Raw genomic sequence first — 43,119 nt, 5'->3', positions numbered from 1 at the left:
GCCAGCCCCACCGCGGCAACGCGCAGCCCCGCTCCGAGCGGCCCACGGAAGCCGGCGGTCAGCGCCGGCCCGACGCCCGCCCGGCCAACCGCCCCGCCCAGCGTCAGGCGCGGCCCGGCGGTGGCGGTGCCGCGGGCGAGGGGGGCCGGTCGATCGGTTGGCTCGACCGCTCGCCGCGCTCGTAACATCTCCTAAATGGGTCGGGCCGGGGCATCGCTCCGGCCCGAGCCTTTTGGAGGGCCTTCGATGCGGTTCGAACTCTACCGGGATGCGGGCGGCGAGTGGCGTTGGCGCCTGCGTGTGCAGAACGGCAACGTCATCGCCGATTCGGGCGAGGGCTATGTCCGTCGCGAGGATTGCGAACACGCGATCACCCTCGTGAAGCGCAGCGGCGAAGCCTCCGTCGTGGACATGACGACCAAGATCGCCTGACCCAATCCCCTGACCTCGCGCCAGACCTCGGCGCCCTCGAGCGGCATAGCCTGGGCGCTCGAAAAAGCGCCGCGCGATGAAACCGTCACGGTTGCTGGGACGTTCCAGCGCGTGCGGGTCACGCAGAATGGTCACGTCCGCCCGCGAATGCCGCAGAGGGAATGGTCGACTTGCTCAGGACATTGTTGCTGGCCGCGCTGATGGCGCTCGGCCTCGCCGTCGCCGCTCCGCAGGGTGCGTCCGCCGCTCCGGTCGGCCCCTCGGCCGCCCTTCTCGCGGAGACCGCCCCCGCCACGGTCGAGAAGGCCCAGTACTACTACCGTCGTCGCGGCTGGGGCCCGCGTCCCTATTACGGTCGCCGCTTCTACGGTCCGCGCCCGTTCTACCGTCGTCCGTACTACGCCCGGCCGTTCTATGGCCCGCGTCGCTTCTACGGCCCGCGTCGCTTCTACTACTAACATCGACGCTCCGCGCGTCGTCGGGAACCCGGGGCCTCGCGGCTCCGGGTTTTTTGGTTTGGGGCGGTGGGATCGAGCCGCCCTGCACGATGTTGCTATCGCGTCCGCCCGACTTCGCGAGGGAGACGGGAGGCGGGATCCGTGTTGGTTCTTTAAGTTTTTGTAACGGATCGGCTTTTTCCAAGCGTCCGCCCTCCGCCCGCGGGCCGATGCTCTAGCGACGGCCGCCCCTTCGATGTAAGATTGTGCATGAAGCGAGACGGTCCGCGCTGAACGGGCCGCTCCGGAGGACGCCGATGATCGATCACGTGGCGCGGCTGCGGCGCACGGAGGCTGCGCCTCGCGCCCTGTCCTGGCAGGACATTCCCCTCGAACTGCTGATGTGCGCCGCCGCCATCTTCCTGGCCGCCGGCCTCGAACTCGGCGGCCTCATGCCCTGACGGCGCCGCGGCTTGCCCCTGGCGCGGCCGGGGGCCCCGTGCTTGGCTGTCCCCGCGCGGCCTCAACGACTCGGCCGGCACCCTGGGGAGGGGATCGATGACGCAAGCGGACGATGGCGCCGAGGTGCATCCCATCGGCGACCTGACGGTGCGCACCATCGCGATGCCGGCCGACACCAACGCCAACGGCGACATCTTCGGCGGTTGGGTGCTGTCGCAGATGGATCAGGCGGGCGGCATCGCGGGCGTCGAGCGCGCGCAGGGACGGGTCGTCACGGTCGCGGTCGACGCCATGACCTTCATCCGTCCCGTGCGGGTCGGCGACGTGCTCTGCGTCTATACCCGCATCGGCCGGGTCGGGCGCACCTCCATGAAGATTCACCTCGAAGCCTGGGCTCGCCGCTTCCAGACCCAGTTCCGCGAGAAGGTGACAGAGGCGACCTTCACCTTCGTCGCCATCGACGACGAGGGTCGGCCGCGGGCGATCCCGCCCGAGGGGTGAGGCGGCCGCCGTTGGCGCCGGACGCCGCGGGAGGCTAGAACGGGACGTCTTTTTTCGAGAAACGCGACGAGTCACCATGCCCGCCACGCCCCGCGCCGCGATCCTCCCGGTCACCGCGCTCCAGCAGAACTGCACCCTGGTCTGGGACGATGCCACCAAGGTCGGGGCCGTGGTCGATCCCGGTGGCGATCTCGACCGGATCGAGGCCGCGATCCGCGCGCAGGGCGTGACGGTGGAAAAGATCCTGCTCACCCATGGCCATATCGACCATGCCGGCGGCGCGGCCGAACTCAAGGAACGGCTGGGCGTCCCGGTCGAGGGGCCGCACGAGGCGGACAAGTTTTTGCTCGACAGCCTGCCGGCCGCAGCCGAGAGCTACGGCCTGGAGCCGGCCCGCCCGATCACCCCCGACCGCTGGCTGAACGACGGCGACACCGTCACCGTCGGCGGGCTCACCTTCGACATCCTATACGTTCCCGGCCATTCGCCCGGCAGCGTCGTCTTCATGAGCCGGGACGCCCGCTTCGCCCTCGTCGGCGACGTGGTATTCCAGGGCTCGATCGGCCGGACCGACCTGCCCGGCGGCAATCACGAGCAGCTGATCCGGGGCATCAAGGACAAAGTGCTGCCGCTCGGTGACGACGTCGCCTTCATCCCCGGCCACGGCCCGACCGGCACGCTCGGACAGGAGCGCCTGACCAACCCGTTTCTGCAGGGCTGACGCCTCGGCCCGAGAGAGGGACGCCGGCACTTGCTCAAAAGCCGATGCGACGCAGGCGCTTAGGGCGCCGGCGCCGGAATGGGGCACTGGCTCCCCGCGACGGAGATCGACGTCCCCGTCGTCCGCTTCGGGGCCGGCGGGGACACCGTGTTCCGGCGCGTCGTCCAGCCTAACGGAGGATTAACGGAAAAGGCTCAGAAATCCGGGTGCAACGACGCCGATGCGGCGCCGAAAGCGATGCAAAATCAGGGGGGAACGCCTATATGGAACCGATACGGACATAGCAGGCACGCCCGGCCCGCCGGGCTCGAAAACAGGCTCACGAGCCGCCTGCCCGAGGAAATTCATGGCTGACTCCCCGAACACCGAACCCGCCGACAGCTACGGCGCGGAATCGATCCGCGTGCTGAAGGGCCTGGATGCCGTCCGCAAGCGGCCCGGCATGTATATCGGCGACACCGACGACGGCTCCGGCCTTCACCACATGATCTACGAGGTGGTGGACAACGCCATCGACGAGGCGCTCGCGGGTCATGCGGACCTCGTGACGGTGACGCTCAATGCCGACGGTTCCGTGACGGTCTCGGATAACGGGCGCGGCATCCCCACCGACATCCACAAGGAGGAGGGGGTCTCGGCGGCCGAGGTCATCATGACCCAGCTCCATGCCGGCGGAAAATTCGACCAGAACTCCTACAAGGTCTCCGGCGGCCTGCACGGCGTCGGCGTCTCGGTCGTCAACGCCCTCTCGGTAAGTCTCAAGCTGCGGATCTGGCGCGCGGGCAAGGAGCACCGCATGGAGTTCCGCCACGGCGACGCGGTGGCGCCCTTGGAGGTGGTCGGCCCGGCAGGCGACCGGCGCGGCACGGAGGTGACCTTCACGCCGTCGCAAGAGACCTTCACGATGGTCGAGTTCGACTATCCGACCCTGGAGAAGCGCCTGCGCGAGCTGGCCTTCCTGAATTCGGGCGTGCGGATCGTGCTCACCGATGCGCGCCATGCCGAGCACAAGCGCGAGGAGCTCTGCTACGAGGGCGGCGTCGAGGCCTTCGTGCGCTATCTCGACCGTTCCCGCAAACCCGTCGACGGCATGACCAAGCCCGTCACGGTGCTCGGCGAGCGCGACGGCATCCGCGTCGAGGTGGCGTTCTGGTGGAACGATTCCTTCAACGAGACCGTCCTGCCCTTCACCAACAACATCCCCCAGCGCGACGGCGGCACCCACATGGCCGGCTTCCGCGCGGCCCTGACCCGGCAGATGACCGGCTACGCCGAATCCTCGGGCATCGCGAAGAAGGAGAAGGTTTCGCTCATCGGCGACGATTGCCGCGAGGGCCTGACCGCCGTCATCTCGGTGCAGGTGCCGGATCCGAAATTCTCCTCGCAGACCAAGGACAAGCTCGTCTCCTCCGAGGTGCGCCCCGCGGTCGAGAACATCCTGAACGAGGGTCTCTCGACCTGGCTCGAGGAGAACCCCTCCCAGGCCCGCTCGGTGATGGCCAAGGTGGTGCTGGCCGCCGCCGCCCGCGAGGCGGCCCGCAAGGCGCGCGAGACGATCACCCGCAAGGGCGCGCTCGACATCGCCTCGCTGCCCGGCAAGCTCGCCGATTGCCAGGAGCGGGACCCGAGCAAGTGCGAGCTGCTGCTGGTGGAGGGTGATTCGGCCGGCGGCTCGGCGAAGCAGGGCCGCGACCGGACCTTCCAGGCGGTACTGCCGCTGCGGGGTAAGATCCTGAACGTCGAGCGCGTGCGCGCCGACCGGATGCTGTCCTCCGCCGAGATCGGCACGTTGATCACCGCGCTCGGCGCCGGGATCGGCCGGTCCAGCACCGACCGCGAGGGCTTCAACCCGGACAAGCTGCGCTACCACCGCATCATCATCATGACGGACGCGGATGTCGACGGATCGCATATCCGCACGCTGCTGCTGACGTTCTTCTTCCGCCAGATGCCGGAGCTGATCGACCGCGGTCATCTCTACATTGCTCAGCCGCCGCTCTACAAAGCCGAGCGCAGCCGGAAGGTGCTCTACCTCAAGGATGAGCGGGCGCTCGAGGACTACCTGATGGATCAGGGCGTCGACGGCGCCGTACTGCGGCTGGCCTCGGGCACCGAGTTCGGGGGAGCGCAGCTCAAGACCCTGGTCGAGGAGGCCCGGGCCTTCCGGGGCATCCTGAACGGTCTGCACACCCGCTACGACCGCGCGGTCGTGGAGCAGGCGGTGTTGGCCGGCGCCTTCGACCGGGACGCGGCCGAGCATCCGGGCGAGGCCGAGGTGCTGGCCGACCGCACCGCCAAGCGTCTCGATGCCATCGCCGACGAGATCGAGAAGGGCTGGACCGGGGAAGCCTCCGAAGGCGGCTACGTGTTCAGCCGGACCCTGCGCAGCGTGAAGCAGGTCGCGACCCTCGACGCCTCGCTCATCGCCTCGCAGGAGGCGCGCCGCTTCGCCGACCGGGCGGTGGCCCTGCGCGAGATCTACGCGGAGCCCGTGACGCTCGCCCGCAAGGGTGACGAGACGGTTCTGCACGGCCCCGTCGGCCTGTTCGATGCGGTGATGGCCTTTGGCCGCAAGGGCCTTCAGTTGCAGCGCTACAAGGGCCTCGGCGAGATGACGGCCCAGCAGCTCTGGGAGACGACCCTGGACCGCGACGTGCGCTCGCTCTTGCAGGTGAAGGTGAAGGACACGACCGACGCCGACGATCTGTTCGTCAAGCTGATGGGCGACGTGGTCGAGCCCCGGCGTGAGTTCATCCAGGAAAACGCGTTGAGCGTCGCCAATCTCGACGTGTGATCCGGGCTCCGCTTGATCAAAGCGGAGCCCGGATCAGGCAAGCCCGCGCGGCGTTTGAGCGAAGCCCAAATCCGCCATCCCGAAGGGATCAACCGGATTTGGTATGAGCGGCGAGGGCGGCGCCGGACCCGTCCGGCGTCGGCGGCCTGAGAGGTGGACGCCGGCTCTCGGGTCGATGCTCTCTCGTCTCGATGTCGCCGCCTCAGCTCCTGAATGGCGGCGACCCCTTTCGGGCTCGCGTCTTAAGCGCGGGCCGAGGACAGCCCGTCCGGCAGGCCCTCAAAGGATTCCGCGAGGAAGGCCCTGGCCCGGCTCACCCGGCTCTTCACCGTGCCGACCTGACAGCCGAGCCGGGCCGCCGCCTCCTCGTAGGTGAAGCCTTCGGCGCCCACGAGCAGCAGCGCCTGCCGCTGCGGTAGGGGAAGCGTCCCGATCAGATTCATCACCATGCGCAGGCCGGCGGCATGCTCCTGATCCGCCGGGGCGGTGAGGGTGCCGGCATGGACGCCGTCCGCATCCTCCACCTCGCGGCGGTTCTTGCGAACCTCGGTGTAGAATTGGTTGCGCAGGATGGTGAACAGCCACGCGGTGAAGTTGGTGCCGGGCGTGAATCGCTCACGGTTCGCCCATGCTTTCACCATCGTCTCCTGCACAAGATCGTCCGCGCGGGTCGGATTCGCCGTCAGCGAGATCGCGAAGGTGCGCAGCATCGGCAACGCCTTCACGAGATCGTCACGGAACACGGTCTCCATCCGTCCGCCATGGATCGCGATGGCCGTTTCGAACTGCGACAGGAGATCGTTGAGCCGCATCGGAAGCGGGCCCTGGGAGGCGATGTCAAAGTAATCGCGCAGCGCCAGTGCCAAGTGACCCGGTGCCACCCGGGCCCCTTCGTCCCGGTCATGATCGGGACGCTCTGCCCGATTGGCGCTTGTCGGTACGTCGGTCATTCTGTTGTCAGCCTCAGCTGCGGCTCAGCTTCCTGTAAGAATTCTAAGTTCGATACCAATCAAAAAATGAACTGATGCTAAACGAAGCGGAAACTCTGGCGATGCTCGTCGCCCTGGCGCAGGAGAGCCGGCTGCGCATTCTCCGGCGGCTGCTCCGCGAATTCCCCGCGGGGCTTCCGGCGGGGCGGATCGCGGAAGCCGTGGGCTGCGCCCCCTCCACCCTGTCGTTCCATCTCGGCCATCTGGAGCGGACCGGGCTGGTGCGTTCGCAGCGCCGGGCACAATCGATTCTCTACGCCGCCGTGCCGGAGACGCTCGGCCACCTGACCGCCTTCCTGACGGAGGAATGCTGCGGCGGACGTCCCGAACTCTGCGGGGTGGCGCCCACGGTTCCAGCCTGCGCGGTGCGGGCGCCGTCCCCGGTCGAGACCTGACTGATCAGATCAAGAGGCCCGCCGCCCCGCCGTCGCGGCGGCCATCGACGATGGGTCACCCTCCTCGCCGATGGGAATCAAGCCGTGCGGCGAGCGACGAGGAACAGGCGGGGGAAGGCGAGCAGCACCATCCCGTCGTCCCGGCGCGGATAGGCGGCCTCCAGAGCCCGCTCATAGGCCGCGAGGAAGCCCGCGCGGTGCTCGGTCGAGAGCGGCGCCAGGAACGGGCGCAGGCCCGTCGCCTGAAGCCACGCGACGATGGCCGCCGCGTCGGCAAGGGGATGCTGATAGGTGGTCGCCCAAAGATCGACCGCGCATCCGGCCCCGCGCAGGAGGTCGTAATAGGCACCCGCCCCCAGGATCGGCGTGCGGGCCGCTGCCGGGTCACCGATCGCGGAGGCCCAGGGACCGTCGGCGGCGACCGCGCGCATCAGCCGGTGCGAGGGCTCGTCGAGATTGTCCGGCATCTGCACGGCGAGGCATCCGCCCGGCGCGAGCTGCCGGACGAGGCGCAGCAGCAAACCGGCATGGTCGGGCAACCATTGCAGCACCGCGTTGGCGAAGATCAGGTCCGGCGGCGCCTCCGGGTGGAAGTCCCGCATGTCGCCCTCGACGAAGCGCAGCCGGGGCAGGGCGTGGCGGGCCTGGGCGACCATATCGGGCGCGCTGTCCACGCCGACGACGCTGGCCCCGGGGAAGCGCTCCGCCAGCAGGGCCGTGGCGTTGCCGGGCCCGCAGCCGAGATCGACCACGTGATCGGGGGTTCGAAGCGGCACCCGGGCCAGGAGATCGGCCGCGGGCCGGGTCCGTTCCGAGGCGAAGCGCAGGTACTGGGCCGCATTCCAATCCGACATCACCGCCTCCCGAGACCTCGACCCGACGGCCGCGCGTGGGTGCGGTGGCGAGATTACACGGTGGACGGCGCCGCGCAGCCCCTGGGCAAGGGCGAAGTCTGGCTTAGCCTACCCGCCGTGGCGGTCGCACCGGTCGCCGGACCGGGAGACGGACCATCATGCTCGAGGAATTCAAGAAGTTCGCACTGCGCGGCAACGTGGTCGACTTGGCGGTGGGTGTCATCATCGGCGCGGCCTTCGGCGCGATCGTCACCTCGCTGGTGCAAGATATCATCATGCCGATCATCGGCGCCGTCACGGGTGGGCTCGATTTCTCGAACTACTACATCCCGCTCTCGTCGAAAGTGCAGGCCGGCATGGCCTATGCCGATGCCAAGAAGGTCGGCGCCGTCGTCGGCTACGGGCACTTCCTGACGCTTGCCGTCAATTTCACCATCGTGGCCTTCGTGCTGTTCCTCGTCATCCGCGCGATGAACACGCTGAAATCGCGCGAAGAGGCCAAGCCCGAGGCGGTGGCCGAGGTGCCGGCGGACGTCAAGCTGCTCGGCGAGATTCGCGATCTGCTGGCGGAACGGCGGGCCTGACGGCCTCAACCGCTCGACCGGTCCTTCTCCCCGGCCTTGTCGGGGACGACCCCGAAGGCGTCGAGGATGCGGTCGAGGGCCTGCTCGACGGCCTCGGTGCCTTCCTCGTGGGTCTTCAGCCGGGTCTCCAGGCGGCGGATCTGCGGCTCGAACGGGGTGGGGATCTCGGGCTCGTCGCCGAGAAAGCGCGGCTCCGGCTGGGTCACAGTGTAGACGCCGCGCAGCTCGTGGCCGAGGTGGTCGCGAACCGATTCCGGCAGGGGGGGCTCATCGTTCGGGGGATCGGGCCGGTTCATGGTCCTGACCTGCTGATATGTGCGACAATCGACACCATCAACGACCGATCGGGACAATGCGTTGCGTGCGGATTGAACGCCCCATGCCCCCTGAACGGGAAACATTGTCCTTCGGGGGGCCGTGCTACGACGACGGCCCCGGTGCGGGGCACCGGGGCCGGGGTCACGACTGCCGACAGCTCGGCCGGGAACGGTCACGATTGGGAAGAAACGCACGCGATCCCGAGCGCTCGGCGCGCCGCATGCGCCGGTCCCGACCAGGGGCCGGGACCGGCGAGGCGTTCGATTACTCGATCACTTCGATGATGCGGCGACGGCCGTCGACGAGGACCGGGCGATCGTTCACCACGGTGTAGCGGGTGCCGCGCGCGACGCTGTAATCGCCGGGCACGTCGTAATAGGTGACGCCGGAGCTCGGCAGTTCGGAGCCGACCGCGACGCGCCCGTCATAGTCGTAGGAGCGGACGTTGCGCTCGCGGACATAGGACCGGAAGCGGGGACGATCCTCGACGCCGAGGATGCCGCCGATCGTGCCCGTGGCCGCGCCGACCGCGCCACCGACGATCGCACCGACCGGGCCGGCGGCGTCCGCACCGTCCTGGGCGCCGCGCTCGGCACCGCGCAGGGTGCCCTGGGCCTGGGCGGCCATCGGCAGCGCGAGAGCGAACGCCGAGGCGGCCAGAAGGGTCGTGATCTTCATTCGTGCATCTCCGTCTTGGTGACGTTCGCCGCGATCCAGGCACAGCGAAGCATGGCCCTGTAACGTCCGACCCCGGGAATGGGATGCATGAAAAATCGAGAAAGGCCGAGATTGTCCCGCACTGCCTGGATCGGAGGCAGGTCTTCCGAGATGCGACCGCGGCCCGGATGAAATCTGTCGCGTGGCCTCGGGCCCTCGCCCTTCGAGCACGCCTCATACCCAATCCGGTTGATCCCTTCGGAATGGCGGATTTGGGCTTCGCTCAAACGCCGCGCGGGCTTGCCTGATACGGGCTCCGCTTTGATCGAGCGGAGCCCGTATCAGGCCGGGTGCGTCTCCCGAAGGAAGGTCCCGCTCCGCTCCAGCGCCCGCGCGGTGGCCTCGGGCGGTTGGCATAGGACAGGCGGAGGTAGCCCTCTCCAGGGAGGCCGAAATCCGGCCCGCCGAGCACCGCAACGCCCGCCTGATCAAGGAGCGCGGCGGCGAGGGCCATCGCGGTCCAGCCGGTTGGGGCAATATTGGGGAAGGCGTAGAAGGCGCCCATGGGCGTGACGCACGACACGTCGGGCAGGCCGTTCGGCCCCTCGACCACGAGCCGGCGGCGGCGGTCGAGCGCGGCGACCATCTCGGTCACGCAATCCTGCGGCCCGTCCGGCGCCGCGACGCCGGCCCATTGGGTGGCTGCGTTCACGCAGGAATGGGCGATGACCGAGAGTTCGCGCGCCGCCTCCTAGAACGGCTCGGGCCAGACCGACCCGCCGAGCCGCCCGCCCGTCATCGCGTCAGTCTTGGAGGCGCCGTCGCGGTCGATCAGCCGGTCGCGGATCTTCGGATCGTGCAACCGCGAGACATGCGCCGCGCCGTCATCGGTCATCGTCCCGTCGATCTCGTCGGAGAGGATCGCCACCTGCGGATGGGCGGACGGCCCGGCCACGAGCGCCGCGATCTCCGCCTCCGGCGTCACACCCCCGGTCGGGTTGGCCGGTGAGTTGAGGATGAGCAGGCGGGTGCGCCCGGTGACGAGGGTCTCCTGCGCCGAGAACGCAACTCGTTCGCCTCGGGGATCGGCACCGACACCGGGGTCGCTCCGGTGAACGCGATCATCGAGCGATCAATGGGAAAGCCCGGATCGGGATCCAGAATCTCGACGCCGGGCTCGCCCAGCATCAGGATCGCCTTGAACAGCGTGACCTTGCCGCCTGGGGCACGACCAGACCCGAGTCCGGCGAGACCGCGGATGTCCCGGGTGACCGCCTGGCGCAAGGGGAGGATGCCGACGGCCGGCGTATCGCCGTGATGGCCGTCGCGCAGGGCCCGGATCCCGCTTCGACGATGCGGGGCGGCGTCGGCTGGCCGATGCCGAGATTGACGATGTCGCGTCCCTGCGCGGTCAGCGCGCTGGCGCGAGCGAGGACGGCGAAGGCGCTCTCCTCGCCGATCCGGCCGAAGGCGGGGACGGTCCTCAGCGTGGCCCCCGCGGTCTCCCCGCAGGCGCGGCGAGCGACCTTATGAGCGCTCGGCCAGACGGCTCGCGGCAAACGAGATCGCGCCGCCGACGACGAACAGGATCGCGAAGGTCACCACCGCGTGCTTGAATAGTAGCGGCTCGATGCCGGTATCGGTGAACAGCACGGCGAGCACGGCGCCGATCGGCAGGAGCAGAAGGACCGAGAGCGGCACCAGCGGGTTCATTCACGTCACTCGCGTTGGTCGGGGCACGGCACGGCCCGCGATCGGGAAAAGCGAAGCGGTCTTAACACCGGCCTTTGCCGGGAGGAAACTCCGCCGGACCGGAATTTTCGCGCATCCTCCCTCAGGCGGGAATCCGGACGCTGGCGCGCAGGCCCCCCATCGGGCTGTCCTGCAGGATCACGTCGCCGCCATGGGCCCGGGCGATGTCGCGGGCGATCGAGAGGCCGAGCCCCGAGCCGCCCGCATCCTGGCGCGCGTCGTCGAGCCGCACGAACGGCTTGAACACCTCCTCGCGGCTCTCGGCCGGGATGCCGGGGCCGTCGTCGTCGATGGAGACCAGGAAGGCGCGGTGCTCCCGCCGGCCGGAGATCGCGACGGTGTCGGCGTAGCGGGCAGCGTTGGCCGCGAGGTTGAACAGGCAGCGCCGGAAGGCGTCCGGCCGCACCGTGACCATCGGCCGTCCTTCGAGCTCGACCGCGGCCACGTGGGCCCCGAGCCGTTCCACGTCGCTGCGCAAGTCCTCCAACATGACGCGCATGTCGGTCGCGGCGGCGGTCTCGGCGGAATCGCCCCGGGCGAAGGCGAGATAGCCCTCGAGCATGCGGCTCATCTCGTCCACGTCTCGGCGCAGTTCCTCCCGCTCCGGCGTCCTGTCCAGGAATTCGAGGGAGAGCTTGAAGCGGGTCAGGATGGTGCGCAGATCGTGGCTCACCCCGTTGAGCATCGTGGTGCGCTGCTCCATCGCCCGCTCGATGCGCCGCTTCATCTCGATGAAGGCGTGACCGGCTTGCCGCACCTCGCGGGCGCCGCGGGGCTTGAACTCGATGTCGCGGCCCTTGCCGAACCCCTCGGCCACGGCGGAAAGCCGCAGGATCGGCTTGATCTGGTTGCGCAGGAACAGGATCGCGACGCCGAGCAGGACCAGCGACGAGCCCGTCATCCAGACCAGGAAGATGTGCGAGTTCGAGGCATAGGCCTGGCTGCGCCGGGCGACGATCCGCATCACGCCTTCGGGAATCGCCACGCGGATCTCGATCAGGTTCGAGCGGCCGACCGTGTCGATCCAGTAGGGGCGCCGGATCTGGCGGCTGATCTCGTCGGACAACGTCTCGTCGAGGATCGAGAAGAACGGCCGCGGGCCCGGCGTCGGCAGCTTGGCGCCCTTCAGGATGTCGAGGTCGAGGTTCAGACGCTCGTTCGCGATGCGGGTGAGGGTCTCGGCGTTCCGGTCCTGTGGATAGGTCTCGTAGATGTCGATGAGAGCCGCGATGTCGGAGGTGACGGCCGCCGAGAGGCGTCGGGTCACGAGTTGCCAGTGCCGTTCCATGAAGGTGTAGGCGATCACCGATTGCAGCAGGACGACCGGGGCAATGATGATGATCAGCGAGCGGGCATAGAGGCCCTTGGGCAGGGCGTCGCCGATCCAGCGGCTGACCCGGCGCCAGGCCCGGTGCAGGCGGCGCACCGGAACGCCGAGCGCGCCGGCCCGCCGGGAGGCCGATGAGGCGGGGCCCGGCATGTGCGGCCTCAATCGACCACGAGGCGGTAGCCGATGCCGCGCACGGTCTGGAGGAAGCTCGGATTGGCCGGATCCGGCTCGATCTTGCGGCGCAGTCGGTTGATCTGCACGTCGATGGTGCGCTCGGCGGCGAAGCCCCCGCTGCCCGCCAGGGTCTCGCGCTCGACATTGCCACCCCGGGCCGCCCCGAGGATCGTCAGGATCTCGCGCTCGCGCTCGGTGATCTTCACGTTCTCGCCGTCGCGCTTCAGCTCGCCCCGATCCGCCCGGAAGGTGAAGGGGCCGAAGCTGACCGCGCCCTCCATGGACAGGCGCATCTCGGCAGGGGCGGCGTGGCGGCGCAGGATGTTGTTGAGGCGCAGGATCAGCTCCCGCGGCTCGAAGGGCTTGGGCAGATAATCGTCAGCGCCGATCTCCAGCCCCGTCACCCGGTCGTTGGGATTCGAGCGGGCGGTCAGCATCAGGATCGGCACCCGCGACGTCTCCCGCACCGAGCGGGCATAATCGAAGCCGCTCTCGCCGGGCATCATCACGTCGAGAACCAGGGCGTCGAACAGGAAGCACTGGCCGCGCAGGCGCGCCTCCGCGGCGTTCGCGGCGGCGGTGACGCGGAATCCCTGCTCCGAAAGGAATCGGGAGAGAAGTTCGCGCACCCGCCGGTCGTCGTCGACGAGCAGGATATGCGGGGCGTGGTCGGGCAATTCGGCCCGGGCCCTCTGGACCGCTCCGGCCATCGACCCGGACATCAGGTGCGCCCCGCGGCGCGGCGGGCCATCAGGCGGCGGATGGCCGCGCGGTCGCCGGGTTCGATCATCGCCATCAGGAAACCCTGGGCCGAGGCGATGCGGGCCTCGCGGTCCGCGCGGCCGTCCCCGGCCGGATCCTCCACGGCCCGCACCACCCGGCGCACCTGGACCCGGGTGAGGTCGGCCGTCAGGGCCCGGCCCGACGGCGTGCAGAACAGGAGCCGCTGGCGCCGGTCGCTGGTCCCGGTGCGCTGCTCGACATAGCCCTGATCGATCAGGTCCTTCAGCACGCGGTTAAGGCTCTGCTTGGTGATGCGCAGGATATCGAGGAGTTCGGCGATGGTGAGGCCGGGATAGCGGTCGACGAAGTGCAGCACCCGGTGATGCGCCCGCCCGAAGCCGTATTCCGCCAGGATCCGGTCCGGATCGCCGACGAAGTCGCGGTAGGCGAAGAACAGCAGTTCGATCAAGTCGTCGCTGTCGCCGGCCGGAGCCGTGGGCACCTCCTGAGACAGGTCCTGGGGCAGATCCGGACGGGTCTCGTCCTCGATCCCGGCGGGTCTCGTCATCACGCGGGTCACGTCGTCGGAACCTCGATCGTGGGGGGCGGCGAAGAGGGTGGCGCAGGGCCGGCCCGGGGGCGAATCGCGGGGCGGAACCGGCCCTCACCCGAATCCCGGCAGATAAGTCAGTGTTGTTGACATATCTCAGCCTCGTTGCTACCCGTCAACCCGTCCGGCCGTCGCCGCCAGCGACCGTCCCCGGCGGTCGCGCGCCGTCGTCGCCCACCCACCTTGCCGCGCCGCAACCGGAGATGCGGCGCGTTGCGCAGAGGAAACCCGAAGACAATGTCCGTCATCCCGTTCGACGAGCGCGAGGGCACGATCTGGTTCGACGGCGCCATGGTGCCGTGGCGGGAGGCCAAGATCCACGTGCTGACCCACGGCCTCCATTACGGCTCGTCGGTCTTCGAGGGCGAGCGGGCCTATGGCGGGCGGATTTTCAAGAGTCGCGCGCATTCCGAGCGCCTGCACCGCTCGGCGCAGCTCCTCGACTTCACGATCCCGTACTCGGTCGACGAGATCGAGACCGCCAAGGCCCAGGTTCTCGCGGTGTCCGGCCTCACCGAAGCCTATCTGCGCCCCGTGGCGTGGCGCGGCTCCGAGATGATGGGCGTGGCGGCGCAGGCGAACACGATCCATCTCGCCATCGCGGCCTGGGAATGGCCGAGCTACTTCGATCCGGCCACCAAGATGAAGGGCATCCGCCTCGACATCGCCGATTACCGCCGGCCCGATCCGCGCACCGTGCCCTCAGCGTCGAAGGCGGCGGGCCTCTACATGATCTGCACGATCTCGAAGCATCGGGCCGAGAACAAGGGCTATGCCGACGCCCTGATGCTCGACTGGGAGGACAACGTCGCCGAATGCACCGGCGCCAACGTGTTCTTCATCGAGGCGGGCGTGCTCCACACCCCCCTGGCCGACCGGTTCCTCGACGGCCTCACGCGGCAGACGGTGATCGAGCTGGCCAAGCGCCGCGGCCTCCGGGTGGTCGAGCGCCGCATTCGTCCGGAGGAGCTGACGGGCTTCTCCGAGTGCTTCATCACGGGCTCCGCCGCGGAGGTGACGCCGGTTTCGGAGATCGGTCCCTACCGGTTCACCCCGGGCGAGCTGACCCGGACCTTGATGGACGATTACCTCGCCGAAGTGCAGCCCCGGGCCGAGGCCGCCTGAGAAAGACTCGCGTCCGGGCGCGTGACCGCGCCCGGAACTCTGTCGTGCCCCTCGCGTTTCTGGAACATTCCATGAACAAGCGGGACGCCTCCATGACCGGCAAGACCAGCGCCACGAAGTCCGACGCCGCCAAGTCTGACGCTGCCAAGTCCGACCCCGAGAATCCGAAGATCGATCCGACCGATGCCTCGAACCGGATCAAGGATCCGGATGAGTGGACGACGGGCGAAGAGCCGATGACCGGCGCCCAGGCCTCCTACCTCAAGACCCTGTCCGAGCAGGCCAAGTCGCCCGAGGCGTTCGAGGCCGATCTCGACAAGGCGGAGGCCTCGAAGCGCATCGACGCCCTGCGTAAGGAAACCGGCAAGGCCTGATGCCGGGCGAGGCGCGGGGCGGCGCCTCGCACCGACTCTCCCTTGGGAGGACGAGCGAACCGCGACGGTGCGTCCGATCGGGCGCATCGGCAGGGTGACCTCGGATGTCCTTGGGTTCCGCTGCCACGCGTCGCGATCAGAGAAATCCGATGAGCCCGCGCGGCGCCGGACAAGATTCGGCGCGAGGCCCGAGGCTCGGGCGAGCGATGGCCCGCGGGCGTCGAGGGTACCCCCCCCCGGAACGCGGTCAGAAAATGCCCGCGCGGACGCGACCGAACCACGTTTGGGGTCCCTGTCGTCTATTCCCTTAAGGTCGTCTCAACCCCGCGAGGGTAGCGTCGCTGAACTGTCAGTGTCCGGGACGATTCGCCGTGCGAACGCTTGCTTCCGTCGAATCCGTTGCCCGTCTCATCCGCTGCCTGGGGGCCTCCGCCGCGCGCCTGCGGCACGACACCGAAGGCGCGACAGCGATCGAATATTCGCTGCTCACGGCCATCATGGCGGCCGCGGTGGTGGCCTGCATGTCGGTCTTCGGCGCGGCGATGAAGGGCATGTTCGACTCGATCGTCGGTTACTACACCCTCGCGCAGTAGCGCCGCCGGGCCGTCACCGCGGCTTCCCCGATCCTGTCGGACCGGCACAGAGTCGGGGGCCCCGCGTCGGGCCCCTTGTCCGCGTGGCTCAGGCCTTGCCGGCGGGCTTGCGGCGAGGGGGGGGCGCGCTGGGCGTCTCTGGGCCCGGTCCGACGGGCGGCTCCGCGACGCGCGACGAAAATGGTCCTGGCTTGGGCGCGGCGGGAGCGGGCTCCGTCTTGGCGGCCTCCTTGGGCGGACTCCAGAAGGCGTCGAACACCTCCCGCATCGCCTTGACGTTCTGCTCCTGCACCTCGGCGCCGGTCTGGAGCATCTGCGAGATCACCTCCATCGACGCCTTGGTGGTGTCGGCGGCGGGGGGCGCCTGAGGCGTCTCCTTGCGCATCTGGGGCCGGGGCGGCGGCGGCGGGGCCGCGGCCTGGGTGGAGGCCATCGCCGAGAGCCCGTTCAGCCAATCGGTCCAGAGATGACCCATGCCGAGCGGCGCAGGCGTCGGCTCGGCTGCGGGGGCCGCGGGCGGGTTGAGCATCAGGTGGACGATTCCGGCCACGATCATGCCGGCCATGATCGGCAGCATCTGGCGCAGGGCCTGCGAGCCGACGCCGCTCGCGGCCGCGGCCTGCTGGATCACCGCCTGGCCGAGCATCGGCGAGCCGAACAGGCCGGACATCAGATCCGCCGGCTGTGCGCCGGCGGGCGTCCCGAGGCCGAACATGCGCGCGATCCCCATCGGGTCGGCGCTCGCATTGCGCTGGAGCCCCATGGTGAGGGCCGGCAGCAGCGCCTCCATCGCGCGGCGGGTCTGCTCCGGCGAGAGGCCGAATTGCTGACCGAACGCCTTCACGCTGGCATCGCCCTGACTCTGCAGGATGTCGAACATGGTGTACATGGCCGGACGCCTCACGCCGCCTTTTCGCCCGGACTCGACCGCATCCGGACTCGGCCAGGGTTTCGAAGGCCTGACCGACACCCATCCGCGTCCCGCAGGATGTGCGCTCGACGCGGGTCGCCGTCCATCCTGACCGGAGGCCCGCCGGGCCGGGCTCCGGCCGAACTGTGTCCTATCGGACGATCACTGACCAGCCATGACCCGGGTTCCGGGGCGATTTCGGTATGGAAAGCGCGGGCTTGTCGCGCCGCCGCGGGGTCAGGGCCGCATCCCGCTCGACGGCGCGGTCGGCACCGGTTCGCCGGCCGCAGCCACCTCGGGGTCCAGCGTCGCCCCGGGGGTGCGTCGCCGTTCCAGCCGTCCGATGGTGCGGAAGGCGAGGACGAGGCCGGTCAAGCCGAAGGCCACGGAGCCGAAGCCGGTGCCGGCGATCACGCCGGGGGGCCCGTACCACGCCGCGCCGAGGAGGGCCGGCGGCATCGTGCCGAGGGTCGCCCGGCCCCAGTTGAGCAGCGTCGAGAGAAACGGGAAGCCGAGATTGTTGAACGAGGCGTTCGAGAGGAACAGCAAGCCGTTGAAGAACCAGATCGGTCCGCTGGCGAGGCAGAAGAACCCGAACAGATCGGCGGCGGTGCCGGTCAACTCGAAGGCACGGGCGAGGGGGCCGCGGGCGAGCGCGAGGAGGAGCCAGACGGACAGGATGTAGAGCGCGCTTACCAGCGCCCCCTGCCGCAGCACGCCCCGCATCCGGTCGAAGCGGCCCGCCCCCCAGTTCTGGCCGAGGATCGGCCCGATCGAGCCCGACATCGCGAACAGGCCGCAGAAGGCGACCGGGGCGAGGCGCTCGATCACCACGTTGCCCGCGATCGCCTGGGGGCCGTAGCCCGACAGGGCGTGGGCGACGAAGGCGCTCGCGACCGAGGGGGCGAGATTGGTGAGCACCGCGGGCAGGGCGATGCGCGTCACTTCGGGCAGGTCGGCGACGACGCGGGCGAGGCCCGGCGCTTCGAGCAGGCGGCGGCGTCGCACATAGGTCAGGCCGATGGCCACGAAGGTCACCCGGGCGATGCAGACCGCGAGCGCCGCCCCGTCGACGCCGAGTCCGGCCGCGAAGATCAGCAGCGGATCGACGAACACCGTGACGACGGCGCCGCCGAGCGTCACCGACATTGCCTCGCGGGCGGCACCGACCGCCCGCAGCAGGCCGGTGAACAGCATCCCGGGGCCGAGCAGCAGGTTCGAGGGCAGGCTGATCCAGAGGTAGCGCTTGGCCACCTCCAGGGTGTGGCCCTCGGCGCCGATCGCCCGCAGCAGCGGATCGAGCCCCGCGAGCAGGAGGAGGGCGAGAAGCCCCGAGGCGACGAGGCCGTGCATCGTGATCGAGGTGGCGAGCCGCCGCGCGCCGGCCCGATCGCCGGAGCCGATCGCCCGGGAGACGAGGGCGCCCGCCGCGATCATCAGGCCGATATTGATGGCGATGGCGAAGAACTGGACGATGGAGGCGAAGCCGACCGCGGCGGTGAGGGACGGGTCGCCGAGCTTCGAGACGTAGAACAGCGACAGGAGATCGACAGCGAAGATCGCCATCAGCCCGACCGAGCCGGTGCCGCTCATCACGACGACGTGGCGCAGGATCGAACCCGAGACGAAGCGCGCCGCGCCCTCGTCCGCCCCCACCGCCGGCACGGAACCCGGATCAGGCATCCGGCGCGGCGTCCTCGTGCTCCAGGACGCGGGTCGCCGCCTCGTGGCGCTGGGTCTCGATCAGGCCCCGCGTCTCCGCCGAGAGCGCCCGCGAGGGCCGCGTCGGCGCCGTGAGCGGCTCCGGCCGCACCTCCGCCGCGCCGCGCAGCCAGCCGCTGCCGTCGGGCATGGCGCCGGCCTGCTGCAACACGAGGCGGGCGATGTCGCGCTTGCGCACGTCCTCGACCCGCCGCGCCGCCGCCTCGGCGGACAGCCCCAGGCCTTCCAGGGTGGCCCGGCCGAAGCCGAGAGCGGATTCGACGGTCTCGCGAAGCTGGAAGTCGACGTCGCGGTTCATCAGCGCGATGGCGTGCGTCCGGTCATAGGCCCGCACATAGGTGCGCACGTTCGCGAATTCCTCGTGCACGATGTCGACGATCTTCGTCGCCGCCGCCGGATCGTCGATGCAGATGCAGATGAGGTCGGCCCGGGCGAGGCCGGAGGCGCGCAGCACGTCGAGCCGGGTGCCGTCGCCGTAATAGATGCGGAATCCGAAGCTCGTGGCGGCGCGAATCTGCCCGACATCCTTGTCGATCACGGTGATGCTGATGCCCTCGGCGAGCAGCACCTGCGCCAGGATCTGCCCGAATCGGCCGAAGCCGACGACGAGGACGCGGGTCTCGCCGGATTCCGCCGCCTCGCCGACATCGGAGGGCGGCAGCGCCTCGGCCGGGCGGCGGGCGATCAGGGCGTCGAGACCCTTGGCGGCGATGGGCCCGACCAGCATGGTCAGGGCGGCCAGCGCCACGCAGAATCGGGTCACGTCCGCGTCGAGCACCCGCAGGTCGCCCGCCGCGGGCAGGATGACGAAGGCGAACTCGCCGGCCGGCGCCAGGACGGCGGCGCCGCGCACCGCGTCGAGCCAGGGCGAGCCGAACAGGCGGAACAGCCCCGCGACCAGCACGATCTTGACCGCGATGGCGGCGATCGTCGCGCCGATCAGGCTCGGCCAGTGCTCGAGGAGCAGCCCCCGCTCGATCGACATGCCGACGCTCATGAAGAACAGGCCGAGCAGCATGCCGCGGAACGGCTCGATATCGGCCTCGAGCTGGTGGCGGAAATTCGATTCGGCGAGCATCACCCCGGCCAGGAACGCCCCCATCGCCATGGAGAGACCGGCCTTCTCCATCACCATGGCGGTGCCGAGGACGACGAGGAGGGCGGCCGCCGTCATGACCTCGCGCCCGCCCGCCGCGGCGAGCAGGCGGAAGAACGGGTTCAGGCCGTAGCGCCCGACGATGACGACGCCCGCCACGGCGGCGGCGGCGGCGGCGGTGGAGCGCAGGCCCTCGTCGAGCCAGCCGTCCTTCGGGGTCGCTCCGGCGGAGGCCAGAAGCGGCAGCAGCGCCAGGATCGCCACGACCGAGATGTCCTGCAGCAGCAGCACCGCGAAGGAGCGCCCGCCATAGGCGCTGCCGAGATCGCCGCGCTCCTCGAGCAGTTGCAGCGCCACCGCGGTGGCCGAGAGCGCGAGGGCGATGCCGACGACGGTCGCGGCGGCGGGCGTCAGGCCGAACGCCAATCCGGCCCCCGCCAGCGCGAGGGAGCACAGGGCGAGCTGCGCGGTCCCGAGGCCGAAAATGTCGCGGCGCATCGAGACGAGGCGGGAAATCTCGAGTTCCAGCCCGACGATGAACAGGAGCAGCACCACGCCGATCTCGGCGACGCTGGTGGCGGTCTCGGGCTCGGCGATCAGCGAGAGCCCGGCCGGGCCGATCACCACGCCGGCCACGAGATAGCCGAGCACGGCGCTCTGGCCGAGCAGCCGCACGATCGGGACGCCGATCACCGCCGCCGACAGGAAGGTCAGCACCGGCGGCAGGAAGCTGGCGTGGGTCGCGGCGCTCGCCATGGAAGCCCGATGCCTCGCGGGACAAATTCGAGGGATTAAGCTCCCCTTATCCCGCGAGCCCCGCCACCGCGAGGCCGATTCGGGTGTCGTTCGTCACACCGCAGGGTCCGCGACAGGGATGATCCGCCCCGGACGAGCGATGCCGGTGGCCATACGGAAGACATATCCCCCTGCGCATAGGCCCCTGCGGCCGGCAGGAATCCCGCCTGACGGCAGATGTGTTATGTTCCCTGCATCGCGGACGGGCCTCTGACCCTGTGGCGGCTTTCGGGCCCGCTGCGGTTGACAGACACGGCCATCCCTCTCCACATCGCGGATCATGAGCGCCGACACCATCAACCTGACCGCCGACCCTGACCGGGTCCCGCATCCGGCCGTGACCGGCGACAAGCCGCCGCTGGAGATTCTCCTCTGCGCGCCACGCGGCTTCTGCGCCGGGGTGGTGCGGGCGATCGACGTGGTCGAGCGCGCCCTCGCCATCTACGGCGCGCCGGTCTACGTCCGCCACGAGATCGTCCACAACAAATACGTGGTCGAGACGCTCAAGCGCAAAGGCGCGGTGTTCGTGCGCGAGCTCGACGAGGTGCCCGACAGCGGCGCGCCCGTCATCTTCTCCGCCCACGGCGTCGCCAAGACCGTGCCGCAGAACGCGGTCTCGCGCGGGCTCACCACCATCGACGCGACCTGCCCGCTGGTGACCAAGGTCCACCGCGAGGCCGAGATCCACCACAAGCGCGGGCGCCACGTGCTGCTCGTCGGCCATTCCGGCCATCCGGAGGTCGTCGGCACCATGGGCCAGCTGCCCAAGGGCTCGATCACCCTCGTCGAGGATATCGACCAGATCGAAGCGCTCAACCCGCCGGCCGAGCAGGCGCTGGCCTGGGTGACGCAGACGACGCTGTCGATCGACGACACCAAGCACATCGTCGAGGCGCTGAAGGCCAAGTTCCCGGCGATCCACGGTCCCCACAAGGACGACATCTGCTACGCGACCACCAACCGCCAGGAGGCGGTCAAGGAAGTCGCACCGCGGGTCGACGCCCTGATCGTGGTCGGCTCCTCGAACTCCTCGAACTCGCAGCGCCTGCGCGAGGTCGCCGAGCGCGCCGGCTGCCCGATCACCCGCCTCGTCCTGCGCGCCGAGGAGATCGACTGGGACGCCTTCGAAGGCGTGCGTCGCCTGGGCCTCACCGCCGGCGCCTCCGCCCCGGAGGTGCTGGTGGAGGAGATCATCGACGCCTTCGCCGCCCGCTTCGACGTGACGGTGGATCAGGTCTCGGTGACGATCGAGGACATGTCGTTCCCGCTGCCGCGCGAGCTGCGCAGCGAGGCCGCCGAGTAGTTTTCTCGACAGCGATCACGCCGGACGTCCGGCGACGACCCCAGGGGCGCCCCACGGCGCCCCTTTCCTTTGCGGGATTCAGGCGTAGCGGCAACCGTGGCAGTCTATACCGACGTTTCCGACGAGGCGCTGCGCGCCTTCCTCGCCGAGTACGACCTCGGCGACATGCTCTCGTGCAAGGGCATCGCGGAGGGCGTCGAGAACTCGAACTTCTTCCTGCATACGGGCGCCGGCAACTTCATCCTCACCCTCTACGAGAAGCGGGTGCGGGAGGAGGATCTGCCGTTCTTCATCAATCTGATGGGGCATCTGGCCCGGGCCGGGCTCGCCTGCCCGCAGCCCGTGCGCAACCGGTCCGGCACGGCGCTGGGCCGCCTGTGCGGGCGCCCCGCCGCCATCGTCACCTTCCTCGACGGCGTCTCCCTGAGCCGACCCAACGCCGAGCATTGCCGGGCGCTCGGCGCCGCGCTCGCCGGCCTGCACGCGGCGGGCCGGGATTTCCCCATGCGCCGCGACAACAGCCTCTCGGTCGGGGCGTGGCGCCCGCTCTTCGCGCAGGCGGAAGCGCAGGCCGACACCGTGGCGCCGGGCCTTGCCGCCCGCACCCGCGCCGATCTCGACGTGCTCGAGGCTTCCTGGCCCCAGGGCCTGCCCACGGGCGTGATCCACGCCGATCTCTTCACCGACAACGTGTTCTTCATCGGCGACGGCGTGTCGGGCCTGATCGACTTCTACTTCGCCTGCACCGACGCCTTCGCCTACGACCTCGCCATCAGCCTCAACGCGTGGTGCTTCGACGCCGACGGCCGGTTCCACCGCGACAAGGCGGGCGCGATGATCGCCGGCTACGACGCCGTGCGGAGGCTGGAACCCGCCGAGGTCGCGGCCCTGCCGATCCTGGCCCGGGGGGCGGCGATGCGGTTCATGCTGACCCGGCTGGTCGACTGGCTGAACGTGCCCCCCGGCGCGCTGGTGCAGCCGAAGGACCCGCTGGAATATGACCGCCGCCTGACGTTCCACCGCACGGCGACGCATGCGCGCGATTACGGCTGGGCTTCAGAGTAACCCCCACCCGCTGCGGGGGAGGGGAGCGCCCCATCCAAACCAAATCGAGTCCGCCCATGACCCGACGCGCTTCGGCGCCGACCCTCTCCCGGCGTGGGGAGAGGGCTTGTCCCGTGCCTGTCGTCAGATCACCTTCAGCAGCGCCTCGGCGCCGGAGATCTCCGCCTTCGAGGGCGTGTCCTCGATGTTGAGCACCCGCACGACGCCGTCATCCACCAGCATGGCGTAGCGCTGCGAGCGCGGGCCGAGGCCGAACCCGGTGCCGTCCATGTCGAGGCCGACCGCCTTGGCGAACTCGGCATTTCCGTCGGCCAGGAACTCGATGCCCTCGGCGCCGCTCTGCTGCTGCCACGCGTTGAGCACGAAGATGTCGTTCACGGAGGTGATCGCGATGGTGTCGATGCCGCGGGCCAGGATCGCCTCGCGGTTGCTGACGAAGCCGGGCAGGTGGTTACGATGGCAGGCGGGCGTGAAGGCGCCGGGCACGCCGACCAGCACGACGCGGCGGCCCTTGAACAGGTCGTCGGTGGTCTTGGCTTGCGGCCCCTCGGGTCCGTTCACCCGGAAGGTGACCTGGGGCAGGTGATCGCCGACCTGAATCGTCATCCGTACTCTCCTCGCTTTCGTCCGGCGAAAGTCCGTTCCGGACAAAGCCTTTGCTCGTGCGCGGCCAGGGTTAGCCGTGGCCTGCGCCCCTGTCGAGGCGCGGCGCGACGGCGCAGGGGGCTGCTCCAAGTTCGCGGGCACGTTTGCCTTGTGGATCAATCGGCGCGGCCGCATTAGCATGGTGCCATGCAGAGACCCGCCTCCTCGCTCAAAGATCCGGCCTATCTCGACGGCCAGTTCCTGGTCGCGATGCCCGGCATCGGCGACGAGCGCTTCGCCCGATCGGTGATCTATCTCTGCGCGCATTCGGCGGACGGGGCGATGGGGATCATCGTCAACAAGCCGGTCGCCGATCTCAGCATGCCCGACCTGCTGATCCAGCTCGACATCGCCCGCGAATCCGATGCGATCCGCCTGCGCGAGCGGGTTGGCCACATGCCGGTGCTGATGGGCGGGCCGGTCGATGCCAAGCGCGGCTTCGTCCTTCATTCGGCCGATTTCCATATCGACCAATCGACCCTGCAGATCGACGAGGGGGTCTGCCTGACCGCCACGGTCGAGATCCTGCGGGCCATCGCCGACGGACGTGGGCCATCGAACGCCGTGCTGGCGCTCGGCTATGCCGGCTGGCAGGCGGGCCAGCTCGAGAACGAGATCCTGGCCAATGGCTGGCTCAACTGCCCGGCCGACCCGGAGCTGATCTTCGATGCCACCCTCGGCACGAAGTACGACCAGGCCCTGCGCGGCCTCGGCGTCGATCCGCTGATGCTCTCGGCGGAGGCCGGCCGGGCCTGACGGGGCGTTCTCCGACGCTCGGATCACGCTCCCGCCCGATCCGGGGCCGGGGCTTCACGCGTCCGCCCCGACCTCATCGCGGAGCCTCCCCGAACGGGGAGGCGGCGCACTCGCGCCGTTAGGGAAACACCCAGCCGCCGACGATCCGCAGCCCCACCGGGCGCCCCTGCGCGAGGCGCGCCGTATCGGAGGCCTCGACCACGACGGTCTTGGCGTTCTCCCGATCCACCTCGATGCGCTGGCGTCCTTGCGTGCGGTAGGACGAGCGCACCGTGCCGTGGAGATGGGCCGTGTCGGCCTCGGCGAATTGCAGCTGCCAGGGCCGGGCGTAGAGCTTGACCGGGCCGGTCAGCCCGGCCGGCGCCGTCAGCGGCGTCGTGCGGCCGTTCACGAGGACCTTGCCGTCCTGCGCGATCGCCTCGACCTCGATCGTGTCGCCGAGGAACTTCAGGACCAGTGGCGAGACCGGCTTTTCCTGCACCTCGTCGGGGGTCCCGACCTGCTCCAGCCTGCCTCGGTCCAGCACGGCGACCCGATCGGACAGTTCGAGCGCTTCGTCCTGGTCGTGGGTGACGAAGATCGTGGTCTGGCCGGTGCGGTCGTGGATCTCGCGCAGCCAGCGGCGCAGGTCCTTGCGGACCTGGGCGTCGAGGGCGCCGAACGGCTCGTCGAGGAGCAGCACCCGCGGCTCGACGGCGAGCGCCCGGGCGAGCGCGATGCGCTGCCGCTGGCCGCCGGAGAGCTGCGACGGGTAGCGGTCGGCGAAGCCCGAAAGCTTGATGAGGTCGAGCAGGTTGCCGACCCGGCGCTTGATCTCGGCCTTTTCCGGCCGCTCCGAGCGCCGGCGCGCATTGAGACCGTAGGCGATGTTGTCGGCCACCGTCAGGTGCTTGAACAGGGCATAGTGCTGGAACACGAAGCCGACCGCGCGCTGCTGCACCGGCACCCGCGTGGCATCGTCGCCGCCGAAGATGATCCGGCCGCGATCGGGGAAGTCGAGCCCGGCGATGATGCGCAGCAGCGTCGTCTTGCCCGAGCCCGATGGCCCGAGCAGGGCCAGCAGCTCACCCGCCCGCACGTCGAGGGTGAAGTCGTGCAGGACGGCCGCCGTGTCGAAGGTCTTCGAGAGATCCTCGATGCGGATCGCGGTCGCCTGCCCGATCCGGTCAGTGACGCCGTGCGCCCGCCGCGATGTCGTCGGCGTAGCGCCACTCGAGGAAGGATTTGATGGCGAGGGTGACAAGAGCGAGGCCGGCAAGGAGGGAGGCGACGGCGAAAGCGGCAACGAAGTTGTACTCATTGTAGAGAATCTCCACGTGCAGAGGCAGCGTGTTGGTGAGGCCGCGGATGTGGCCGGAGACCACCGAGACCGCGCCGAACTCGCCCATGGCCCGGGCGTTGCAGAGAAGGACCGAGTAGAGCAGGCCCCAGCGGATATTGGGCAGGGTCACGGTCCAGAAGGCGTGCCAGCCCGACGCGCCGAGGGTGAGCGCGGCCTCCTCCTCGGAGGTGCCCTGCTCCTGCATCAGCGGGATGAGCTGCCGGGCGACGAAGGGGAACGTCACGAAGATCGTGGCGAGCACGATGCCCGGGATCGCGAAGATCACCTGGATGTCGTGCTGGATCAGGAAGGCGCCGAACAGGCCGTTCGAGCCGAAGACCAAGACGTAGATCAGCCCCGACACCACCGGCGAGACCGAGAAGGGCAGGTCGATCAGCGTCACGAGCAGGTTCTTGCCCCGGAACTCGAACTTGGCGATGGCCCAGGCCGCCGCCACGCCGAAGACGAGGTTGAACGGCACCGCGATCGCCGCCACCGTCAGGGTCAGGCGGATCGCCGAGCGCGCATCCGGCTCCGTGAAGGCGGACAGATAGGCGCCCCAGCCCTTGGCCAGCGCCTGGGCGAACACCGTGATCAGCGGCAGCACCAGGAACAGGGCCAGGAAGGCCAGCGCCACGCCGATCAGGACGGCGCGGACCCAGCCGGCCTCCGTCACGACGCTGCGGGGGCGCAGGGCGGCGTCCCGCGGAGCGGGCGAGGGGTTCGGCGAGGGCAGGGATGCGGGGCCGTGGGCGATCGCCTCAGACATAGCCGAACCTCCGCCGGCTCCAGGCCTGGATCAGGTTGATGGCGAGCAGCGTCAGGAACGAGATCGCCAGCATGATCACCGCGATGGCGCTGGCGCCCTGGTAGTCGAACTCGGACAGCTTGATGACGATGAGCAGCGGCGCGATTTCGGAGACGTAGGGCAGATTGCCGGCGATGAAGATGATCGAGCCGTACTCGCCGACGCCCCGGGCGAAGGCGAGGGCGAAGCCGGTCAGCACCGCCGGAATCAGCGGCGGCAGCACCACCTTGGTCAGCGTCGCGACCCGCGAGGCGCCGAGAATGGCGGAGGCTTCCTCCACTTCCTTGTCGATCTCGCCGATCAGCGGCTGCACCGTGCGGACGGCGAAGGGCAGGCCGATGAACACCATGGCGATGAAGATGCCGACCGGGGTGTAGGCCGCCTCGATGCCGATCCGGGCGAGCTGCGCGCCGACGAGGCCGTTCGGCGCGTAGAGCGAGGCGAGGGCGATGCCGGCCACCGCGGTCGGCAGGGCGAAGGGCAGGTCGACCACGGCGTCGGCGAGCCGGCGGCCCGGGAAATCGTAGCGGGTCAGCACCCAGGCGACGATGCCGCCGAAGATCGAGGCGGTGAGCGCGGCGAGCAGCGACACGCCGAAGCTGACCCGCAGGGCGCTCGCCACCCGCGGATCGGTGGCGACCTCCCAGATCCCCGCGATCCCGAGCCCTCCGGCCTTGGCCACGAGGGCCGCGAGGGGCAGCAGGACGACGAGGCCGAGACAGGTGAGGGTGTAGCCGAGCGTGAGCCCGAAGCCCGGGATCACGCTCTTCTGGCGGAAGCGCCGCCGCGGCCGCACGGGGGGAGCCGCAGGAGCGGCCAAGGGAGCCGCCATCGGATCAGCGCCCGGCCTTGCTGAGTTGGTCGAACAGGCCGCCATTGTCGAAATTCGCCTTCTGGATCTCGTCCCAGGAGCCCTGGATGTCCTCGATCTTGAAGAGCTTCACCTCGGGCAGCAGGGCGAGATCCTCGGGCTTGGCGGCCTCGCGCTTCATCGGGCGATACCGGTGCTTGGCGAAGATCGCCTGCGCCTTGTCGCTGTAGAGGAACTGAAGGTAGGCCTCGGCCTGCTTGCGGGTGCCCTTCTTGTCGACGTTGGCGTCGACGAGGGCGACCGGCGGCTCGGCGTAGATCGAGGTCGGCGGCACGACGATGTCGAACTTGTCCTTGCCGAACTCTTCGAGGACGAGGAAGGCCTCGTTCTCCCAGGTCGGCAGCACGTCGCCGAGGCCCCGCTGCGCGAAGGTCACGGTCGAGCCGCGGGCGCCGGTGTCGAGCACGGGCACGTTCTTGTAGAGGTTGCCGACGAAGGCGTTGGCCTTCTCCTTGTTCTTCCCCTCCTTCTCGTAGGCGTAGCCCCAGGCGGCGAGGAAGTTCCAACGTCCGCCGGCGGAGGTCTTGGGGTTCGGCGTGATGACCTTCACGTCCGGATTGGCGAGGTCCGCCCAGTCCTTGACGTTCTTCGGATTGCCCTTGCGGACGAGGAACACCACCGTCGAGGTGTAGGGCAGGCCCTCGTTGGGCAACTTGGTGCGCCAGTCCGCCGGGATCTTCTTCGAAATCTTGCTGATGGCGTCGATGTCGGAGGGGATGCCGAGCGTCACCACGTCTGCCGGAATACCGTCGATCACGGTCCGGGCCTGCGAGCCGGAGCCGCCATGGGCGGCGCGCACCGTGATGGTCTCGCCGGTCTTGGCCTTCCACTCCTCGGCGAAGACCGCGTTGATGTCGCGGTAGAGCTCGCGCGTCGGATCGTAGGAGACGTTGAGGATCTCCGACTGCGCCTGCGCGCCGCCCACCAGGCCGACCGCCAGGGCGAGGCCTAGCAGGGCCGCGCGGCCGACAGGGGTGGCGCCGGGTCCGATGGAAATCCGTGAAGTCACGTCGTCTCACCTCCGCAGGGCGGGCCGGGGCCCGCTCGTTACGAAGGAATTGTTCGTTTTAAAGAACGTTGTCAAGCAGCGGCCATCCGAGCGGCCCGCCTAGCAGGCCAACCCTATGCGCGAATTTGCTTGTGAAAACAGCGCATCCTGGTGGGAGTCACCGCATTGTTCTCCCGAGAACCTCCCGCGCAAAAGAATGTTCTCTGCGCGTCGGGTTCTATAGAAAGAACGTTTTACGACCCTGCGCGCGGCGCGGCTCAGGCGGACGCCCATTCGATGGCGAGCCACAGGCCGCGAGCGACGATGAACCACCACGTCACCGTGAGGGCCAGGGCGCAGGCGAGCCCGAGGGTCGCGAAACGGCGGTGGAGAAGGCGCAGCAGCGCGCCGGACGAGTTCGGCATCGGACGTCCTGTCGGCAAAGCGGGGTCGGTCCCGGCACGGGTCGGGCGTGCCGTTCCCGCCGCCGCGATTGTCCCGTTTCGAGACGGATCGCGGCGGCTCGGGCGGCTCGGGCCCGAACTCGCAACCGGCGAACCAGCCCGCTCCCGCGGGCGCTCCCCTTGCCGCACACCCGGACGACCGGCCGCCGGCGCCGATCCCTCAACGTGTCGAGGCGATGTTCACCATGTTTTGAGGGGGCCCGACCGCGGGAGGGGCGGCGGCGGCGCTTTTGCTGTTTGGATCGCGGCCCCCCGCACCCCGCGGGATTGGGCCGGACCCCGTCCCGTTCGGGGAAGGAGCCCTCGATGTCCGTCTCCGTAGCGACCCGCAGCCCGTCGCGGCCGACCCCCGTTCTCGGCCTGCTCTCCTGCGGGTTCGAGGTCGGGGACCTGCCCCATCCGGAGGGCTTCGCGTTCATCCATGCCAGCGAGCCGTCGCACCGCTACCTGTCGTCCCCGCCGCCGGATTGGTACGGGGTCTGGAGCGTCATGCCCTGGCGCCCGGATTCCGACACCGTGCCGCCGGAGGACATCGTCGTCCTGACGCCGCGCCGGGCCCCCGGCGCCCACAGGGCCGCGGCCGGTTCGCGCCGGGGGCGGTGAGTCCGCGCGACCGCGGCGACGTAGCGGGCCAAGCCAGCTTTTCAGGCCGCGCCGGCTTCGCTTAAGCTGAGCTCATGAGCGAGAACGAGCTACGCGAGTCCCGGGCGGCCCTCCTTCTGATGGCCGTGGCGGTTTTCGCCGTGCTCGCCTTCGGGGCCGTGACGCTGATCGCCCAGGCGGGATAGGTCGGGCCTGGACGAGGCGTGGCTGCCGCCCGCCTCGGGTCAGTTCGAGAGCTGGCGCAGTTCCTGGTCGATCGCCGCGAGGGCGCGGGTCTGCTCCGGATCGGGCTCCGGGCCGCTGACATAGGCGAGCGTCACCCGGGCGATGCGCAGGGCCGTCGCGGGGTCGCGCCCCTCGCGCCGCGCCTGCTCGATCACGGCGGCGACGTCCGCCATGACCTGCGCCTTTGCCTCGTAACCTCGCATGGGGGCCGCCGCGTGCCGCATCCGGGCCGCCGTGAGCGCCCGCCCGACTCGTAGCATCGCCGTGCGCCGGGGCGAAATGCTCCCGGCCGGACCGGGCGATCACGTGACGGCGACTCCCCTGCTTTCGTGTTGACGGCGACATCCGGCGGACTTCGTTCACCGGGCGCGGTCCGGGCTCTTCGCAGCCGCCTGCGTCGCGGGCATAGTCCGCGGCGAACCGAACGGGGGCCGGACCATGGACGAGCGGATGCCGGAGGGAGCGCTGCGCCACGCGGTGTTCGACGTGGCCGAGGCCGTGCGCGGCTTGCCGGACACCTCCACCACGATGGTGGCCGATCACCGCTTCACCGACGACCCGGCGGCGAGCGCCCGGGTGTTCCGGGTCTATCGGCCGACCCCGCCGCACAGTCACGACACCTGCGACGAGTATCTCTACGCCCTCTCGGGCCGCTGCCTGATGCGGTTCGGCGAGGAGGCGCCGGTGGAGGTGGGGGCGGGCCGGCTCGTCGTGTTCAAGCGCGGCGTCGTCCACTCGGTGCCCGCGATTCTGGAGGAGCCGATGGTGTTCCTCTCCGTCGACACGCCGCGCCGGGAGCCGCGCGACATCCGCTTCGTCGAGGCCGGGACGGGCACGCCCGACACCTTCATGCGCCAGGCGGAGTGAGCTGCCTCAGGGCCGCTCGACCCCGGCCTCGAACAGGCGCCCGCTGGTGAGCCTCAGCAGATAGAAGCCGAATTGCGGGTTCTGGTAATAGAGCTGGCGGACTTCCGCATAGGTGAGGCACCGGGCGGTCCCCGCCTCGACGCAGGCGAGCGAGCCGGTGCGGCGGTTGCCGGGCGAGAGCATCCCCAGCTCGCCCACGATGTCGCCGGGCGCCAGGTCGAGCCCGTGCTCGGCGATGCGGAAGCGCCCGCTCTCGATCAGGTACATCTCCTCGGCCGGATCGTCCTTCAGGAACAGCACGTCCCCGGCCTGGAAGCGCCGGGAGGTGCCGAACGGCTTCAGCCAGTCGAGAGAGAGGTCGCCGGTCGCCGCCCGCCCGGTGTCGCGCACGAGACGAAGCATCTGGGCGAGGCGCCAGGCGTGGAGCGGGATCGGGAGGCCGGCCGCGAGCATCACGGGCCCGCTGCTCACAACGGCACCGTAGGCCAGGAGGAGAGCGCTGGCGCCGAGGGCGGCGATCCGAAACGGAATCATCGTGCGCGTCCCCGCCGAGACCGCGGCGAGAAGCGCGCCCAGATACCCGATCGCCTCGATTCCGTTCATGGCCGCTCCCTCCGAACCGCGGTTCGCATCCCCGAGGCGCGCGATGCAAGGGGGACGCCTCGTTCCAGGCGGGATGGGCGAGGACCGACGATCCTCTCCCCTCGATCCGGCGGACGACATCCGCCCCGCAGCCGCCGGGGCCCTCGAGGATGAAGCCTCGCCTCGACAGGGTCGAGGATCACACGCCCGCGACGTCACCCGAGAGATGATCTGCGATCGCATCGGCCGCGCGGGTCCCCTCCGCGTAGGCGCCCCCCCGCGGTGCCCCATTGCAGGCGGGAATTGGCCTCGCCCGCGAACCAGATCCGCGCGGCCACCGGTTCGTGCAGGAGGGAACGGGCCTGCGCATGGCCGGGCGGGACCACGGCCCAGGCGCCGCGGGACCAGGGATCGTGGCGCCACGCCGTCACCGCGGGGATCGCGAGGTCCCGCATCCGGCGCCCGCCGACATGCTCGGCGAGCACCGCCCGGGCGAAGCGGCGCTCAACATCCGGGCCGGACCGCAGGGCGTCGGCGGCCTCGGCGCTTGCCGCGTCGAGTTCGAAATAGTGGAACGGCGTGTCGTCGATCCGGGTCAGCATCCCCGGCGGCTCGTGACGGCCGCCGACGAGGCTGGCGAGCCGGTCCCGGCCCCGGAAGGGCGCCGAGGGCCAGTGCAGCACGGCGTGCTCGTAGATGCCGGCGCGGAAGCCGTCGATCGCGTCGCGGTGGCGGGCGGGCAGGGGCGGCTCGAACCGGACGCTGCCCTGGAGCACCGGGATCGGCACGGAGACGACGACGGCGCGGGCCGCGAGGGTCCCGCCATCCGCGAGGCGGATCTGGACGCCCGGCCCGGTGGTGTCGATGCCGGAGACCGCGGCGCCGAGGCGGATCGGCAGATCGAGAGCGAGGCGGGCAAGGTACGCGCCGTAGCCGCCGGCGATGAAGTAATTGTCGCCGTATTCGAGGCTCGGCCAGTCGTGCAGCGAGACCTCCCCGAGGGGCCGGCCCGAGACCAGGGCGTGGACGAGGCCGATCCGCTCCCGCCACGGTCCGAGGCTCGCCGGCACGGCGCCGGAGGCCGGCCCGTCCTCCCGCCGGCCGGCGGCGAGCGTCATCGCCCGGTCGGCCACGTCGAAGGCGCGGGAGAAGGCGGCCTGCTCGGCGGCGCGGCCCCGGCGGCGTCCGATCCAGAGATGCCCGTCCTGCGCCGCCCGCCGCAGGGGCTCGCCGCGGGCCCGTCCCAGGGCGACCAGCGGATTGACCGGCCCGGCATGGAGCCAGTGCGCGCCGAGATCGATCGGGTGGCCGCGCATCAGGGCGGTGAAGGCCCGGCCGCCGACACGGTCGCGCGCCTCCACCAGGGCCACCGACAGGCCGCGGGCGATCAGGCGCCGCGCTGCGGCGATCCCGGCCGCGCCCGCGCCGATCACCGCCACGTCGGGGTTGGCCGGGAGGCCGCGAAACCGCGGCGGAACGCTCGGGCGGAACCGGGCGTGTTCGGGCGGGCCGGCCGGGCGGCCGGTTCCGCCGCGGAGGCTCACGCCCCCCGCACCGACTCCAGCTCGTGCAGGATCGCGTCGCCCATCTGGGCCGTGTCGATCCCGTTCTCGCCCTCAGCCGCGATGTCGCGGGTGCGGGCCCCGCCGGCGAGCGCCCGGGTGATGGCGCTCTCCAGCAGGTCGGCGGCCTCGCCGAGACCGAAGGAATAGCGCAGGCACATGGCGAGGGAGCCGATCATCGCGATCGGGTTGGCGTAGCCCTTGCCCGCGATGTCGGGAGCCGAGCCGTGGACCGGCTCGTAGAGCGCCTTGCGGGTGCCGCGGGCGTCGGCGGCGCCGAGCGAGGCGGAGGGCAGCATGCCGAGGGAGCCGGTCAGCATCGCGGCGACATCCGAGAGCACGTCGCCGAACAGGTTGTCGGTCACCAGCACGTCGAACTGCTTGGGCCGCCGCACCAGCTGCATGGCGCAGTTGTCGGCCAGGACATGCTCGAGCGCGACATCGGAATAATGCTCGGCATGGACCCGGGTGACGACCTCCTTCCAGAGGACGCCGGTCTTCATCACGTTGTTCTTCTCGGCAGAGGCCACGCGGCCCGAGCGCTTGCGGGCGAGGTCGAAGGCGACGTGGGCGATCCGCTCGATCTCGGCGGTGGTGTAGACCTGCGTGTCGACGGCCCGCTTCGAGCCGTCCGGCAGGGTGGTGATCTCTTTCGGCTCGCCAAAATAGACGCCGCCGGTGAGTTCGCGCACGATCATGATGTCGAGCCCCTCGACCAGATCGCGCTTGAGCGCCGAGGCGTCGGCGAGCGCCGGGTAGCAGAGGGCCGGCCGCAGATTGGCGAACAGGCCGAGATCCTTGCGCAGGCGCAGCAGGCCCGCCTCGGGCCGCAGATCGTAGGCCACGCCGGTCCATTTCGGGCCGCCGACGGCGCCGAGGAGGATCGCGTCCGCCGCGTCGGCCCGCGCCAGGGTCTCGTCGGAGAGGGGCTTGCCGTGGGCGTCGAGGGCCGAGCCGCCGACATGGTCGCGCTCGGTCTCGAAGGAGGCGAGGCCGGACCGGTTGAGCCAGCCGACGATCTTCTCCACCTCGGTCATCACCTCGGGGCCGATGCCGTCGCCGGGCAGGAGCAGGAGCTTGTAGGTCGTCATGGGGGCCTCGGGGCTGCCTCGACGGGCGTCGCGCCACGTCCCGAAAGGGGAGAGGCGCCGTACTGGGTGCCCGGGCCTCTATCGAGGCGGCCGGCCGGCCGCAAGTCTTCGTGACGCGGGCAACCTTTTCGGGGGGCTGCGTATTGCGGCTCGGGTCCGGCGCCTTCCTTCGCAAAGTCCGCGCCCTAGGTCAGGTCCCGTGCTCCGGTCCAGCTTGCTTCTCCTCACCCCCGCCGTCTCGGTCGCGGCCCTGCTCGTCCTTTCCGCGGCGCCGTCCGGGCGGGCCGCCGCGGCGTCGAAGGGCGGCGCTTCCTGCTACCAAACCGGCGGCGGTGCCCTGGAAATCTGCCGCTCCGACGACGAGGCCGAGGGCGTCTACGCCCTGCCGCCCCCCTGCCGCTACGTCCACGACGTGCAGATCATGCGCCTCAAGGAGACCGGGCCACCCGGGCCCCTCCAGGTGATCTATCGCGGCGAGCCACCCGCCCGGGAGAGCCGCCGGGGCGACGAGGCCTGCCTGGCCGACCGGGTCGCCGACGATCCGGCGGCGGGCGGCGCGGTGCGCCTCGGCCGGCAGGCCGACGCGCTCGCCACCACCCTGCCGGTGACCGATCCCCGCTTCTGGAACGCGGGCCCCGCAAGCGGCGCGCCCGCAGAGGCGCGAAAGTCCCGCCGCAACAGCCGGGAGAGCCGCCGCGCCCGCCGCGAAGCCCGTCGGGAGGCTCGGGAGGCGCGCGCCCAAGGCCAAGGGCCGGCCCAGGCGCAGGGCCGAGGGCAGGAGCGGATGACGTTCCGCCCGCGGCCCACGGTGACCGAGGGCGATCCCTCCGGCAGCGCCATGATGGTGGCCGGACGCGACTGGGCGGGCGACCCCTATTACGCGATCCTGACCACGGCGACGGAGTCGGCCGAGGGCGGGCAGCGCCGCGTCCTCGTCCAGGCGCGCACCTACGACTTCCAGGGGCTCGACCTGCGGGTCACGGCCGATCCCGGCACGGCCTGGATGCCCTTCGGCGGGCCGCCGCAGGAGGAGGGGGGGCGCCGTCGCGGACGCGGCCGGCGGGAAGCCCCGCCCACGCCCAAGCCCGCCCCGGTGCTCGACGAGACCGGCCAGGCCATCACCGGACATTGCGCCGCCCCGGGCTTCGAGGCGCGGGGGCTGTCGGGCTCGATCAGCATGGTCGACCGCACCTACCACTATTTCTACACCGACGTGCTCCCCACCGAGTGCGGGGCGCCGCGGGAGAAGCGCCGGATGGGACTCTACCTGCGCACCAGCCGGGATCCCCTGGCCGAACGGGCGTGGTCGTCCCCGGTGACCCTGATCGAGGGCCTGCCGGCCGACAGCCTCGTGCGGGTCGCCAAGGCCCGGGGCATGGACCGCTGGGCGGTGGTCTATGCGTGCTCGCGGCCGGTCACCGTCTCGGGCGGGCCGATCGCCGACGTCTGCCTGCACTACACCACCGATCTGTCGCCCGGCAGCATCACGGCTTTGTCGTTGTTCTCTGAGCCGGTCGCGGCCGGCCACTCGACCGCCTATCTCGGCCTGCGCTCCGGCGGCGACGCCCTGGGGCGTGTCACCCGGGACGGGTTCGGGCTGATGACCGACCGCCACGGCAATCTCGACACCCCGGACATCTACCCGGACAAGGGCGGCTTCCTGACCTGGCTCGACCGCCGGGCGCCCCGCGCCGACGGCAGCGACGCGTCCTCGCTCTACGGCCGCCCGGTCTTTTGGGCGACCTGGACGGTGCGGCCGCGGACGCCGTGAGCTGCATCCCCGGCCAAGGGCGGCTGGCCCGCCTGACGCCGGAGGCCGGCGACCAAGGTTCCGGACGATCTTTTATTGGGCGCGGTCAAAAAACCTAGGACGGCGCCCGCCCTCGGGCGAATCCTCGAAGCGGAACGGCCCTGCCGAGAGCAAGCGGAGCGGCACCATGGCGATCCGGGTGGGGCAAGCTGTTGGAGCGGGTGAAGGGAATCGAACCCTCGTATTCAGCTTGGAAGGCTGATCCCTCGACTAGATTTCACCCCTGATTGCCGGCCCATTCCATTAACCACCGCATTGAGAATACAGCGAAAATCCGCGTCCCTGCGTAGCCAGCCCCGTTGCGCAGCGTTTCCCCGTCAGGCTGGTATCAGGCTGGTATCACTCGAAACGGGGACCTGGGCAGGGCATGGCGAAGGCGGCTGCGAAGGCCAAGGCGAAGCCGGCGGCGTACACCCGAAAGCGGGTGTCCCTCGGGCTCGACCACGTCGTCCGAGGCGAGACGCTCATCGAGGAGGGGCGCGTCCCGGGGCGCGGAATCGAGTTCGCCGACACGCAGACGCCCGGGCTGATCCTGCGGGTCACCCCGACGGCATCGACATTCATGCTCAAGACGGAGCATGCCACGGTTCGCCTGGGCGAGGCCAACCGCATCACGGTCCAGCAGGCGCGCGACCAGGCAGCCCTCGCGCGCATCAGCCTGAAGCGCGGCCGGGACCCCCGGCGCCAGGTCGCGGCGTTCGAGGCCTCGCTGGGTCATACCGGGGACGAGGGCGCCGCGGCGGAGATCTCGGCCGCCGTCGACGACACCCCGGCGCAGACCGAGGCGGACCGGCGCGCACACGGGCCTTGGCTCTGGCGCGACCTTGTCGACGAATTTCTCGCGGCCAAGCTGCCTGATCTGAAGCCGACCTACAGGAAGGACTACGAGAGCTACCTGCGGCACGAGGCCTTCAACCGTATCCGTGACCGGCTCGTCTCTGACATCCGCATCGCCGACCTGGAGGGCGTGCGAAACGCCGTCGTGAAGAGCAATACCGTGAGCGCGGCGCGCCGGGTGGTGTCAAACAGCGTGGAATGTTGACCCCGGATCGGCGTCCAAAATTGACCCCCTGGATGGGTATGGCGTGACGCCTCTGATCAGCCCGGCGGAGCGGGTCGGGGTGGCGCAGCCGGGCTGATCAGGGATCCGGAAGGCGCGACGGGTAGCCGACCTCAGGCGCGGTTCTTGAAGCGCCAGCTCTCGTTGCCGGTCTCGACGATCTCGCAATGGTGCGTGAGCCGATCGAGCAGCGCGGTGGTCATCTTGGCGTCGCCGGCAAACACGCTCGGCCATTCCCCGAAGGCGAGGTTGGTGGTGACCACGATCGAGGTGGTTTCGTAGAGCTTGCTGATCAGGTGGAACAGGAGTTGGCCGCCCGACTGCGCGAAGGGCAGGTAGCCGAGTTCGTCGAGCACCACGAGGTCGAGTCGGGCGAGATGGTCGGCGATGCGGCCCTGCCGGCCGGCGCGTGCCTCGGCTTCGAGCCGGTTGACGAGGTCGACGACGTTGTAGAACCGGCCCCGCGCCCCGTCGCGGATGCAGGCCCGCGCGATGGCGATGGCGAGGTGGGTCTTGCCGGTGCCAGTGCCGCCGACGAGCACGACGTTGCGCTGATGCGCCAGGAACTCGCCGCCGGCGAGATCGCGCACCAGCCCCTCGTTGATCGGCGTGCCGGCGAAGGCGAACTCGGTGATGTCCTTGGCCAGGGGCAGCTTGGCGATCGTCATCTGGTAGCGGATCGAGCGGGCCTGCTTCTCGCTGATCTCGGCCTGGAGCAGGTCGCCGACGATCTGCTGCGGCTCGTGGGTGCGCTTGACCGCGACCTTGATGATCTCGTCGTAGGCCGCCTTCATCCCAAACAACTTCAGCTCGCCCATCGTGGCGAGGATCTGCTGGCGTTCCATCATCGGGCTCTCCTCAGGCTGTCGTAGCGGGCGCAGTCGGCAACAGGTTCGTGGCGCAGCCGTAGACCCTCGGGAGTCGGGAGGGTGACGGCGGCGGCGGGCTCGCGCTGGCGAGCCAGGATGTTGAGGACGATGTCGGCCGAGTGGACGCCCTCGCGCAGCGCCTCGGCACAGGCGGCTTCGACCGCGGGCAGGCCATCGCCGAGCACGGCGGTGAGGATCTCGACCATCTGGCGGTCGCCGTCGGCGCTGCCGGCAAGCTTGCGCCGGACCCGGTCGAGGGCGGCGGGCAGCACCCAGTCCTTGAACGGCGCCCCGTTGCGGAGCGCACCGGGCTTGCGGGCGAGCACGGGAACGTAGTGCCAGGGATCGAACACCGTCTGGCCACGGCCGAAGGCGCGGGCATGCTCGGCAACGATGCGGCCGTCCTGGCGGATCTCGACACGCTCGGCGTAGGCGCGCACCTCGACCGGACGGCCGATGGCAGAGGCCATGACCGAGTACTTGTTGTTGTCGAAGCGCACGAGGCAGGTCGAGGAGACGGCGGCCGGCACGGCGTGGAAGCCGTCGAAGCGGCCGGCATAGGGCACCAGTGCCGCCCGCTCGGCCTCGAACCGCTCCCAGACGCTGCGCTCGCGTTCCTCGGGATGAGGATGGGCCTTGGCGTAGGCGATCACCCCGTCGAGCAGCAGGGCGTTCAGCTCGTCGTAGCTCTTCACCCGGATGCGCGGGGTGAACAGGCGCTCGCGCACCAGCCCGACCTGGTTCTCGACCTGGCCCTTCTCCCAGCCCGAGGCCGGCGTGCAGGCCACCGGCTCGACGAGGTAGTGCGAGCACATCTGCAGGAAGCGGCGATTATAGGCGCGCTCGCGCCCGACGAAGATCGTCTCCACCGCGGTCTTCATGTTGTCGTAGATCCCGCGCTGGCAGGCACCGCGGAAGAAGGCGAACGCCCGGTCATGGGCGTCGAAGACCATCTCCTGGCTCTCACGCGGGTAGGCCCGCACGAACAGCATGCGCGAGTGGCAGAGCCGGACGTGGGCGACCTTGACCGTCGTGGTCACGCCGCCGATCAGCACGATCTCGTGGCTCCAGTCGAACTGGTAGGCCTCGCCCGGGGCGAAGGAGAGCGGCACGAAGGCCGGCGCCGTGATGGCAGTGCGCTCCCGCTTCCAGCCCTTGGCGTAGCGGCGCACCGCGTCGTAGCCGCCCTCGTAGCCGAGCCCGCGCAGCGCCTCGAACACCCGGATCAGGGTCAGCCGCTCGCGCGGCGGCCGGCTGGCGTTCGTGGCCAGCATCCGGTCGAGGTCGTCCCGCCATGGTCCCAGCTTGGGCAGCGGCTGCACCTCGCGCTCGTAGGCGAAGCTGGTGGCTCCCGAGCGGATGACCTTGCGCACGGTGTTGCGGGAGACGTGCAGGTCGCGGACGATGTCCTTGATCGACCGACCGCGGATGAAGAACTCGCGCCGGATGCGCGCAATCGTGTCCACGCCCTTCATCCCCCACCACCCGTCCGGTCGTCCCGGAGGGCAGTCTGCGAGAGCAAGCTTCAGGGGGTCAGAATTGGACGCCGATCCCCCGCATCAGGGGGTCAAAGTTGCACGCCGAAACACACAAGGCGTCAAAGATCTCGCGACGCGCTTCCCGCGTGTCCCTCCACGCCACCATCACGTGTCGGGCTTCGAAATGATCGATGCCGGGCGGCACCACCAGCACCGGACGTCCCGCCGCGAGGACGACGGAGGCGGGATCGAGCGGGCGGATGCATGCGGTCCCCTCGTTCCCGTTTCCTTGACCGACCACGATCAGGTCGGCCGCGCGCGTATGGCCCGTCAGGTAAGCGAGCCCAGGCTCCGGGGCGGAGCGCCACAAGACCCGGCTGAGGCTGCCGACGGCCTCGCGGAACAGGTCGTGCGCTCGGGCAAGCCCGTCGCGGACGGACTGCCGAGAGAGGCCCGGAAGCAGGGCGGAGGCGCCCATCGGGCCGACCTGCGCGGCGCCATGATCGGGCGATTGAGCGGCAACGCCTATCGTCCGGCTTTCGAAGGCGTCCGCGAGGCGGGCGGCGATCCCGATGCGCCCGCTTGCATCGCTGCCGAGATCGACGGACACCATGATGCTGGCATAGGTCATGGAGGGCAGGTCCCGATTGGCTTCCGACAAGCGGAGAGTGCCATCCATCGACGATGACGGCTTTGACCCAGCGCAAGTCGGTCGTCCGGGTTGGAGCCGAAGCCGCGCGCACCCGATCTCCCCAGGCACGACATGCCGGTTTCCCCCGGTGGCGGCCAGAACTACCTCGGCGCGATTGATCCATCGCAAGGACGAGGGCGCTCCACGCCATCTACGCTGACCTCCACGCCTGCACGGTCGACGCTCCGCGTCCGGCCATGACGGAAGGGAATTCGTGATGACCTGTCCCCGCGCGGTCGAGACTCTGACCAAGCAGCGTGACCGTCTCGTCGAGGTGCTCCGCCTGATCGACGACGGACGCTGGTGGACAGGGGACGACGCCTGCCTGATCGACGAGGACGAGGTCTGCCGGCAGGCCGACAGGATCAAGGCCGCCCTGGACGTGGTCGAGCGTCTCGCCAACGAGATGGCCGCCGAGGACGGCACAGGCGCCGGGTCGCAACTTGCCCCGAAGGCCAGGCATGGCGTTCCGGTTCTTCGTGCCTCCGAAGACCTCGTGATCCCGGACGACCTCGGCCCGTTCTCTCCCGGCCCGGTCGACCCCCATCCGAACGAGATACACGAATGCGGGGGATACGAGCGGCGGGCCAAGGGGCTCGCCGGCGGTGTCCCGAAGCTGGCCTGACGGACCCTGAGCGCCCCCTCCCGGAAGGGGGCCGCTCGACCTCGTCGTGGTCACACGTCCTGCAGGTCGTGCAGGGCCCGGTACGCCTTGAACAGCACGCGGGGATCGAACTTGCCCTGGTAGACGGCGGGCGGCTCGCGACCGAGGGCGACACGCTAGAGCACGCTCCGCTTGGCGAGCAATCGAAACCGGGGCTTACCTCGAACGACGAGGAGTTCCTGGAATGTCGAATCCTGCAATCGGCTCCGCCGACGGAGGCATCGCCTCGACCGTCCAGCTAGCAATCGGACATTCCGAGCCTACGCCGCCGACTGACCACACTCAGTGCGCCAGGAACAGCGGGATCGGGCACGCCGCCATCATCGACTGGGTCAGCCCGCCGAAAATCCACTGCCGGATGGGGCCGTGCCGGTAGGCGCCCATGACGATCATGTCCGCGCGATAGCGGCTGGCCGCGTCACGGAGCGTCTCGGCGATGTCGCCGTCCGGGCGCAGCGGCAGGTCGTCCACGGTGACCGCGATGCCGTGGCGGGCGAGGTGCGGCGCGAGCTCGGCCCCGGCGACCGACCTCGACAGGTCCTTCTCGCCGACGACCGAGATGATCTCGACCGCTTCGGCCGCCAGCAGGAAGGGGAGCGCGTCGTTCACGGCCCGGGCCGCGTGCGCCCCGCCGTCCCAGGCGATGACGATGCGCCGGCCGGCGAAGGCGTTGTGGCCAGCGGGGACGACGATGACGGGGCGACCGCTGTTGAACAGCGACGCCTCGATCAGCTCCCGGTCGAGGTCGATGGTGCGCTCCTCGGCGTCGAGGATGGTGAGGTCGTGCAGCCGGGCCTTGGCCGCGAAGCTGGCGAGGATGTCCTGGTGCGTCAGCTGCGGGCTTTCCACGGTGCATCCGACGCCGGCGCTCGCCGCGTCGCCGCGGACCTTCTCGGCGACGGCCTGGCTCAGGCCGGCGTTCCGCCCGTTCTCCTCGGAGATGAGGCCCCGTCCGAAGCCGCCCGCCAGCGCGCTGTTCATGACGATGCGACGCGAGGCGGCCTGCACGGTGAGATGCGCCCCGGCGGCGACGGACAGCGACAGGCCGTAGCCGATGGCGTCGCTGGTCTCGTCCCGTTGACCTTCCTCGGTCAGGCCCACGATGACGTTCTTGATGTTCTGGAGTGCCGGCATGGGAGGGGTCCTCGTTTCCGATGGACGGACCCTAGTCCCGGCCCGGGCTCAGTCCTTGATCCAGCGCAAAGCCGGACCCGAGGGCCGGGGGCATTGTGCCCCTCGAACGGGGCCCTTCCGCAGTGGGGCCTGTCGATGCCTCGCCTGCGAAGGGACAAACCCAGATGTCACGATTGATGACGACGCTTGCGGCGCTCGGGACGGTCCTCGCCGCGACGTGCGCGCAGGCCGCTTCGAACGACGGCCGCCTCGCCCGGTCCAACGGGCCGAACATGCCTTTGTCACGCGATGTCGTGCCGAGCGAGATCCGGCCACAGGAGCCGACCGCGACGGGAAGCATGAAGGGGCGCGCCTCGCCCGCCGGACGTTCGCGTTGGCAGGACATCAAGCGCCCGCCGGCCCGTCCCCCGTCCTTGTGAGGGCGATGGCCATGACGTTCTCGACGGAACTCCTGTGCGGCGGTGCGGTGCTTGAGCGGCACGCGGGCGAGCCAGCTTACTTTCTGGACTCCTCCGACCTGCGACCGGCGAGGCAGGAGGCGCGGTCCTGGTTCGTGGCGGCGAGGGCCTCCGCCCGGGCGGCCGGGGTAGCCGTACCCTCGGCGGTCGCGGTCATGGACCGTGGCCGGGAGGTGTACCGGTACCCGGTAGTCCCGACCGTCAGTGTGCCGACATCCGGTCGAGGCGTGGCTGGTCGATGAGGCGCACGCCGCCCGGCACGATCAGGATGCAGCCGTCCCGGTCCAGCCTGGACAGGGTCCGGCTCACGGTCTCGATGGTCAGGCCGAGGTGGTCCGCGATATCGAGGCGGCCCATGGGCAGTTCGAGGGTGACCGAGGATCGGCCGATCCGGACGTAACGGGCCTGCAGCCCCGTCAGGAAGGCGGCGATCTTCTCGTCCGCGGTGCGGCGGCCGAGCAGCATCATCATGTCCTTGGCCCGGGACAGTTCCTGTCCGGTGATCTCGTGCAGGTGCATCATCAGGCCCGGGTGTCCGCCCAGCAGGTTCCGGAAGGCCAGTCTGTCGAAACGGCACGCGGTCAGCGGTGACAGCGCGTCGGCCGAGACCGCATGGCGGTCGAGCATCGACAGCCCGACGAAGTCGCCCGGGAAGGCGAAGCCGGTGACCTGCCGGCGACCGTCCGGGAGGATGCTGTACATCCGAAGCGCGCCGGAGGTGATGTTGAAGACCGAGCAGGCCGGCTCGTCCTGACTGAAGAGGGTCTCCCTCTGGTCGAGCGAGACCCGGCGGCTCAACGGCTCCAGCGTGTCGCATTCCGTCAGCGTCAGGGCCGTCGACAGGCTCAGGAGACGCACCTTGCCGATCCCCTTTTCGAGGTAGGGCGGCAGGGCGGGGACAGGGAGTCCGGTCACCGGACCGGTATGGAGCGAATGGATCGACATGGGTCTGTCCTTTCAGCTTGAGGCGGGTTCGTCGAACGGTCCCGGCAGGGGGTCGCGCCGGCGTTCCGAAGACGCCGGGGAGGTTCTCAGGCCGCGGCGGCGGCGGGTTTCGCCAGGGCGACATCCAGATGGACCGGGTTGTGGAGGGTGTTCGCCACCGGCGACCACATCACCGTGTGCTTGATCAGCGCCGCCAGGGCCTTGCGCGAGGCGTCCGCGTCCATCGCCACGGAGACCCGGATGCTCTCGAATCCGATGGTCTTCGGATGGAGGTCGCCGCTTCCCCAGACCGAGGTCATGTTGATGTCGGCCTCGACGCTCAGTTCCAGCGAGCGGATCGGGATGCCCTGTGCCAGGGCGTTGGCGTGGATGCCGATGGAGAGGCAGGACCCCAGGGCGGCGAGCAGGGCCTCGGAGGCATTCGGCGCCGTGCTCTCGCCGAGCAGGCCCTCGGGCTCGTCCTCCATCACCGGCTGTGGCGGCAGGTTCCGGACGTAGTTCATTTGGCTGA

General features: G+C 70.1%; 45 protein-coding genes and 3 pseudogenes (1 of these 48 running past the window's edge). 20 read left to right on the top strand and 28 right to left on the bottom strand.

The features are described from left to right. The 7 genes and pseudogenes from LW587_RS02725 to gyrB all read left to right on the top strand — a co-directional run. Positions 1–185, top strand: a pseudogene (locus LW587_RS02725) (DEAD/DEAH box helicase); the annotation flags it as partial. A gap of 61 nt (positions 186–246) precedes the next feature. After that, a complete protein-coding gene (locus LW587_RS02720) occupies positions 247–432 on the top strand; it encodes a YegP family protein (protein ID WP_232628057.1) in 186 nt (61 codons plus the stop codon). Positions 433–602: 170 nt separating this feature from the next. Beyond that, positions 603–890 carry a hypothetical protein gene (locus LW587_RS02715; RefSeq protein ID WP_232628070.1) on the top strand — a complete coding sequence of 96 codons (288 nt, stop codon included), beginning with the start codon at positions 603–605 and terminating at the stop codon, positions 888–890. Positions 891–1,186: 296 nt separating this feature from the next. Then, positions 1,187–1,330, top strand: a complete 144-nt coding sequence (locus LW587_RS02710; protein WP_232628056.1) for a hypothetical protein — start codon at positions 1,187–1,189, stop codon at positions 1,328–1,330. 97 nt (positions 1,331–1,427) lie between these two features. After that, positions 1,428–1,832, top strand: coding sequence for an acyl-CoA thioesterase (locus LW587_RS02705; RefSeq protein WP_232628055.1), 405 nt, complete (start codon positions 1,428–1,430; stop codon positions 1,830–1,832). Positions 1,833–1,908: 76 nt separating this feature from the next. Then, on the top strand, positions 1,909–2,553 hold the full coding sequence (locus tag LW587_RS02700; RefSeq protein ID WP_232628054.1) for an MBL fold metallo-hydrolase: 645 nt from the start codon (positions 1,909–1,911) through the stop codon (positions 2,551–2,553). A gap of 346 nt (positions 2,554–2,899) precedes the next feature. Further along, the gene (gene gyrB, locus LW587_RS02695) at positions 2,900–5,347 is read left to right on the top strand and encodes a DNA topoisomerase (ATP-hydrolyzing) subunit B (RefSeq protein WP_232628053.1); all 2,448 of its coding nucleotides are present in this window, start codon (positions 2,900–2,902) and stop codon (positions 5,345–5,347) included. Between the two features lie 242 nt (positions 5,348–5,589). On the opposite strand, the gene LW587_RS02690 is transcribed toward gyrB, so the two are convergent. Next, complete coding sequence (locus LW587_RS02690) at positions 5,590–6,297, bottom strand: sigma-70 family RNA polymerase sigma factor (RefSeq protein ID WP_442919083.1); 708 nt, start codon at positions 6,295–6,297, stop codon at positions 5,590–5,592. A gap of 74 nt (positions 6,298–6,371) precedes the next feature. On the opposite strand from LW587_RS02690, the gene LW587_RS02685 reads away from it, so the two are divergent. Next, positions 6,372–6,731 carry an ArsR/SmtB family transcription factor gene (locus LW587_RS02685; protein ID WP_232628051.1) on the top strand — a complete coding sequence of 120 codons (360 nt, stop codon included), beginning with the start codon at positions 6,372–6,374 and terminating at the stop codon, positions 6,729–6,731. Positions 6,732–6,808: 77 nt separating this feature from the next. Here the strand turns inward: LW587_RS02685 and tam are convergent, their stop codons facing one another. Next, complete coding sequence (gene tam, locus LW587_RS02680; RefSeq protein WP_232628050.1) at positions 6,809–7,585, bottom strand: trans-aconitate 2-methyltransferase; 777 nt, start codon at positions 7,583–7,585, stop codon at positions 6,809–6,811. A gap of 158 nt (positions 7,586–7,743) precedes the next feature. Here tam and mscL point away from each other — a divergent pair, with 158 nt between their 5' ends. Beyond that, a complete protein-coding gene (gene mscL, locus LW587_RS02675; protein ID WP_232628049.1) occupies positions 7,744–8,169 on the top strand; it encodes a large conductance mechanosensitive channel protein MscL in 426 nt (141 codons plus the stop codon). A gap of 5 nt (positions 8,170–8,174) precedes the next feature. Here the strand turns inward: mscL and LW587_RS02670 are convergent, their stop codons facing one another. The 7 genes and pseudogenes from LW587_RS02670 to LW587_RS02640 form a co-directional block, all read right to left on the bottom strand. Next, complete coding sequence (locus tag LW587_RS02670) at positions 8,175–8,465, bottom strand: hypothetical protein (RefSeq protein ID WP_232628048.1); 291 nt, start codon at positions 8,463–8,465, stop codon at positions 8,175–8,177. Between the two features lie 286 nt (positions 8,466–8,751). Next, positions 8,752–9,165 carry a DUF1236 domain-containing protein gene (locus tag LW587_RS02665; protein ID WP_232628047.1) on the bottom strand — a complete coding sequence of 138 codons (414 nt, stop codon included), beginning with the start codon at positions 9,163–9,165 and terminating at the stop codon, positions 8,752–8,754. A gap of 320 nt (positions 9,166–9,485) precedes the next feature. Beyond that, positions 9,486–10,631 (bottom strand): annotated as a pseudogene (locus LW587_RS02660) (aminotransferase class I/II-fold pyridoxal phosphate-dependent enzyme). A 40-nt stretch (positions 10,632–10,671) separates the two neighbouring features. Continuing rightward, positions 10,672–10,857, bottom strand: a complete 186-nt coding sequence (locus tag LW587_RS02655; RefSeq protein WP_232628046.1) for a hypothetical protein — start codon at positions 10,855–10,857, stop codon at positions 10,672–10,674. A 121-nt stretch (positions 10,858–10,978) separates the two neighbouring features. Continuing rightward, positions 10,979–12,376 carry an ATP-binding protein gene (locus LW587_RS02650; protein ID WP_232628045.1) on the bottom strand — a complete coding sequence of 466 codons (1,398 nt, stop codon included), beginning with the start codon at positions 12,374–12,376 and terminating at the stop codon, positions 10,979–10,981. An 8-nt stretch (positions 12,377–12,384) separates the two neighbouring features. Further along, on the bottom strand, positions 12,385–13,110 hold the full coding sequence (locus tag LW587_RS02645; RefSeq protein WP_232628044.1) for a response regulator: 726 nt from the start codon (positions 13,108–13,110) through the stop codon (positions 12,385–12,387). A gap of 11 nt (positions 13,111–13,121) precedes the next feature. Further along, complete coding sequence (locus LW587_RS02640) at positions 13,122–13,691, bottom strand: MarR family winged helix-turn-helix transcriptional regulator (protein WP_232628043.1); 570 nt, start codon at positions 13,689–13,691, stop codon at positions 13,122–13,124. A 279-nt stretch (positions 13,692–13,970) separates the two neighbouring features. Here LW587_RS02640 and LW587_RS02635 point away from each other — a divergent pair, with 279 nt between their 5' ends. The 3 genes from LW587_RS02635 to LW587_RS02625 all read left to right on the top strand — a co-directional run bounded on the left by LW587_RS02635 (position 13,971) and on the right by LW587_RS02625 (position 15,825). After that, complete coding sequence (locus tag LW587_RS02635) at positions 13,971–14,858, top strand: branched-chain amino acid aminotransferase (protein WP_232628042.1); 888 nt, start codon at positions 13,971–13,973, stop codon at positions 14,856–14,858. Positions 14,859–14,950: 92 nt separating this feature from the next. Further along, positions 14,951–15,232 (top strand): DUF3072 domain-containing protein, encoded by a 282-nt coding sequence (locus LW587_RS02630; protein ID WP_232628069.1) that lies wholly within the window; start codon positions 14,951–14,953, stop codon positions 15,230–15,232. 371 nt (positions 15,233–15,603) lie between these two features. After that, positions 15,604–15,825: a Flp family type IVb pilin gene (locus LW587_RS02625; protein WP_232628041.1), complete on the top strand. Its 222-nt coding sequence runs from the start codon at positions 15,604–15,606 to the stop codon at positions 15,823–15,825. Between the two features lie 88 nt (positions 15,826–15,913). Here LW587_RS02625 and LW587_RS02620 read toward each other — a convergent pair whose 3' ends face one another. The 3 genes from LW587_RS02620 to LW587_RS02610 form a co-directional block, all read right to left on the bottom strand. Beyond that, entirely contained in the window at positions 15,914–16,714 is an 801-nt protein-coding gene (locus LW587_RS02620; protein ID WP_442919084.1) for a DUF937 domain-containing protein, read from the bottom strand. A gap of 258 nt (positions 16,715–16,972) precedes the next feature. Next, on the bottom strand, positions 16,973–18,418 hold the full coding sequence (locus LW587_RS02615; RefSeq protein WP_232628039.1) for an MATE family efflux transporter: 1,446 nt from the start codon (positions 18,416–18,418) through the stop codon (positions 16,973–16,975). Continuing rightward, positions 18,411–20,309, bottom strand: coding sequence for a monovalent cation:proton antiporter-2 (CPA2) family protein (locus LW587_RS02610; protein ID WP_232628038.1), 1,899 nt, complete (start codon positions 20,307–20,309; stop codon positions 18,411–18,413). The genes LW587_RS02615 and LW587_RS02610 overlap by 8 nt, the downstream gene beginning before the upstream one ends. Positions 20,310–20,628: 319 nt before the next feature. Here LW587_RS02610 and ispH point away from each other — a divergent pair, with 319 nt between their 5' ends. Then, positions 20,629–21,651 (top strand): 4-hydroxy-3-methylbut-2-enyl diphosphate reductase, encoded by a 1,023-nt coding sequence (gene ispH, locus LW587_RS02605; RefSeq protein WP_232628037.1) that lies wholly within the window; start codon positions 20,629–20,631, stop codon positions 21,649–21,651. Between the two features lie 96 nt (positions 21,652–21,747). Beyond that, positions 21,748–22,716 (top strand): homoserine kinase, encoded by a 969-nt coding sequence (thrB, locus tag LW587_RS02600; RefSeq protein ID WP_232628036.1) that lies wholly within the window; start codon positions 21,748–21,750, stop codon positions 22,714–22,716. 123 nt (positions 22,717–22,839) lie between these two features. Here thrB and LW587_RS02595 read toward each other — a convergent pair whose 3' ends face one another. Next, positions 22,840–23,322 carry a peroxiredoxin gene (locus tag LW587_RS02595; protein WP_232628035.1) on the bottom strand — a complete coding sequence of 161 codons (483 nt, stop codon included), beginning with the start codon at positions 23,320–23,322 and terminating at the stop codon, positions 22,840–22,842. A gap of 186 nt (positions 23,323–23,508) precedes the next feature. Between LW587_RS02595 and LW587_RS02590 the strand changes: the two genes are divergently transcribed. Next, positions 23,509–24,117, top strand: a complete 609-nt coding sequence (locus tag LW587_RS02590) for a YqgE/AlgH family protein (RefSeq protein ID WP_232628034.1) — start codon at positions 23,509–23,511, stop codon at positions 24,115–24,117. Between the two features lie 118 nt (positions 24,118–24,235). Here LW587_RS02590 and LW587_RS02585 read toward each other — a convergent pair whose 3' ends face one another. The 5 genes from LW587_RS02585 to LW587_RS02565 all read right to left on the bottom strand — a co-directional run bounded on the left by LW587_RS02585 (position 24,236) and on the right by LW587_RS02565 (position 28,530). Further along, a complete protein-coding gene (locus LW587_RS02585) occupies positions 24,236–25,279 on the bottom strand; it encodes a sulfate/molybdate ABC transporter ATP-binding protein (RefSeq protein WP_232628068.1) in 1,044 nt (347 codons plus the stop codon). A gap of 4 nt (positions 25,280–25,283) precedes the next feature. Then, complete coding sequence (gene cysW, locus LW587_RS02580; RefSeq protein ID WP_232628033.1) at positions 25,284–26,207, bottom strand: sulfate ABC transporter permease subunit CysW; 924 nt, start codon at positions 26,205–26,207, stop codon at positions 25,284–25,286. Next, positions 26,200–27,078 carry a sulfate ABC transporter permease subunit CysT gene (cysT, locus tag LW587_RS02575; protein WP_232628032.1) on the bottom strand — a complete coding sequence of 293 codons (879 nt, stop codon included), beginning with the start codon at positions 27,076–27,078 and terminating at the stop codon, positions 26,200–26,202. Before cysT ends, cysW begins: the two co-directional genes overlap by 8 nt. 4 nt (positions 27,079–27,082) lie before the next feature. Continuing rightward, positions 27,083–28,126: a sulfate ABC transporter substrate-binding protein gene (locus LW587_RS02570; RefSeq protein ID WP_442919082.1), complete on the bottom strand. Its 1,044-nt coding sequence runs from the start codon at positions 28,124–28,126 to the stop codon at positions 27,083–27,085. 257 nt (positions 28,127–28,383) lie between these two features. Further along, a complete protein-coding gene (locus LW587_RS02565; RefSeq protein WP_232628031.1) occupies positions 28,384–28,530 on the bottom strand; it encodes a hypothetical protein in 147 nt (48 codons plus the stop codon). 345 nt (positions 28,531–28,875) lie between these two features. Between LW587_RS02565 and LW587_RS02560 the strand changes: the two genes are divergently transcribed. Next, on the top strand, positions 28,876–29,172 hold the full coding sequence (locus LW587_RS02560) for a hypothetical protein (RefSeq protein ID WP_232628030.1): 297 nt from the start codon (positions 28,876–28,878) through the stop codon (positions 29,170–29,172). 224 nt (positions 29,173–29,396) lie between these two features. Here LW587_RS02560 and LW587_RS02555 read toward each other — a convergent pair whose 3' ends face one another. After that, positions 29,397–29,570 (bottom strand): hypothetical protein, encoded by a 174-nt coding sequence (locus LW587_RS02555; RefSeq protein ID WP_232628029.1) that lies wholly within the window; start codon positions 29,568–29,570, stop codon positions 29,397–29,399. A gap of 265 nt (positions 29,571–29,835) precedes the next feature. Between LW587_RS02555 and LW587_RS02550 the strand changes: the two genes are divergently transcribed. Beyond that, positions 29,836–30,264 carry a cupin domain-containing protein gene (locus tag LW587_RS02550; protein WP_232628028.1) on the top strand — a complete coding sequence of 143 codons (429 nt, stop codon included), beginning with the start codon at positions 29,836–29,838 and terminating at the stop codon, positions 30,262–30,264. A 6-nt stretch (positions 30,265–30,270) separates the two neighbouring features. Here LW587_RS02550 and LW587_RS02545 read toward each other — a convergent pair whose 3' ends face one another. From LW587_RS02545 to leuB, 3 genes and pseudogenes are all read right to left on the bottom strand, one after another. After that, positions 30,271–30,867, bottom strand: coding sequence for a Crp/Fnr family transcriptional regulator (locus tag LW587_RS02545; RefSeq protein ID WP_232628027.1), 597 nt, complete (start codon positions 30,865–30,867; stop codon positions 30,271–30,273). A 178-nt stretch (positions 30,868–31,045) separates the two neighbouring features. Next, positions 31,046–32,390, bottom strand: a pseudogene (locus tag LW587_RS02540) (flavin monoamine oxidase family protein). Beyond that, a complete protein-coding gene (gene leuB, locus LW587_RS02535; protein WP_232628026.1) occupies positions 32,387–33,499 on the bottom strand; it encodes a 3-isopropylmalate dehydrogenase in 1,113 nt (370 codons plus the stop codon). The pseudogene LW587_RS02540 and the gene leuB overlap by 4 nt, the downstream one beginning before the upstream one ends. A 199-nt stretch (positions 33,500–33,698) precedes the next feature. On the opposite strand from leuB, the gene LW587_RS02530 reads away from it, so the two are divergent. Both LW587_RS02530 and LW587_RS02525 read left to right on the top strand, forming a co-directional pair. Continuing rightward, on the top strand, positions 33,699–35,270 hold the full coding sequence (locus LW587_RS02530) for a hypothetical protein (RefSeq protein WP_442919081.1): 1,572 nt from the start codon (positions 33,699–33,701) through the stop codon (positions 35,268–35,270). A gap of 406 nt (positions 35,271–35,676) precedes the next feature. Continuing rightward, complete coding sequence (locus LW587_RS02525; RefSeq protein WP_232628025.1) at positions 35,677–36,351, top strand: integrase arm-type DNA-binding domain-containing protein; 675 nt, start codon at positions 35,677–35,679, stop codon at positions 36,349–36,351. Positions 36,352–36,482: 131 nt separating this feature from the next. Here LW587_RS02525 and istB read toward each other — a convergent pair whose 3' ends face one another. From istB to LW587_RS02510, 3 genes are read right to left on the bottom strand one after another with little or no spacing between them, the layout of a single operon-like run. Beyond that, a complete protein-coding gene (gene istB, locus LW587_RS02520) occupies positions 36,483–37,214 on the bottom strand; it encodes an IS21-like element ISMdi27 family helper ATPase IstB (RefSeq protein ID WP_232628065.1) in 732 nt (243 codons plus the stop codon). Further along, positions 37,214–38,713 (bottom strand): IS21-like element ISMdi27 family transposase, encoded by a 1,500-nt coding sequence (istA, locus tag LW587_RS02515; RefSeq protein ID WP_232627984.1) that lies wholly within the window; start codon positions 38,711–38,713, stop codon positions 37,214–37,216. Before istA ends, istB begins: the two co-directional genes overlap by 1 nt. Before the next feature lie 58 nt (positions 38,714–38,771). Beyond that, complete coding sequence (locus LW587_RS02510) at positions 38,772–39,347, bottom strand: hypothetical protein (protein ID WP_232628024.1); 576 nt, start codon at positions 39,345–39,347, stop codon at positions 38,772–38,774. Positions 39,348–39,624: 277 nt separating this feature from the next. On the opposite strand from LW587_RS02510, the gene LW587_RS02505 reads away from it, so the two are divergent. Further along, positions 39,625–40,032 carry a hypothetical protein gene (locus LW587_RS02505; protein ID WP_056245701.1) on the top strand — a complete coding sequence of 136 codons (408 nt, stop codon included), beginning with the start codon at positions 39,625–39,627 and terminating at the stop codon, positions 40,030–40,032. Between the two features lie 321 nt (positions 40,033–40,353). Here the strand turns inward: LW587_RS02505 and LW587_RS02500 are convergent, their stop codons facing one another. The 3 genes from LW587_RS02500 to LW587_RS02490 form a co-directional block, all read right to left on the bottom strand. Beyond that, the gene (locus LW587_RS02500; RefSeq protein WP_232628023.1) at positions 40,354–41,205 is read right to left on the bottom strand and encodes a universal stress protein; all 852 of its coding nucleotides are present in this window, start codon (positions 41,203–41,205) and stop codon (positions 40,354–40,356) included. Between the two features lie 659 nt (positions 41,206–41,864). Continuing rightward, positions 41,865–42,608, bottom strand: coding sequence for a Crp/Fnr family transcriptional regulator (locus tag LW587_RS02495; RefSeq protein WP_232628022.1), 744 nt, complete (start codon positions 42,606–42,608; stop codon positions 41,865–41,867). Positions 42,609–42,694: 86 nt separating this feature from the next. Continuing rightward, positions 42,695–43,119 carry the 3' portion of an OsmC family protein gene (locus LW587_RS02490; protein ID WP_232628021.1) on the bottom strand. 142 nt of this gene lie beyond the right edge of the window, so only the last 425 of its 567 coding nucleotides appear in the window; its start codon lies off the right edge, out of view — the gene reads right to left on this strand; its stop codon occupies positions 42,695–42,697.

Origin of the sequence: Methylobacterium sp. Leaf118 (genome assembly GCF_920984675.1) — a bacterium.
Classification (GTDB): Bacteria; Pseudomonadota; Alphaproteobacteria; order Rhizobiales; family Beijerinckiaceae; genus Methylobacterium.
Note: the sequence above shows the minus strand (reverse complement) of the source record. Positions and strands in the feature narration are given on the sequence as shown.

Bases quoted from the DNA above. Each gene is read 5' to 3' on its own strand.
- LW587_RS02720 (WP_232628057.1), top strand. From the start codon at position 247: ATGCGGTTCGAACTCTACCGGGATGCGGGCGGCGAGTGGCGTTGGCGC.
- LW587_RS02710 (WP_232628056.1), top strand. From the start codon at position 1,187: ATGATCGATCACGTGGCGCGGCTGCGGCGCACGGAGGCTGCGCCTCGC.
- LW587_RS02705 (WP_232628055.1), top strand. From the start codon at position 1,428: ATGACGCAAGCGGACGATGGCGCCGAGGTGCATCCCATCGGCGACCTG.
- LW587_RS02700 (WP_232628054.1), top strand. From the start codon at position 1,909: ATGCCCGCCACGCCCCGCGCCGCGATCCTCCCGGTCACCGCGCTCCAG.
- gyrB (WP_232628053.1), top strand. From the start codon at position 2,900: ATGGCTGACTCCCCGAACACCGAACCCGCCGACAGCTACGGCGCGGAA.
- LW587_RS02690 (WP_442919083.1), bottom strand. From the start codon at position 6,297: ATGACCGACGTACCGACAAGCGCCAATCGGGCAGAGCGTCCCGATCAT.
- LW587_RS02685 (WP_232628051.1), top strand. From the start codon at position 6,372: ATGCTAAACGAAGCGGAAACTCTGGCGATGCTCGTCGCCCTGGCGCAG.
- tam (WP_232628050.1), bottom strand. From the start codon at position 7,585: ATGTCGGATTGGAATGCGGCCCAGTACCTGCGCTTCGCCTCGGAACGG.
- mscL (WP_232628049.1), top strand. From the start codon at position 7,744: ATGCTCGAGGAATTCAAGAAGTTCGCACTGCGCGGCAACGTGGTCGAC.
- LW587_RS02670 (WP_232628048.1), bottom strand. From the start codon at position 8,465: ATGAACCGGCCCGATCCCCCGAACGATGAGCCCCCCCTGCCGGAATCG.
- LW587_RS02665 (WP_232628047.1), bottom strand. From the start codon at position 9,165: ATGAAGATCACGACCCTTCTGGCCGCCTCGGCGTTCGCTCTCGCGCTG.
- LW587_RS02655 (WP_232628046.1), bottom strand. From the start codon at position 10,857: ATGAACCCGCTGGTGCCGCTCTCGGTCCTTCTGCTCCTGCCGATCGGC.
- LW587_RS02650 (WP_232628045.1), bottom strand. From the start codon at position 12,376: ATGCCGGGCCCCGCCTCATCGGCCTCCCGGCGGGCCGGCGCGCTCGGC.
- LW587_RS02645 (WP_232628044.1), bottom strand. From the start codon at position 13,110: ATGGCCGGAGCGGTCCAGAGGGCCCGGGCCGAATTGCCCGACCACGCC.
- LW587_RS02640 (WP_232628043.1), bottom strand. From the start codon at position 13,691: ATGACGAGACCCGCCGGGATCGAGGACGAGACCCGTCCGGATCTGCCC.
- LW587_RS02635 (WP_232628042.1), top strand. From the start codon at position 13,971: ATGTCCGTCATCCCGTTCGACGAGCGCGAGGGCACGATCTGGTTCGAC.
- LW587_RS02630 (WP_232628069.1), top strand. From the start codon at position 14,951: ATGACCGGCAAGACCAGCGCCACGAAGTCCGACGCCGCCAAGTCTGAC.
- LW587_RS02620 (WP_442919084.1), bottom strand. From the start codon at position 16,714: ATGTACACCATGTTCGACATCCTGCAGAGTCAGGGCGATGCCAGCGTG.
- LW587_RS02615 (WP_232628039.1), bottom strand. From the start codon at position 18,418: ATGCCTGATCCGGGTTCCGTGCCGGCGGTGGGGGCGGACGAGGGCGCG.
- LW587_RS02610 (WP_232628038.1), bottom strand. From the start codon at position 20,309: ATGGCGAGCGCCGCGACCCACGCCAGCTTCCTGCCGCCGGTGCTGACC.
- ispH (WP_232628037.1), top strand. From the start codon at position 20,629: ATGAGCGCCGACACCATCAACCTGACCGCCGACCCTGACCGGGTCCCG.
- LW587_RS02595 (WP_232628035.1), bottom strand. From the start codon at position 23,322: ATGACGATTCAGGTCGGCGATCACCTGCCCCAGGTCACCTTCCGGGTG.
- LW587_RS02590 (WP_232628034.1), top strand. From the start codon at position 23,509: ATGCAGAGACCCGCCTCCTCGCTCAAAGATCCGGCCTATCTCGACGGC.
- cysW (WP_232628033.1), bottom strand. From the start codon at position 26,207: ATGTCTGAGGCGATCGCCCACGGCCCCGCATCCCTGCCCTCGCCGAAC.
- cysT (WP_232628032.1), bottom strand. From the start codon at position 27,078: ATGGCGGCTCCCTTGGCCGCTCCTGCGGCTCCCCCCGTGCGGCCGCGG.
- LW587_RS02565 (WP_232628031.1), bottom strand. From the start codon at position 28,530: ATGCCGAACTCGTCCGGCGCGCTGCTGCGCCTTCTCCACCGCCGTTTC.
- LW587_RS02560 (WP_232628030.1), top strand. From the start codon at position 28,876: ATGTCCGTCTCCGTAGCGACCCGCAGCCCGTCGCGGCCGACCCCCGTT.
- LW587_RS02555 (WP_232628029.1), bottom strand. From the start codon at position 29,570: ATGGCGGACGTCGCCGCCGTGATCGAGCAGGCGCGGCGCGAGGGGCGC.
- LW587_RS02550 (WP_232628028.1), top strand. From the start codon at position 29,836: ATGGACGAGCGGATGCCGGAGGGAGCGCTGCGCCACGCGGTGTTCGAC.
- LW587_RS02545 (WP_232628027.1), bottom strand. From the start codon at position 30,867: ATGAACGGAATCGAGGCGATCGGGTATCTGGGCGCGCTTCTCGCCGCG.
- leuB (WP_232628026.1), bottom strand. From the start codon at position 33,499: ATGACGACCTACAAGCTCCTGCTCCTGCCCGGCGACGGCATCGGCCCC.
- LW587_RS02525 (WP_232628025.1), top strand. From the start codon at position 35,677: ATGGCGAAGGCGGCTGCGAAGGCCAAGGCGAAGCCGGCGGCGTACACC.
- istB (WP_232628065.1), bottom strand. From the start codon at position 37,214: ATGGAACGCCAGCAGATCCTCGCCACGATGGGCGAGCTGAAGTTGTTT.
- istA (WP_232627984.1), bottom strand. From the start codon at position 38,713: ATGAAGGGCGTGGACACGATTGCGCGCATCCGGCGCGAGTTCTTCATC.
- LW587_RS02510 (WP_232628024.1), bottom strand. From the start codon at position 39,347: ATGACCTATGCCAGCATCATGGTGTCCGTCGATCTCGGCAGCGATGCA.
- LW587_RS02505 (WP_056245701.1), top strand. From the start codon at position 39,625: ATGACCTGTCCCCGCGCGGTCGAGACTCTGACCAAGCAGCGTGACCGT.
- LW587_RS02500 (WP_232628023.1), bottom strand. From the start codon at position 41,205: ATGCCGGCACTCCAGAACATCAAGAACGTCATCGTGGGCCTGACCGAG.
- LW587_RS02495 (WP_232628022.1), bottom strand. From the start codon at position 42,608: ATGTCGATCCATTCGCTCCATACCGGTCCGGTGACCGGACTCCCTGTC.